The sequence below is a fragment of the Gemmatimonas sp. genome (assembly GCF_041689975.1).
Taxonomy (GTDB): domain Bacteria; phylum Gemmatimonadota; class Gemmatimonadetes; order Gemmatimonadales; family Gemmatimonadaceae; genus Gemmatimonas.
This window is the reverse complement of the sequence record NZ_JBDNFF010000300.1, coordinates 1-50169: the sequence shown is the minus strand read 5'-3', so window position 1 is coordinate 50169 and position 50169 is coordinate 1. Positions and strand designations below refer to the sequence as shown.

Sequence of the window (50169 nt, the reverse complement as noted above, 5' to 3'; positions counted from 1 at the left end):
GTATCTATGCCAGCACTGTAACAGGCTCTCTCGCCAGCGTGTGCGTTACGTCACTGAACGAGCGGCCCACATTCGCCAATTTACCTCCGTACCCGCGCGGCCTGCTGTGGCATGATCCAGACGGCGCCGCTGATGATGCACTTTGAGGAGGATTCTGACTATGCAGCGTTTCCCGTCCATGATCACCGGTCGCGCGTCGCGCAGTGGCCTATCGCGCACCGCGTCGGGCGTCGCGGTCGCCCTCGCGGCGATCGCCTTGTCCGCCTGCAGCGACGGCACGAGCCCGTCGTCGGCGAACAACGTAGGCGTCGGCTTCCAGCTGGCGCGCTCCTCGAGTGCACCGGCGCGGACGGTCGCGTCCGTCGACGGTAGCGGGCCGAGCGTGCCCGGCACGACGCCTACGATCACGACGTCCGCCGCTGGCATGACGATCACGCGTGACGGCGACGTCCTGCTTGTCACGAAGGCGCAGCTCGTGGTGCGCAATGTGAAGCTCAAGTCGGCTGCCGCCGTCTGTTCTGATGACGATGATGACGAGTCGTCATCGAGCTCGTCGCAACGCAAGGATGGCGATGGTTGCGCCGCGATCCGCGTGGTGCCGTATCTGGTCGATGTCCCAGTGAACGGAGCCGATGGCGCGCGCGTGGCCGTGACAGTGCCCGCCGGCACGTACTCGTCGATCCGCCTGTGGCTGCACAAGGTCACCAGCAGCGACGCCGCCGACCTCGCCTTCCGTCAGGCCAATCCGGCCTTCCGTGACCTCAGCCTGCGCCTCGAGGGGACGTTCAACGGCACGCCCTTCGTTTTCGTGAATGCTGTGAACGCCAAGCTCACCGTGCCGCTCGCGAAGCCGCTCGTCGTCGGCACCGGCGGTGATGACGTGACGGTCACGATCGACCTGAGCGCGTGGTTCCTGCGCGCGTCGGGCGGGCTGTACTCACCAGCCGTGGCAAATATGCCTGGCCAGGTGCGGGCGCAGGTGCAGAACAACATCCGGGGTGCATTCCGGGCGTTTGCAGACAAGAACAAAGATGGGAAAGACGATTAAGACTCACCGGCTCACCCGTCACTTCCCCACCAAGCTTCGCAGCACATACGGCAGGATCCCGCCGTTCTTGTAATACTGCATCTCTTCCGGTGTATCGATGCGGCACCGTGCGCTGAACGACTGCACCGAACCGTCGGCGGCCGTAGCCTTCACGGTGAGCGTGGCGCGCGGCGTGAGGGTATCATCGAGTCCGACGACGTCGAACGTCTCGAAGCCCGTAAGCCCCAGCGACTGACGCGTTTCGCCGTCCACGAATTCGAGCGGTAGCACACCCATGCCCACCAGGTTGCTGCGGTGAATGCGCTCGAAGCTTTCCGCGATCACCGACCGCACGCCCAGCAGCATCGTGCCCTTGGCGGCCCAGTCGCGCGACGAACCGGTACCGTACTCCTTGCCGGCGATCACGATCTGCGCGACGCCCGAATCCTGACGCGCCATCGCAACATCGTACAGTGCTTCCGGCTCGGCGCCCGGCGCGGTCGCCGTCCACCAGCCTTCCTTGCCGTCAGTCAGTTCGTTCTTGAGGCGAATATTCGCGAACGTGCCGCGCATCATCACTTGGTGATTGCCGCGACGCGCGCCGTACGAGTTGAAATCCTTCTTCTCGACGCCGAGCGAGAGGAGATACTTGCCGGCCGGGCTCGCACCGGCGATCGAACCGGCCGGCGAGATGTGGTCGGTGGTGATCGAGTCGCCGAACATGCCGAGGACCTTCGCGTTCGTGATGGCGCGAATGCCCGGCGGTGTCATCGTCATGCCTTCGAAGTACGGCGGGTTCTGCACGTACGTCGAATCGGCCTGCCAGCCGTAGCGCGCACCGGTGCTGGCTTCGATGGCCTGCCAGTGCTTGTCGCCGAGGAAGGCATTGGCATACTGCGTGGTGAACTGCTCACGCTTCACGCTCGACAGAATCGTGTCCTCCACCTCCTGTGCCGACGGCCAGATGTCGTGCAGGAACACCGGTCCATCGCGGCCGATGCCGAGTGGCTCGGTGGCCATGTCGATGTCCATGCGACCGGCCAGCGCGAACGCCACGACCAGCGGCGGCGACGCGAGATAGTTGAAGCGCGTCTGCGGATTCACGCGGCCTTCGAAGTTGCGATTACCCGACAGCACCGCCGCCACGTTCAGCTTACCCGCGTCGATCGCTTCGCTGATCACGGTGGGGAGCGGCCCCGAGTTGCCGATGCACGTGGTGCAGCCGTAGCCGACCACGTTGAAGCCGAGCGCGTTGAGCGAATCCATCACGCCGGCCTTGATGAAGTAGTCGGTAGCCACCTTGGAGCCCGGCGCCAGCGAGGTCTTCACCCACGGCTTCGTTTTCAGGCCGAGCTTCACCGCCTTCTTTGCCAGCAAGCCCGCCGCGAGCATCACGCTCGGGTTGGACGTGTTGGTACAGCTGGTGATGGCCGCGATGACCACGTGGCCGTCGGCCAGCGTGAACGTGTCGCCGCGATACTCGACCACCACGCCAGACGGATCGGCGGGGCCGCCCTCAGCCACCATCGTTGCCGCGGGGTTGCCGTTGGCCATGCCATTCGCGGCGCGCTGCGCGGCGAGCGCTTCGCGGTACATCGCCTTGCTCCGCGAGAGCGGCACGCGATCCTGCGGACGCTTGGGTCCAGCGAGGCTCGGCACCACCGTGCTCAGGTCGAGCTCCAGCGTGTCGGTGAACACGGGGTCGGGTGTGGCGTCGGTGCGGAAGAGTCCCTGCGCCTTCGTGTACGCCTCCACCAGCGCGACCTGCTCGTCGCTGCGTCCCGACAGGCGCAGATACTTGAGCGTCTCTTCGTCCACCGGGAAGAAGCCCATCGTGGCGCCGTACTCGGGGGCCATGTTGGCGATCGTGGCGCGGTCGGCCAGCGCGAGGCTGGAGAGACCGGTGCCGTAGAACTCCACGAACTTGCCCACGACTTTCTTCTTGCGGAGCATCTCGGTGCAGGTGAGCACCAGGTCGGTGGCGGTCGAACCAGCCGGCAGCTTGCCGTGCAGTTTGAAGCCCACCACCTCCGGGATCAGCATGCTGACCGGCTGGCCAAGCATCGCCGCTTCAGCTTCGATGCCACCCACGCCCCAGCCCATGACGCCCAGGCCGTTGATCATGGTGGTGTGCGAGTCGGTGCCGACCAGCGAGTCGCAATAGGCCAGCGTTTCGGCGCCATCGGCGTTGCCGTCAACGGCGGTGAATACCACTTGGCCCAGGTACTCGAGGTTGACCTGGTGACAGATGCCCGTGCCCGGCGGAACCACGCGGAAATTGTGGAGCGCGGTCTGACCCCACTTGAGGAATTGGTAGCGCTCGAGATTGCGCTCGAACTCCAGCTCGGTGTTGATGAGCAGCGCGGCGTCAGTGCCGTACTCGTCGACCTGGACCGAGTGGTCGATCACCAAGTCCACAGGCTGCAGCGGGTTGATTCTGGTCGGGTCGCCACCGAGGGCGACCATGGCGTCGCGCATCGCGGCGAGGTCCACGACGCAAGGGACGCCGGTGAAGTCCTGCAGCAGCACGCGGGCGGTGCGGAAGGCGATTTCCTTGTCGAGGGCGGCCTTCACGTCCCAGCGGGCGAGCGCCTCGACATCGGCGCGCTTCACGAAGGCGCCGTCTTCACCGCGGAGCAGGTTCTCGAGCAGCACGCGCAACGAGAACGGAAGCGTAGAGGAGGTGCTTCCCGGCAGCGCATCGAGGGCGGCGAGATGGAAGTACGCGTACTGACGGACGCCCACCGACAGGGTGGCGCGGCTGCCGAACGAATTGGGATGCGACATGGAAGGGTTGGTCCTGCGCGGGCCTTTCCCCAGGGGTCGACCGCACGCGTTGCTGGACAGAGCCACTCATCGCGCCGTGACGCCGCATTCGCTGCGGTGACCGGTTCCGACGAGGCTACTGGAAATATCGGGCGACGGGGGCGGGAAGGCGAGGGGAAGGGTGGATCGCCGAATTCGGCCCACTTTGCGACTCGGCCCAGAATTCTTTGGCGAACGGCCCGTTCTTGCCCATGGTATCCGGTTGTTGCCCGCCGTGTCCGATGACTTTGGGGCGCTAGGTGCTATGATCGCCTTGCTGAGCGACGGGCGCACTAGTGCCGGGTTCTTAAAGCGCGCGAGGCAATCAGGCCTCGCTCAATGCACGATGCCTGTCGACCGCTGCTGAAATCACGGCGGTCATGCATCGACCCTTAAAAGCAGGAGTTTGCAAGAAATGCAGTTGCCCCCCTAAAAAAGCGGCTCGGCCGCTTCATGCTTCTCACACAGTCTCGGCCGACGCGGATGGTTGGTCTTTCGCGAAAGCAGCAATCGATTGGAATTCTGCTAGTCTCCGTCCTGTTCGCGTGCTCTGAGACGCCAATCGCCGCTGCGGAATCATTCCCTCGCCGTGGTGTCTTTGAGGCTGCCGGAGGTGTTTCCTTTAGCGTTCCAGACTTCGCTGAGAACGGCGTCATCCGAGAACGGAACGGAACCGCAAGTGTGAAGATCTCGTCTGAGAGCGGCGGCTCAGCACCAGTTGGTGTCACAGCTTTGCAATTCGGTGCTGCGACTGGCCGAACCCGGGTGGGCGGTGAGTCGCCTGAGTTGCCTTTATTCGGCAACCAAGCACGCGCAATTGATCGCGGCGGTCTGCCGTTTCAGGAACTCATGCTGCCGACAGAGCGTGTGCTCCGACGCGACATCGAGGGTCATCGTGTCGATATGTACACGGTAAAAATCCTAAGATCGTGCGTGGCCCGTCTCTCGGCATGATCGTAACGGTAGATGGGAGAGTCCGTCAGTTCGTCGAATTTAGTGATTTTCGCGACGGTAAGCCCACCGGAGGGCGAATCGTACGGATCGGCGAACGCGGTGAAGTCCAGACAGATTTGAGGGCAGATTTTCATGGCTTGGACATCGCCAGCAAGTTGACGGCTGCGGACCAGCTCGAAAAGCAACGCCTAACCTCGCGGTTGCTGAATGGACTCGCCAATCTCGTATTACCAGATCAGCTTCACGCACAGGCGGTAGAGGACAACCCTTGCGCGGGGTGGGAGCAGGCGTTGGCGGCTGCAGCGAGTGCGTCAATCGTAGCTGGTATCTTCGCCGGCACGACTGCGGCTGCATGTACGGTGGTCCTTATCTCTTGCCCTGCATTTATCGGCGCCGAGCTAGCCTATCTCGCCTCGCTCGCCCTTGTTGTGTGGACCGAAAACAAGTACCTCGAGTGTACGGCGCTTCATCCCTACTGCTTCGACGGTGGATACATGACGAATGGATCCTGCGAGTCGGGTTCCGGCGGCGGTGGTGGATCGAATGGCAGCGGCAGCGGCGGCGAACCAGGAGGGAGCGGCACCGCGAGCGGTGGGGGGTGGCCCAGTGGCTCGTTGACCTGCAATTGGAACACGTCGTGGGGCTACGATCAATACGGAAACTTCGTCACGCATTCCTGGGTGCAATGCATCTGATGACGCATGCGCCAATACTACGAATCCATGAGGCGTTGACATGACAGAGCCGATCAACACACCCCGAAAGTCTAGGCAGTTCGCGCTCGTGCTTTTTCTGAACGCGTTGCTTCTCCTTGCGGTCACTCTCGCGGTGGCGCTTGGCGGATCTGGCGTCGAGGCACGGCTTATGCCAAGTCTACTCGGCACGTCGTATGGTTTGCTGCTGTGGGGGGCTCGTCTCCTGATATCTCGCACACCTCATCGCGCTGCCTTGTACGCAATAGCTTCGGTAGCTCTCGCGTGCGCCGCGGTTGCCTTCCTGGCGCATGAGCGAGCATACGTCTCGGTGTGGGCGATCTCGGCGATCGCGTGCTTCCTAGCCTTGTGGCTCACCGGACGGCGTTCACTCACTGCTTAGCCTTCGACCCCTGCCCCATGAAGCAACGCCGCTGGCTCCAAGCTGGAGTCCAGCGGCGTGAGCGTTCGGGAGGTATAGCTGCTAAAGGTCGGTCGTATGTTACTAGTCCGTAGCCCTATCTGGTTCGGAGTGTGGCACCTGATTTCTGCGCGCAGAGGGCACCGTCGGGCGCTCGAATGCGCGCCGCCCTACGCGCTGATCTCCAGCACCGCTTCCACCGGAACAGGTTCCGCCGACACCGGCACCACCGAGATCGCCTCCACGGGACAGCAATTCGCCACCGAGCCGTCGGCCGGTGAGAACTCATGCACCCGCACCAGTGCGTACGCCTTGCGCTGCGCGTCGAGCGCCATCAGTCCTGGCGAACGCGCCACGCACAGCGCGCAGCCGGTGCACTTGGCACGATCCACCACGATCTCGACCGACGTGCGCGGGAAGATGCCACCGGGGGCCGTCAGCATGGTGTCCAGATGCGCCAGCGCGCCGTTCATGGCGTCGTAGCCCATCTGCAGCAGCTCCTCCACGTGCGAGAAGCTGAACCAGCCGATGTGCGACACTTTCGGACGCACCAGCAACAGCGGCGGCGTGGTCCAGTGGTCCAGCGTGGCCTGCTGCTGCTCGTGCATCATCATGGTGGCCGCCCGCATAAATATCGACGCAAACCCCTGCTCGGCGATGCCGGTGGCCAGCGGCACGTCGGCGATGCCGACGTCTACCGCGATCAGCGCATCCATGCCCATCGAGGCGATGGATACCGGCAGGTTGTCAGTGGTGCCACCATCGATGCACACGCGATTGCCCACCACGCCCGGCGGAAAGAAGCCGGGGAGCGCGCACGAGGCGTACACCGCATCACGCACCCGCACATCGCGGAAGCCGGGGCGGCCGAACACCAAGGGGATGCCGCGTTCGATATCGACTGCGGTCACCAGGAGGGGTGTCTCGAGTTCCTCGAACGTCCCTTCCGCAACCAGATCGTCGCACAGGGAGCGCAGCGGCGACTCCAGGTAGATCGATCGCGACAGCATGCGATCCATCAGCATGCCCACGTGGTTGATGCGGAACAAGTCGCGACGGCGGAACCGGAGTGCCCGCTCGGTGAGCTCCTCGCTACTGCGGCCACTGGCCGCCGCGGCGGCGATCATGGCCCCGATGCTGGAGCCGGCGTACAGGCGCGGTTTGATGCCGGCCTCACGGATCGCTTTGAGCGCGCCGACGTGCGCCATGCCCTTGAGGGCACCCCCGCCGAAGACGACGCCAATGCGGGGGCGAATGCGCGGGCCACTGCCGCTACCGGTGGCGGTGAACGCCGACGTGAACGTGCCCGTGGACCCGATCGCGGGCCCGTCGCGGTCGATCTCGCGCTCTGCTCCGTGGCCGTTCGGGTTGCCGTTCGGCCGGCCGTTCATGCTGCCGTCATCCACGCGGTACATTCTCCGGTATGCGAGTGCTGCTGGTAGAGGACGACGATACGCTTCGGGAAAGCGCAACGGCCTTTCTGCGGGCGTCGGGGTTCGCGGTGGACGCGGCGGCCACAGGGAAGATGGCCCGTGAACTCGCGGCCGTCAGCCCCTACGACGCCGTGATCCTCGATATCCGTCTGCCCGACGACGACGGATTCGCCCTGTGCAGCGCGTTCCGTGCCAAGGTTCCCGCGCCGCGCGTACTCATGGCCACCGCCCGCGATGGCGTACAGGATCGCATTGCCGGTCTCGATCTCGGCGCCGACGATTACCTTGTCAAGCCGTACGCGATGGGCGAACTCGTGGCCCGGGTCCGCGCGCTGCTGCGCCGTCCGGACAACGCCGCGCCCACGCTATTGCAGGTCGGCGACTTGGTGCTCGACCCGGCTACCCGCGAGGGGCAGCGCGGCGCGCGTGTGATTTCGCTGACCACCAAGGAGTTCGCCGTGCTCGAGGTCCTCATGCGCGCCAGCGGCCGCGTGCTCACGCGCGAGTACATCGGCGAGCACGCCTGGGATGACAACTTCGATCCGATGAGCAACGTGATCGACGTGTACATCGCGCGCCTGCGCAAGAAGGTGGACGGCCCCGACGAGCTGCCGTTGCTCTCCACGGTGCGCGGGGCAGGGTATCGGATGGCGGTACCCAAAGCGTGATGTCGCGGTTGTGATGTCGCTCCCGGGGGAACCGCAGCGCCCACGCATCCGCCTGCGCTTCACGGCCTTGTACGCGGCTACGCTACTCTTCGTGCTTCTGGGCGCTGCGGGCACGTTGCGGTACGCACTCCGCGCCACGCTGCAGCGCGAATTCGACAAGTCGGTGCACGCGTCGGCGGGTCTCGTGCAACAGTTCTTTCGCGTCGAGATCGAGGAGTATCTCACGGTGGAAGCCACGCTCGCTCACATCGCCGGCGAGTTGGTGTTCGAAGATCGCGCGATTCGCCTTCGCAAGCCGGATGGTGCGCTGTTCAAGACTGTCGGCGCCCCGGTGCGTCGGGCGCGTCGCCCGTTACCGGGCCCCGTGCGTACGGTGCGTTTCGCGCTCGATCCGGAACTCGCGCCGAAGTGGGATATCGAAGTCGACGCCAGCGAGGCCAACGTGATGGCGCTGCAGGCGCGCATCGACCGCTGGTTCGGGGTCGGGATTCCGTTGCTGGTGCTCTGCGCGGCCGTGGCAGGATGGTGGCTTACGGGTCGTACCTTACGCCCCGTGGTTCGCATGGCCGACGCCGCGGCACGCATTGCGCCGGCCAGTGGCGCGCGGTTGCCGATCGACGATCCCACCGATGAACTCGGAAGGCTTGGGCTTCGCTTCAACGCCGTGCTCGATCGGCTCGACGGCGCCCTCGCCCAGCAACGCGAGTTCCTGGCGGATGCGGCGCATGAGTTGCGCACGCCGATCGCTCGGCTCCGCGCGCGCGTAGAGGTGGCGATGTTGGCGCCGTCCGCGCCGAACGATACCACCGTGCTGCGCGCGATCGATCAGGAGCTGCGCGATGTGTCGCAGCACGTTGATGAGTTGCTGCAACTCGCGCGTGCCGATGCTGCCGGCGAGGAGGCCGCGATACGTGCCGAGTCGCTGTTTCTCGACGATATCGTCGCCGACGAATTGCCGCGGTGGCAACCGGAGGCGCAGCGTCGCGACATGACCCTCGACTACAGTCTGCTCGAAGAGTCGCCCGTGCTTGGCGATGCCTCACTGCTGCCGCGTCTGGTCAGCATTCTCGTGGACAACGCGATTCGTTACGGCAAGGATCGCGGCACGGTGCGCGTACGTGTGCGGCCCGACAATGGAGCCGCGCTGCTCGACGTCGAAGACGACGGCATCGGTATTCCGCCACACGAGCGTACGCGCGTCTTCGATCGGTTCTATCGAGGCGACGCCGCTCGCATCAAACGTCCCGACGGCAGCGGACTCGGACTGGCGATCGCCGCCTGGATCGTGCGGCAGCACCACGGTACGATCGCGGTGAGTACCGTCGCTGGTGGTGGCACACTGGTGCAGGTGCGCGTGCCGCTTGCAACGAACTGACGAGCCGATGATCAGCCCTCAGCAGACCTGCTGACCTGCCCGGAAGGGTGCGAACGTGGAGGGCTTGGGCTGCGCCGCGCGACGCCAGGCGTCCCGGAGCGAGCGCAGACACTGGGCGGCGCCGACGAAGTCATGGTAGTCCACCGACTCTTCGCACCACGCGTACAACGCGTCGAAGCTCTTGGATGCGGGAGAGTCGAGCTCGAGTGCGCATCGCAGCACACTTATCGCCTCCCGCGAACCGTTGTGGTCGAACGCTTCGCACGCGCGGATGGCGCGTTCGTACGCACGAACCAGCAAGGTGAGGGGATCGGGCGCCTGGTGATCGACGTCGATCACCGCGTGTGAGAAGGCAGGCGTAGGTGCGGGCACAGGGCAGAGAGCTGAGGTCATTTGCACGGCGCGGGACCACTACGCCACAATGGTTACATCGGCTCCAGCCCGTTTCGACTTGAGGGAATCCGAAACCGGAGTGAAACGAACGTCACAATACCGGCCCGACTCAGGGCAGGTGTGATGCTCGGGCCATTCATGGAACGTTCATACATCCATGGTACCTTGGCGCATGAACAAATTTGCAGCTCCGCGGATGGTGCCGACATCGGCGTTGGTGGCCCTCTCGACGTGTCTGGCGATGGTCGCGGCCCCCTCCTCGAGCGCGTGGGCGCAAGCGGCCCCGCTCGACTTGGCCGGCGCGCTGCAACAGGCGCGACAGAGTGGACCGCTTCGCAAGCTCGCCGACGCGCGCGAGTTGGCCGGCACCGGCCGCGTGCGGGAAGCCGGCCAGTGGCCCAACCCCAGCATCGAGTGGCGTCGTGAGAATCTCGGGAGCTCCTTGCAGCCCGACATCTTCGCGACGGCCTATATCCCGCTCGACCTCACCGGCCGACGGCTCGCTCTCAGACAGGCGAGTGGGGCAGGCCGCCAGCGGGTGCGGGCCGACGCGGTGGCCGAGCGACGCGACGCGGAGATCGAAGTGGCCCGGGCTTGGTTGCACGCGGCCGCCGCCGACGGTGCCCTCGCCGTTGCCAGTCGTCAGGTGGAGGCGCTCACCGAGATCGCCGACGTCGATGCCACCCGCCTGCGCGAGGGACTGGTCTCGGGAGCCGTTGGGTTGCGTACCCAGCTTGAGGCCGATCGCGCCCGCGTGTCGCTGGTCACCGCCACCGGCGACGCTGCTCGCGCCCGCGCTCAGCTGGCCCGGGCGATTGGCGTCTCGGCACAGGCGCTGCCGATGCTGGCGGTGCTGGCCGCGCCGGCCATGCCGGCCGCGCCGGACAGCAGCACTGTGAAGACGATCGCGCTCCGGGCGCGTCCGGAAGTGCGAGCCCGCGAATCGGCGCTGCGTGAAGCGCAGCGGCGGTACACGGCCGAAAGTCGCGGTCTGATCGGCGATATGCAGCTGCAAGGGGGATCCAAGCAGACCGGCGGTTTCATGACAGGCCAGATCGGGTTCGCGATGCCGTTCCCGCTCTTCAATCGCAACGACGCCGCGCGGCAGCGGGCCCGTGGTGAGTACGCGGAAGCACAGGCGCTGCGCGACGACATGCTGAATCAGATCCAGGGAAGTGTGAGTGCCGCCTGGCGGGCCTACGTCACGTCGCGCGAGGCCGCGCCGGCCGCGTCGACCTTCGACGCCCGCGGACGGCAGATCGCGCGCATCGCGCGGATCGCATATCGCGAAGGGCACGCCACGCTTACCGAGCTGCTCGATGCCGAACGTGCCGCCACCGACGCCATGAACGCGCACCTCCGCTGGGCCAGCGACGCCTGGCTGGCCCGTCTCGAGTTGGAGCGCGCCCTCGGCGCGCGACTGGACGACTCCAGTCCGCTCGACTTACCCGTGCTCTCCACCCTGCTGACGACCGGATCGTGATCATGCCCTCGACGTGCCCATTCCCGTTGTCCCGTCGACTCGCCGCCGCCGGCATTCTGCTCGGCAGCACGCTGTTCGTCGCCTGTGGCGGATCGTCAGACGCTGCCGGTACGCCGGCGGAAGCCGCGGACGGCGCGGCGGCCCTGCCGACCGCCGATACCGCCACGCTCTCGGCACAAGCGGTCGCGATCGGCGGCTTTACCTATGACACCGCGCGCATGGTCCCATGGCAGTCCGCCGTGACCGTGCCGGGACGTCTGATGCTTGATCCGAGCGCGCTCGAGACCATCGGGTCGATCACCGAGGGTCGTATCACGCACGTACTCGTACGCGTGGGTGACCGCGTGCAGGCGCGGCAGGTGCTGGTACTCATTCACAGTCACGAGATAATGGACGCCCGCGGGGCGCTGGCCGGCGCCATCGCGAAGCTCTCGGCGGCCGAAGCGGAACGCGATCTGGCCATCAGCACCGCCGATCGCGCGGGGCGACTGCTCGACGCCAAGGCGATGTCGCGCGCCGAGGTGGAGCGCGCCGACGTGGCCAAGCGCGTCGCGGTGGCAACCTACGCGCAGGCAGTGGCCGAACGCGATCGCGCGGCCGCGATGATCGACCATCTCGTCGGCAAGGGCAGTGTGCCGGCGCTGGCGGATGAACATGACGTGCTCATTCGGACACCGATTGCCGGCGTGATTACCGCGCGCGAAGCGCAGCCGGGCACGGTGGTGTTACCGGGCACACCGCTGTTGTCGGTGGGCAATCCCGATCGGCTGCAATTGCAGATGCACGTGAGTGCCGAGGCGGCAGAGGGTGTCCAGATAGGAGCAACGGTGAGCTTCGCGCTGACCGAGTCGCCGACAACGACGATGTCGGCCACGGTGACTCGCGTGGCGCCGACGGTCGACACGCTCACCCGCACCATTGAAGTGATCGCGGTCCCGAAGAGCGGTGTGCGCGGTGGACGCGCCGAGTCGTTCGTGCAGGCCGAGATCTCCGGACGCGCGGGCGCGCCGACCCTCGTCGTGCCGTCGTCGTCGGTGCAGGCGCTGGAGGGCGATACCGTCGTTGTCGTGGCCGACCAGCGTGGGGAAGGGCTGCACATCGAAGCCGTGCGTGTTCGGACGGGGCGACGTGCCGGCGACCGCACGGAGATTCTGTCGGGGGTCTCACCGGGGCGCCGCGTGATCTCCGGCAGTGCCGCGATCGCCAAGGCGGAGTTGATCAAGCGTCGTTCTCCAAACGGAGAGTAGGCCGGTGAAAGCCTTGATTCACTTTGCGCTCCACCGTCGCGGCATCGTTGTCGGCATCACGTTGGGACTGATGGCGGCGGGACTGTACGCGCTGCAACACATTGCATTCGATGCATTTCCCGATCTCACTGGCACACGTGTTGAAGTCATCACGGTCGCTCCCGGCATGGCACCGGAGGAAGTGGAGCGGCTGGTCACGTATCCCATTGAATCGTCGCTGATGGGCGTGCCGGATGCCGAAGGCGTTCGATCTGTCTCGAAATTCGGTCTCTCGCTGGTCACGGTGCCGTTCCCGGACAACGTCGATGTGTACTTCGCGCGACAGCTCGTACAGCAACGGTTGAACGATGCAAAGGGCGCATTGCCGGCCGGTGTGGAGTCCGCGCTGGGGCCGGTGTCGACGCCGATGGGTGAGCTGTATCAGTACGTGCTGACCAGCGACTCGCTGTCGCTGACCGAACTCAAGACGTTGCACGATTACACTATACGTCCGCGCCTGCGCACAGTGCGGGGCGTATCGGAGGTCAACTCGTGGGGCGGACTCACCGAGCGCGTGGAAGTGATCGTCGATCCCGTGAAGTTGGCGTCGCGTCGCCTCACGATCGCCGACGTGCACGCGGCGCTCGCCCGGAACACGCTGGCCTTCGGTGGCAGCTACCTCGAGCAAGGCGGCGAACGCTACACGTTGCGAGGCCTCGGCCGCGTGGAGAACACCGACGACGTGCTGCGCGTGCAGGTCGGTGCCTACCTCGGTGCGCCCGTGCGTGTGAGCGATATCGGTACCGTGGTGCTGGGTGCGCTGCCGCGAAATGGCGCCGTGACGCACGACGGCAAGGAAGAAGTGGTGAGTGGCATGGTACTGAAGCTCAAGGGCGCCGATTCGCGCGAAGTGATCAAGCTGGTGCGCGAGCGGATGGCCGAGATTCAGAAGGCGCTGCCCCCGGGCGTAAAAGTCACACCGTACTATGACCAGTCCGATCTCGTCGCGCGCACCACGAGCACCATCGTCCGGAATCTGGTGGAAGGTGGCTTGCTCGTGATCGCGGTGCTCTTCCTGTTCCTGCGCAATGTGCGGGCCGCGCTCATCGTGGCGTCGGTGATTCCGATCTCGATGCTGATCGCCTTCATTGGCATGGGGATCTTCGGCTACTCGGCGAACCTGATGAGCCTTGGCGCGCTCGACTTCGGGCTGATCGTTGACGCCTCGATCGTGATGATCGAGAGTTTCATCCGGCGCATGGAATCGCATCGCGATACGAATCGGTTGGGACTGTTCGAACGCGCAGCAGTCGAGGTGGGTCGACCCATTCTGTTCGGCATCGCCATCATCGTGGCGGTTTACATCCCGATCTTCACGCTCGACGGAATGGAAGGCCGCATGTTCAAGCCGATGGCGTTCACTGTGGTGTGTGCGGTGCTCGGTTCGTTGTTCCTCGCGCTCACCTACGTGCCCGCCGTGGCATCGTGGGCGCTCCGTGACAGCGAGGTCACCCAAGCGCCGTGGCTTACGAAACTCACCGAGCGATATCGCCGTGCGCTCACGGGCGTGATGGCGCGCCCGCAGCCACTGCTCATCACGGCCGTGGTCCTGGTCGTGATTGCCGTCGGCTCGCTATCGAAGATCGGCACCGAGTTCATGCCCAAACTCGACGAGGGCTCGATTCTGATCACCACGCGCCGACTGCCAAGTGTCGGGCTGCAGGATGCCACCAAATTGTCGATGGCGGCCGAGCGCATCGTGAAGCAGTTTCCGGAGGTTGTCACCGTCGTGACGAAGGAAGGTCGCCCCGACCTCGCGACCGAGGCGATGGGTCTGTTCGAAGGCGACATGTACGTGATCCTCAAGCCGCGGAGCGAGCGGGTCACGGCGAAGGATTCGGAGGGATTGGTGGCGGCGCTCGATTCGGCGCTGCGTGCGGTGCCTGGATTGTGGGTGGCATTTACCCAGCCACTCGCCATGCGCCTCGACGAGGCGGAAAGCGGCATCAAGACCGACCTCGGCATTAAGGTGGTTGGCCCTGATCTCGCCCAGAACGAGTCGATCGCGGAGCGCATTCGCGAGATCGTGGCCAGCGTTCAGGGAAGTGCCGATGTGGCCGTGGAGATAGCCGACGGCAGCGGGCAGGTGCGCATGGAGATCAAGCGAGAAGCGCTAGCGCAGTACGGCCTCTCGGTGGCCGATGTGCGTGACGCCATTGAGCTGGCCATGGGCTCACAGGTGGCGGCTGAATTGATCGACGGCTTCCGACGCGTGGGCATCGTGGTGCGTCTCCCCGAGGCCTCGCGGGCCGATGCCGCGAGCCTGTCGCGACTCACCATTCGCGCACCGGGTGGAGAGTTGGTGACCCTTGCGGCCGTGGCCGACTTCCAGACGACCACCGGTCCCGAGATGATCGGCCACGAAGACGCGCAACGGCGTTCGCTGGTGCTCAGCAACGTGCGTGGACGCGACTTGGGCAGCTTCGTGCAGGAAGTTCGCGCGCGCATCGCCCGCGTCATCACGCTGCCCTCCGGTGTGTTCCTCGAGTGGGGCGGTCAATACGAGAATCAGCAGCGCGCCATGTCGCGCCTCACGCTCGTGGTGCCGAGCGCGCTGCTGCTGATCTTCGGGCTGCTCTACCTTTCGTTCCGGTCCATTCCGCAGGCGCTACTGGTACTTCTAAATGTCCCCTTCGCCCTAGTCGGTGGTATTGCCGCGCTTTGGGTGCGGGGACTGAATCTCAATCTCTCGGCCAGCATCGGATTCATCGCGCTCTTCGGCATCGCGGTGCTGAACGGCGTGGTCATGGTGGAGCATCTCAATCATCTTCGTCACGAGTCTGACGAGCACAAGCAGCGCATGCTCGATCGCATTCTGATGGGAGCGGCCGATCGGTTGCGCCCGGTGCTGATGACGGCGCTTGTGGCCAGCCTCGGCTTCGTGCCGATGGCCGTCAGTACGAGTCCGGGCAGCGAAGTGCAGCGACCGTTGGCCAGCGTCGTGATCGGTGGACTGATCACGAGCACCGTGCTCACGCTGTTCGTGCTGCCCGTGCTGTACGGCTGGTTGGAAGTACGCCGGGAGGCTCGTCTGGCACGCCGCACGGCGGCCCGCCAGACACACACCGCTCCGCTACCGGCTACTGGTTGAGATAGCGGTACAGGCCCACGAGGCCGATGCCGGCGCCGGTCAAGATGATCACGGTGCCGGTATCACCATCGACCACGGTGCCCACGAGCAGGGTGGCGAGGCCGAATACCATCAGCGTGACGCTGCTGTTACGGCTTTTTTTCATGTGCATCATCGGCGCCGTCGCCGAATCGGCGACATAGCGCTGCAGGCCCACAGCGCGCGCGGTGGTAAGAGGGCCGATCACACTGTCGAGCATCATGGATGACGGCGCGGTAGCCGGCGTACTCACGGTCGCGGGCGCCATCACGAGCGTCGGCGCGGCGGGGGCGGTCAGCGGCGCGATATCCTGCGCAGCGCCAATCGACGGCAGAATCAGGGCCGTGGCGAGGGCTGCCAAAATGATGGTGCGGGAGCGATGAGCCATGTAATCTCCGGTGTTTTGAGTGGGAAGACAGCAACCCCCTGCTCAGCAACGATCGTGCCGAGAGGCCACTCGTGGCGCGCAACGATCAGGCTGCATGGGCCAGCGGGACACCTGCAGCGACTCGTTCCACGCGTTATCCTTGAGTCGTGACTACCGCTTCCGACACGCTGCTCCGATTCCGCGACGCCTTCCCGATCCTCGGGACGTCCACCTATCTCGTCTCGAATTCGCTCGGGGCCATGCCCGCAGCAGTGACCGACCATCTCGGCGACTACGCGCGGCAGTGGCAAACGCGTGGGGTACGCGCGTGGGCAGAAGGCTGGTGGGAACTGCCGGTGAAAATGGGCAACGAGATCGCACCGCTGATGGGCGCGGCTCCCGGTACGGTGGTCATGGTGCCCACGGTTACACAAGCGATGAGCAGCATTCTCTCGGCCATCGACTTTCCCGTGGAGCGCAACGAAGTCGTCATGACCGCGCTCGACTTTCCGTCGGTGCGCTACGCCTATGATGCGCTTGCCCCGCGTCTTGGCGCGCGCGTCACGGTGGTGCCCAGCGACGACGGTATCGCGATCGATCTCGACCAGATCCTCGCCGCGATCACTGAGCGCACGCGACTCGTGGCGATCTCGCATGTGCTCTTTCGTTCGGCGTACATCATGGATGCCGCGGCGATTTGTGCGAAGGCGAAATCGGTGGGGGCGCTGGTCGCGCTCGACGCGTATCACAGCGTGGGCGTGATCCCGGTGGATGTGCAAGCGATCGGTACCGACTTCCTCTGCGGTGGCGTGTTGAAGTGGTTGTGCGGCGGACCCGGCGGATGTTTTCTGTACGCGTCGCCTCAGGCGAGCGCAGAGTTGGCCCCGGCACTCACCGGATGGCAGGCGCATCGCGCGCCGTTCGCCTTCGCCGACACCATGGAGTACGCGCCGGGCGGCTGGCGCTGGCTCGGTGGCACGCCGGTGGTGCCCGCGCTGTTTGCTGGTCTTGAAGGGCCACGCATAATTGCCGAGGCGGGACTCGACGCCATTCGCGCCAAGAGCATACGGCAGACCACGCAATTGATCGCGATGGCCGACGAGCGAGGCTGGCGGGTGCATGCGCCGCGCGCGGCAGAGCGGCGCGGCGGCACGGTGGCGTTCGACGTGCCGCATGCCGCCGAAGTGGCTAAAACCTTGCTCGCGCGCGATGTGGTCATCGACTATCGCCCGGGCGCGGGCATTCGTGTGGCACCGCATTTCTACACGACTGATGCCGAGCTGGAGGCATGCGTGGCGGCGATGGATGACATTCTCGCCACCGGTGCCTGGCAGGCCTTTGCCGGGGTGCATAGCACGGTCACTTAAGCGGGCGTCGAACGCACCACCTGACCATGTCCTCCCGGATCATTCACGCCCCCTGACTCAGAGACGATAAATGCGCCGACCAATCATCCGCCCAGGAAACTGCGCAAGCAGTACTCGAACACTGCGTACCCGATCGCGGTGCTCGAGTTCGACGACGCAACCGCCTGACAAAATCATTGTGCGGTCGACGTTGCGACCTCGAGGTTCGCGCTGTAGACTCGAGGTGTGCATGAGAGCCGAGTGCGCACGCGTAGCACCGTAGTCATCGAGGCCGCCTTCGCCAGCGGAGGCGCTGTCGTCGCCCTCGAGAGCTCGGTGCTCGCGCAGGGACTGTTACCGCCACACAATCGCGACGCCGCCGAGCGAATGCTCGCAGCCGTCGAGGCCGCTGGGGCGACCCCGGTGATCACGTCCATCGTGAAAGGCGTACCGTCGTTCGGGCTCGAACCCGTAGATCTCGAGCGGTTTCTGGCCCGCGATGGCGTGCGAAAGGTGTCGTCACGCGATCTGGGTGTCGCCATCGCACAGCATGCCGACGGAGCCACCACGGTGGCCGGCACCCTCGCCTTGTGTATGCTGGCCGGCATCGAAGTCTTTGCCACCGGCGGCATTGGTGGCGTCCATCGCGACGCGCCGTTCGACGAGTCCGCCGACCTGGTCGCCCTCTCGCACACCCCGGTGATCGTGGTGTGCGCCGGCGCCAAGTCGATTCTGGACTTGCCCGCCACGCTGGAACGTCTCGAAACGCTGGGCGTCCCCGTGGTCGGGTATCGCACGCGCGAGCTGCCCGGTTTCTTCTCGATGAACACCGGCCTCGCGCTCACGGCGTCGCTCGATACACCTGACCAGATTGCCACGGCATGGCTGGCCCATCGCGCACTGGGATGCCGCAGCGCGATGCTGGTGGTGCAGCCGCCACCGGCGGGCAGCGCCCTGCCGGCTCACGTAGTGAACGACGCCACCGATGCGGCGCTGGCCGCCGCACGTGCGGCCGGCGTATGCGGGGCGGCCGTCACGCCGTTTCTGTTGGCCGACATTCAGCGACGCACTGAGGGACGATCGGTGGTCGCCAATCTGGCGTTGCTCGAGAACAACGCCACGCTGGCGGGTCGAATCGCCGTGGCGCTGGCCGCCGCGCGTGTCGAAGCGGCCCCGTTATGAGTCGACTGTGTGCAGGTGCAGGTGCAGGTGAAGGGCTCGACGAGGCAACACGAGTGAACGAAGCACGAGGCGCACGGTATTATCCGGTAACCCGCTCGCTCCGGAGGTCTGAGAGACAATGCCTACCCCGTTCCTGAGTTCCGAGGAATACGATGAGCGCGCCCACGCCCTCTACAACGAGGGCAACTACGACGAGGCGCTCACCCTGTTGCGCGAAGCCATCGCGCTGTATCCGAATGCCGTCGAGCTCCATGTCGGTTTCGGCTACGCACGGCTGGCCCGGGAGGAGTACGCCTGGGCTCGACGCAGCTTCGAGGAAGCGCTGGTATTTGATCCCGACCATGAGGACGCCCTAGCCGGTCTTGGCGAGGTGCTGCTCAAGTTCGGTCAGCTCGATGCAGGACTTCGCGCGTTCGAGAAAACGGTCACCTTGGGGTACGACGATGACGTCGATCTCATGCTCCAGATCGGGCGCGCGCTCTTCCGTGAAGGCTTCGTGGACACCGCACTCACGTATTTCGATCGTGCCGTGGCGCACGCGGACGACTCGGCAGAGGCCGTCGCTTGCGTTGGCTACGCGCAGCACCGCATGGGACGCGACGCGGAGGCGGTCGCGTCGCTCACCCGCGCGCTCGACCTTGATCCGCAGCTTGTGGAAGCACGCGTCTATCTCGCGAATTTGATGTACGATGCCGACGATCTCGACGAGGCGCTGGTGGAATTCGAGAAGACCAAACCGGAAGACCACTGGGACGAACTGGGCATCTGGCGCTTGGTCGAACTCAAGAAGTCGGTGTACAAGCTCGAGGACACCGATGGCGAACTGAAGCCATGGGAAGCTCGACTCGTCGAGTTGGCCGGCGAGACCGATGACATTGACGACCTGCTCGAAGAAGTCGAGCAGTCGATGATGGAACAGGACGCCGAGGGAGTTCCCGCGGCGCAAGGACAACTCGAGGCACTGGGCAGCCTGCTTACCGGTCTGGTGAACCAACACCAGGGTGAGCAGGGTGAGCCTGCTTCCACCGACGTGCTCGCGGCGGAGACTTCTCACCGCGTGATCATGCGCGATGGTAGCGTGTTCGAGGGCACCTGGGAGGAGATCGTGCGGGCGCTGCGCGACGCGCGCGACGCCGGTCGCCCCCTCGACGAATACATGGCCGCCGAGGCGCGGCGCTACTATGGCGCCACCGGGAAGCAGGTCGCGTCCGACGCACCTGAAGCGTTTCTGCGCGGCGGTGCCGACGCCGGTATGCTCCGAATCGACCGTTAGCGTGTGGTCCTGTCGGCGGGGCCTGGCGCGGTGACCGCAACATGGTCACGGACGACGGGTATGCAATGATATGACAACCGGATTCGAACCGACCACTTCCGACGCACGCGCCGCGCTCAACGCGGCGCGTTTCGTGTTGGGCCCCGAGAGTACCACACCGGCCCCGGGTGTGTGGGGGAGTGCCCAGCAGGTGCTGCGCGCGATCACGACGCGCCCAGAGCTCAGCGGACAGGCGCTGATCGGTGAGGCACGCCGCCTGGGCGCGCTCAACCTCAGTGATGCACACTCGTTGGTGGCGCTACTCACGTGGGCCGACGCCTCCGATCGTCCCGCCGAGAGTGAATCGGAGCGCACCCTGTTGCGCGAGGCGTTGGCCGCGCTCGAACACGCGGTGCAGATGAATCGCTCGACGGTATCCGACGCGCCACTCCGCCCCACCGTGCATGACATGCCCGCGATCGGCATACCTGCGATCGGCGTCGATCCTCGGGCTCCGCGCGAACCGTATGCCGCCGGCGTATCCGATACGCCTACGCCTATGTCGCGGCGCGTGCCGCCGGGACTCATCATCGGCGTGCTGGTCACCGTCTTCGTGATCGCGGCCGGCGCGTGGTGGATGCTGTCCCAGCGCTCAGGTCGCGCGTATCGCGACGGCGTGGCGGCGTATGGTCGTGGTGCCCGTGAGGTGGCGCGCACCGCCTTCGCGCAGGCCGCACAACGGCATCCCGACGACGCCGGTCCGCTGGTCTTTCTTGGACGTATGTCGCGCGAAGAAGGCGATCTGCCGCGGGCGCGTCGCTTCCTGACCACCGCTGTGCGCATCGCCCCCACCAGCGCGCTCGCCACCCGCGAACTCGGGTCGGTCATGCTGGCCGAGGGTCAGCCTGAAATTGCGCGTCGCTTCTACGTGCGCGCGCTCCAGCTCGATCCCACCGATCGCGTCGCGCAGGGATTTCTGGGCTGCGCACTGTTCCGCCTCAGTCGTTTCGACGAGGCACGTCGGTGGACCGATCGCGCCGGACCCGGTGACTGGTCCCGCTGTGTCGCCGCCATGCCGCTCCCGATGCCTGTGCCCGGTTTGGGCTATCCGACTTTGCCCCCACGATGACCACACGTATTCAGCGGCCGAGCGATGCGCTCGCGCTGCATCATGAGACCGTTCGCGAGGTTCTTCCGAATGGCCTGACGTTGCTCGTCCGGCGCGATTCGTCGGCGCCGGTGGTGGCCATCGTGACGCACGTCAAGGTCGGCTACTTCGACGAATCCGACGACGTGGTCGGCATCGCGCACGTGCTGGAGCACATGTTCTTCAAGGGCACGCCCACGCGCGGCGTGGGACAGATCGCGCGCGAAACGAAGGCCAACGGCGGCTATCTCAACGCGCACACGATCTACGATCACACCACATACTACACGGTGCTGCCGTCGTCGTCGTTCCGGCAGGGACTCGAGATTCAGTTCGATGCCTACGCGCGATCGGTGATCGACGCCGAGGAGCTCGCGCGTGAACTCGAGGTGATCATCGAGGAGACCAAGCGCAAGCGCGACACGGCGTCGGCAATGGCCATCGAGACACTATACGCCACGCTGTTCGACCGGCATCGTATCCGGCGCTGGCGCATGGGCAATGAACCCGAGCTGCGCGCGCTCACGCGTGAGCAGCTCATGGCGTTCTACAAGCGCTGGTATCGCCCCGACAACACCGTGCTCTCCATCGTCGGCGATGTCGACATCGACGAGGTTCGCCGTGAAGTGGCATCGCGGCATGGGCAGTTGGACAACGGCACGCCGCCGCGCGAGCCCGGACCGATCGAAGTGGCGCCGCCGGGATTCCGCCTGCGTGAGTGGAGTGGTGACATCGCGCAACAACACGTCGCCTTCGGCTGGCGCACACCGTCACTGGAACATCCCGACGCGCCGGCGCTCGACCTCGCCGGCCTCGCACTCGGATCGGGACGCGCGTCGCGCTTCTATCGCGCCATTCGCGAGCGTCAACTGGCCTCCTCGGTGTCGGCGTGGGACTACACGGCCGGTGATGTCGGCGTGTTCGTGGCGCACACGGAGTCGCCGGCCGTGCATGCGCTCACCGCCACGCGCTACCTGTGGCGCGAGTTGCAGGCGGCGCGCACACAGGGCTTCCGACGTAGCGAGGTGGCCCGAGCCCAGAGCATCACCGAGGCGCGATGGCTGCGACGGCTCGAGAGCATGGACGGTCAGGCCACCTACCTCGCGTCGTGGGAAGCCGAGGGGGGGCTCGATCTCGCCAGTCGCTACTACGACGCGCTGTTGTCACTCGCGCCGCGCGACTTGCAGAACGCGCTCGAGACCCACCTCGATCCCGAACAGGTCGCGGTGATTTCCTATCGTCCCAACGGCGCAGCGCCGTTGGCGGAGCACGAAGCGGCGTTACGCGAGATGCTGCGGGCCGTGGAAGGGCAGGGCAGCAGTGTGCTGGCCGATCCCGACGTGCTCACGCCGCTGTCCAGTGATGTGATCGGCGAAACGGTCGGTGACGTGATCGGGGCACCGGCGGTGCACGTGGGCCTGCGCGCCGAACGCGTGGAGCGCGACGTGCACGTGTATCGCACCTCTTCAGGCGTGCCGGTACTCGTCCTGCCGCGGCCGGGATCGTCACTCGTGAACGTGGGCGTAATTCAGCGCGGTGGCTCGTGCGTGGAGCCGGCGTCACTCGAGGGGCTTTCGCGGATCACCGCGCAGGCGATGCTCAAGGGCACCGAGCGGCGCAGCGGCGCCCGCATCGCGGAGCTCGCGGAGGAGTTGGGCAGCAGCATCGGCGTAAGCGCCGCCCTCGAAAGTGCTGGATGGACGATGTCGGTGCCGGTGCGGCACTTCTCCGCGGCCACGGAACTGCTGGGTGATGTGCTGCAGCATCCCGTGTTCCCTGAGGAAGGGGTGAACACCGAGCGCGCGCTCGCGCTGGCAGAAGCGACGCGTGCACGAGACGACATGTATCGCTGGCCGATGCGTCTGGCGTCGATCGCGGCGTACGGAGCGCATCCGTATGCGCGATCGGTGATCGGCACGGAAGCCTCGCTGGCGCAAGTCGACAGTGCAAGCGTGCATGCCTTCCATGCCGATCACATCGCGCGCGGCGCCTCGGTGATCGCGGTGGTGGGCGATGTCTCTCCACAGGATGCGGCCGACGTGATCGAACGCGCGTTTCCGCTACTACGCTGGCAGGACGAAGTCGCACCGGCGCTGGTGCCGTGGCCAGACCAGGCGCACGTGCTGCACGAGGAGCGCACGAAGAAGCAGACGGCATTGGCGATGTTGTTTCCGGGGCCGTCGCGCTACCACGACGATCGCTTCGCCGCGCGGGTGCTGTCGGCGGTCGCGAGCGGACTCGGTGGACGTTTCTTCGAACAGCTGCGCGACAAGCAATCGTTGGCGTACACCGTGAGCGCGTTCCCTATCGAGCGCCGCGCCGGTGGTGCCTTCGCGGCATACATCGCGACGTCTCCGTCGCGCGAAGAAGAAGCACGCAACGGATTGCTGGGCGAGTTTGTAAAACTGTGCGAAGCCGCCCCCAACGACGAAGAGATGGAACGGGCGCGGCGCTATCTCATCGGCACCCACGCCATTGCGCAGCAGTCGGGGGGCAGTGTGCTGGGCGAGCTGGTCGACGCCTGGCTGTTCGGCGAAGGACTCCACGAACGACACGAAGTCGTTCATCGATTGGCGGCGGTGCAGGGCGACGACGTGTTACGCATGGCGCGCGCATCGTTCGATCCGTCGCGCATGGCCGAAGGCGTCGTACGCGGGATGGCAGTGTAAGCTCAGGGCGGTAACACAGGTCGCACGTCTCGCATCTGACGCGCGGCGATAGACAGCGCCGGTACGCTGCTCCGAATGCGGCCGTTGGCGGCGCGGAGTCCCACCCATCCGTCATAGTCGGCTGGCTCGCCGATGATTGCCGCGCTGACCCAGGCGCGACGCGATCCCCACGCGAGCGCGTGTCGAATCGCCGCCAGCTGCGCCGCATCGCCATGGGCATGCGGAAGTCCACCCACCGTGACCAGCCAATGCGGCTGCGCGCCTCCGCCGCGGGTCACGGCGCGCTGATGCCATCGATCGAATGCCCGCAGTCGCGCATCGACCGCTGGCAATCCGGAGAACGACGGAAACGACACGGCACCCAGCAGTGCCACAGGCGACGACGGCATCGATGCCCAGGTGTACACGGCGCTGTCAGTGGCATCGAGTCGCGACGCGCTCCAGCCCATCAGCGTTCGCGGACGCACGCGCTTCACGGTGGCGGCGCTCCGCAGGAGCAGCGCACGCCACCAATCGGATGAACGCGGTGTGGTGCCGAGGATGGACGGCAGTGGGTCGTTGAGTCCCGGGAAGATCACATCGGGTCGGATGCGAAGCAGCACCCGCTCCACGGCCGCCTGTCGCTCGGCGTCGTCTGGTGCGGCCACGCCGCGCGCGATGCGCAGGGCCACGGCGATCTGCACGCTGTCGTCGCGCAGCGGCTGCAGCACCCGCGACAACGAGTCGAGCGCGCCGCCCCGCCAGCCGTCTTCATCGATCACGACCAGCACCACTTCCGGCGCGAGTTGCTCGATGAGACGCCGGTCGGCCTGCACGGCACGCGCTGGCGGTGCACCGTCGAGTACGGGAAAGATCCGCATGCCGATCACGAAGTCACCGGAGGGTCGCGCCTGCATCGGTTCGGCGTAGGCGGTCTCATAGCTGCGGACCGCTGCAATGCCGCGGGGCCACTCGAGCGCCAGCAGCGTGGCCAGCGCGGTCGCCGCGAGCACGAGTAGCGCGCGCGCGGCACCCGAGAGCCTCCAACGGGCCGGATACGCCGGCGCAATCATGGGCACCAGCATGGCGAGTGGTGACACGAGTGCGGCGCGTCCCGCAGTCATGCCGAGGATGACATCGCGAGCCGACACCGCCGCTTGCAACGGCAGCGGGGCGACGCCGTGCTGCGACGCGAGATAGTCGCCGATGGCTATCACGGCGATCACGACATCGTACAGCAGGATCGGCAGCGCCACGACCACCGACACCAAACGCGAGAGCAGAGAGTAGAGCACCTGCAGCACGAAGGCACAGGCGATCATCGGCATCAACCACGTTATACCTGAGATCGTTCGTGCGCCGGTCTCCGTGCCCGTGGCGACGGCGACGAGCAGGGCAGGCGCCACCAGCAGTCCGCAAAAGGCGGTGAGATTGGTGAAGACCCGCGGTGCTTCACGGCGGGCGGCGATCCAGCCGGCGAGCGCGATATCCCACGCCAGCACAGCCAACGCTACGCCCAGCACCAGGAGTGCAAGCGGATCTGTCATGCGGGCACGATAAACGGGGCGCGGCGTCGCTGGCACCCCGACCCCGGTCGTCGGTATTTTTCGACATGGCCCACACGGAGACTCCGACCGTTCTCACGGTACCCAACCTGGTATCCACATCGCGCGTGGTGCTGGCGGTGGGTTTTCTGGCGATGGATGCCGTCCCGGTACGACTGGCCCTGATCGGCGTGGCCTCGCTCACCGACTTTCTCGATGGGTGGATCGCTCGTCGCACCAAAGTGGTGTCCCGTTATGGCGCACTGATCGATCCCGTGGCCGACCGCTTCTTTGTGCTGTGCGTGGTGATTGCCTACGTGGTGGGCGATCAGCTCACGGTGTGGCAGGCGGTTGTGATTTTCTTTCGTGACATCATGTCGCTGATCGGCTGGTTCACAGCCCGCAACGTGAGCTGGCTACGTCCCATCCGTTTCCGCGCGCGGCCGCTGGGCAAGGTGGTGACGGCGCTACAACTGCTCACGTTCATCGCCGTCCTCCTGGCGCCCTCCACCGTCGATCCGCTAGTCATCCTCGTGGGCGTGCTCGGCCTGATCGCCACGGTGGACTACACGTTGATGCTCTGGCGCGAGCGGGTACGCTGAGCGGCGCCGCGAGAACTGATCAGACCACGAGAAAAGGATAATAGCGCCTCAACGCGCAGCGGTTCTCTTTTTCTCTTTTTCTCTGTGTGATCTGTTCGGATGATCCAGTTGCACCGATCCAGTGCTGCTGATCCAGTGCTGGCGGCACGATACAAACGACGAACGCCTCCCGGAGGAGGCGTTCGATGTATTTCGTATAGTGCGTCAGCAGCAGCTGAGGCAGATATGTCAGGATGATCTGGACACCGGGGCCCGTTGGGTCCGGCGCCGGATGAAGCAATCAGACCGCAGCCGCTTCCTGCGCCTGCTTCCTGGTCGGCTGGGCAAATCGCTCGCCCAACGTGCGTAGTTCGGCAATCTCAGGAGCCTTGATCTCCGGGTACCGACCCGTGAGATACTCCATCGTGCCGTCGAACCACTCCTTCTGGTCGTCGGGGTGACACCCGATCACACCACACTGCATGATCTGCTGGAAGAGCTCGTCACGGGCCTCCTGATACGGAGAGGGCACCATGGCGTCACGACGCGGACGAAGCTTGGGCTTGGCCATTTCCTCTGGGTAGTACGTCGAACATCGCTGCCGGGGAACTCCGGGCTAGCCTGTAAAATCTAACCGATAAGACACCAGCTTTCCAGTGGCGTCCCATCGATGCTACGCAATCCACGCTAGTAATGTTGAGATCAAGGCCGCGGGCGCATCCTCTGCCACGAGCGCGCCACAGGGGTGCACGGCGAGCGGACGCACCGATGCCAAGGGGAGTACACGGCGCCACTGCTCGATGCGCGCTGCGAGGTCGTCCTCGACGTCTCGCACGGCGGTCCAAAGCAGGATATCGGCGCGCACGTCGCCAAGGCGTTGCCGTTCGTCGGCGCCGAGCGTGACGGCGCTTGCGCGCTGCAGCAGTTGCGCGGCGCCGCCGCTTCCCACGAACGGGGCCAGATAACGCGCCACCAGCAGATCGGGCATGTTGACCGGGTCGGATACGGCGTTGCGCAGCAGCGGCTCCAGCAGCGGACGGGCGCCGAACAGGGTGTTCGCGGTGAGTGCCGACAAGGCCGACGTGCGCTTTAGCGAACGAATAACGGGCCCGGGAAGGTCGTCGGGGTCGAGTGGTTCCAGCAGCGCCAGTTTAGCGGCCCGCTCCGGACGCTGGGCCGCCAGCAGGAGCCCCACCAGCGCGCCCATGTCCTGTCCGACCACGGTCACCTCACCCAGCCGCAGGGCGGTCAGGGCGCGTTCCACGTACTCGGCCTGTATCGCCAAGCCGTACGCCGCGTCGGCCGGCCGATCGGACTCCCCATGACCCATGAGGTCGATGGCCAGCGCCGTGAGCCCCGCCTCGGCCAGGCGCGGCGCGATCGCCCGCCACAGAAAGCTGCAGCTGCCGAATCCGTGCAGGAGCACGACGGCTGGTCCCGCCCGTCCCACCCGTTCCACGTGCAGCGAGCCTGCACCCACAGGAATGCGAAGATGTTCGGTGTACATGGCCTCGGGGCAGCGGGGATCGGACCGTCGCTGGAGGATAGCGCCGACGCCCGTCGGACAGATAGCTTACCGCCGCAGCAACTGTGGTCTGTGCGCAGCGTGCTCTGTCACGACGAAGTGCGCTGCACCGACGACAGGCCTGAAGTGGAGGAACATCGCCGTCTGGTCGACGAAGCCCGTCGTTCCGACGAGAGCGCATGGGAACCGACCGGCTGGACGCCGGAAGACGACGAGGAGATCGAGTGGTAAAGGCAACCAAAAAGAAGTCGAACAACGCGTTTTTGCCGATCGTGCTGGTGGTGCTCGCCGTCGGTGGCGCGGCCATCTACTACAAGGTGCAGAACAAGCCGAAGCCGATCGAGCTCGCGCCCGGCACCCCGCTGCCCACGGCGGAAGGCTACCTGCGTGGCGATCCGAATGCACCGATCACGATCATCGAGTTCGCGGATTTCGAGTGCCCGGGCTGTGGCCAGTTCGCCACCCTTCAGGGGCCCGACATCAAGACGCGCATCGTCGACGCGGGGCTCGCGAACTTCCGCTTCTACGATTTCCCGCTCACCTCGATTCACCAGAACACCTTGGCGGCGCACCTCGCGGCATCGTGCGCGGACGATCAGGGTAAGTTCTGGGAAATGCACGACAAGCTGTTCAACGGGCAGATGGACTGGAACACCCAGGCGACGACGAACCCACGTAAGGTATTCGGCACCTATGCTGGCGAGCTCGGTCTCGACATGACGGTGTACAACAGCTGTTTCGACACACAAAAGAATCTACCGAAGATTCAGGCGAACGCGGCGGCCGGTACGGAGCGCGGGGTGAGCAGCACGCCGACGTTGGTTGTCAACAACAAGCTCTATGCGGGTGGACTGACCTACGACCAGCTGAAGAAGTTGGTGGACAGTCTGCGCACGGAAGCGCCGACGGCCGCGGCGATGCCGTCAAATACGGACTCCCTTAAGAAGTAGGGCCGAATGGCGTAACGCGGTACGGCGTACCGAGCGGCTTACGCCCGCCGCCTCGCGGCCGCTTCATCGAGTCGCAATCTCGGCATAGGCACCGCTTCGGCGGTGCCTTCGTCGTTCGCGGCGTTCAAGGTCGGCGCCTGCACCAACGCTTCGCCCAGTGCCACCAACGCACGCGTGGCCACGACCGCAGCCAGCGGATCGGGCACGGCCATCTCACGGACGTAGATGTCGAGCGCGCGTTCGTAGCCCACGTCGGTGGAGAGCGTGTCCACGAACAGCAGGGCGTTCTCCACGTGGGTGCGGATCAGCGCTTCTTCGGAGCGTGCCTGCACGAGACGCAACCGCTGTTCGGCGTCGGCCGACAGCTTGCGGGGGAACAGCGTCTCAGGAAACAGTTTGTTCAGAATGGACATATAGGTACTGACGAATGTGAGCGCGCAAGTGTTTCGCCTGCTGTGACCACGATCACTACCCACGCGAATCTCGCGCCACATCCCTTTGGGAGAGATCGTGGTACAGGCGGCCTGCCGGGTGGGCCGTGGTCTCCCCTTCGCGGCTTTTCTGCGGAAGGATGGCTGCGCGCCGGGAAACCGCGCGACGGGAAACCGCGCGACGGGGGTGAACGGCGAGGCGAGCGTGCGGTGCGGGAGCTGTGATGGTCATGCACCCGCCAAGACCCGCGCGGAGTGGCTCACCCCAAGCGCCGCGCCACCCCACCCCCTGTGCCGCCGCCAAGCAATGCCTGCCCCCACGAAGGAGAGCGTTCCTCCGCGCCCACCCCCCGCCGCTGCCACCCTCGCCAGCCCGCGCGCGACGGGCGTCCCGTGAGCCGATCTCTGCGGGGGCCGCTCGTCACCTGCGCGGTGCACCCCCCCGTCCCCCCGCAGCAAGCGGCGAACGGGATCGACCCGGAGCAGCCCGGGCGATCGCCGCACACCAGCGCAGTCCCAGCGCAGTAATCAGCTCTCCTGCGCCTCATACTGATCCTTCAGCGAAGCCACCACGGAAGGATCGGCCAGCGTGGTCGTGTCACCAAGCGCGCGACCCTCAGCGATGTCCCGCAGCAAGCGACGCATGATCTTGCCCGAGCGTGTTTTCGGGAGATCGGCGCTGAACAGAATGTCGTCGGGCCGGGCCAGCGCGCCGATCTTCATCGCCACATGCTCGCGCAACTCGTCGCGCAAACTGCCGCTTTGCGTGAACCCGGCGCGCAACGTCACGAACGCCGCGATCGCCTGACCTTTGATCTCGTGCGTTTTGCCGACCACCGCCGCTTCCGCAACGGCCGGGTGATCGACCAGCGCGCTCTCCACTTCCATCGTGCCGATGCGATGACCCGCCACGTTCAGCACGTCGTCCACGCGACCCAGAATCCAGAGATAACCATCCTCGTCGCGCTTGGCGCCGTCGCCCGGGAAATACAGATCGGGACGGCCCGGCCACTTCGTAAAATACGTCTCCACGTAGCGCGCGTCGTCCCCCCAGATCGTGCGCAGCATGCTCGGCCACGGATGCGTGATCGCGAGCAGGCCACCACCTACGCCGATCTCGTTGCCGGTGCTGTCGAGCAACGCCGTCTTGATGCCCGGGAACGGAGTGGTAGCGGAGCCGGGCTTCGTGGCAGTGACACCAGGCAGCGGGGTAATCATGATGGCGCCGGTTTCCGTCTGCCACCACGTGTCCACGATCGGGCAACGCTCCTGACCGATATGTTTGTGATACCACATCCACGCTTCCGGATTGATCGGCTCACCCACCGATCCCAGCAATCGCAGTTGAGAAAGGTCGTGCTTCTCGACGTACGACGAGCCCCACTTCATGAAGGCGCGCACGGCCGTGGGCGCGGTGTAGAAAATCGACACGCCGTAGCGCTCGCAGATCTGCCAGAAGCGATCCTTGTCGGGCCAGTCGGGCGCCCCTTCGTAGACGACCTGCGTGGCACCGTTCGCGAGCGGTCCGTACACCAGATACGAGTGGCCGGTGATCCATCCGATGTCGGCCGTGCACCAGAATACGTCTTCTTCTTTCAAGTCGAACACGTACTTGGTGGTGCTCGCCACGCCGGTGAGGTAACCACCGGTCGTGTGCACGATGCCCTTGGGTTTCCCGGTCGTGCCCGACGTATAGAGAATGAACAGCAGGTCTTCCGCGTCCATCACTTCGGGTTCGCAATACTTCGGCACTTGTCGCTTCAATCGATGCCACCAGTGGTCGCGCCCGTCCACCATCTCGGCGAATGTTTCGTCGCCCACGCCGCTGCGACGACGCATCACCACGAGCACATGCTCGATGGTCGGGCATCCCGTGATGGCTTCGTCGGCATTGCGTTTGAGCGGCACGACCTGTCCACGACGATAGCCGCCGTCGGCCGTGATCAGCACCTTGCACCCGCAATCGTTGATGCGGTCACGCAATGATTCCGGCGAGAAGCCGCCGAATACCACCGTGTGCACGGCGCCGATACGCGCGCAGGCCAGCATCGCGAAGATCGCTTCGGGAATCATCGGGAGGTAGATCGCCACGCGATCACCCTTCACCACGCCCAGCTTCTTCAGCATGTTCGCCGCGAGATTCACTTCGCGGTACAAGTCCCAATACGTGTACGTGCGACGGTCACCGGGTTCGCCTTCCCAGATGATCGCGGCCTTGTTGCGACGCGGCCCATTGATGTGGCGATCGACACAGTTGACCGAGGCATTGAGCTGTCCGCCCTGGAACCACTTCGCATGCGGCGGCGTCCATTCGAGTACCGAATCCCACGGCTTGCTCCACGTCAATTCGCCGGCCTCGCGCGCCCAAAAACTCACTGGGTCCGTCGCCGCGTCGTCTGCCAAGCGCGAATCATGTACACGGGCCGTGGCGCGGAAGGCGTCAGGGGAGGGGAAGGAGCGCGTTTCCTGCAGGAGGACGTCGATATCGCTCATGGAGACCTGGTGTCCGGTACGCACCGGCGCGGTGGGGTGTCCGAAGGGGGCATGCGCAGATCGCTATCGCTCGCGTGTCGCGAGTAACCGCGTGTCCTGCTAATGTAGACCGATGCAGTCACCCTACGAAACCGGTGCGACAGCTGTCGCGTCCATTCTGACGGCGGGTCCCGCGCTCACCGCCGAGGCGTTGGTGCGCGCCTTTGGTGGCCGGCGCGCCGTGAATGGGGTGTCGCTTGCGCTGCACGAGGGGGCCTGTCTGGCGCTCTTCGGTCCGAACGGCGCGGGCAAGACTACGCTGCTGCGCCTGCTGGGCGGGTTACTCAAGCCGTCCGCCGGGACCACCCGTTTGCATGGCCAGCCGCTCCCCGGTGATGCCGAGACGCGACGGATGGTCGGATTGATTTCGCATCACGCCATGCTGTACCCGGCGTTGTCGGTGCGGGAGAATGTGCGCTTTGCGGCCGAGTGTCAGGGTGTGATAAACGCCGACGGGGCCACCACGCGCGTACTCACGCAGTTAGGTGTACTCGATCGTGCCGACACCGCCGTGCGTTATTTGAGTCGCGGATTGCAACAGCGCGTGTCGATCGCGCGCGCGCTGGTGCATGGTCCGCAGCTCGTACTGCTCGACGAGCCGTATACGGGACTCGACGAAACCGGCGCGCAGGCCCTGACCGATGCCTTGGGAGCGCTGAAGGCCAATGGCGCCACGCTGGTGCTGGTCACGCACAACCTGAGTGAGGGGCTCGCGCTGGCCACGCACTCGGCGATCATGCAGCACGGCAAGTTTGTCGACGAGCAACCAGTCTCGCCGTCCGGCTTCGACGTGCCGGGGTATCAGGCGAAGTATCGGGCTCTCGTGCATGAGGGGCTGGCGTGAGCGCTGTGCCCGCGGGCGCCACCCATCGGGCGCCGTCGTATCTGTCCGATACCTGGCGAATTGCCCGGAAAGACCTGCTCATCGAGTTCCGGACCCGGAGTGCCTTTCTGGCGGCCACGGTTTTTGCCGTGCTCGCCGTCGTGATATTCCGTTTCACGTGGGATCCCACGGCGATTCCGGCCATGGATCTCGCGCCCGGTGTGCTCTGGGTGATCTTCACCTTTTCCGGCCTGTTGGGGCTCAACCGCTCGTTCGGGCTCGAGCTGGCCGAACACGCGTATGATGGGCTGCTGGCGTCGCAGGTGTCCCGTGAAGCGATCTTTACGGGCAAGGCCCTCGCGAACCTCGTGTTCGTGATCTGCGTTCAAGCATTAGCGCTTCCCGCCGTGGCGCTCTTCTTCGATCTTTCGGTCGGTCCGTCGTGGTGGATCATCGTGGGGATCGTACTGCTTGCCTCGGTGGGGCTGTCGGCTGTCGGTACGCTGTTCGCGGCGATCGCCTCCAACACGCGATTGGCCGAGCTGCTGTTGCCGATGATGACGCTGCCGTTTTTTGTGCCGCTGGTGATTCCCGCCGCGCAGGCTACGGCGGTCGTGTTGCGTGGTCAGCCGATCGCCGATGGGATGGCGTGGCTCAAGGTGTTGCTCGCTTTCGATCTCGTCTTCGTGTCGGCGTGTATCGTGGTGTTTCCGTTCACCATCGAGGAGTAGGTATGTCGTCCGTGTCGTCTGTTGCCCCGCGTCCGGCCACGTTGCCGGAGCCGAAGGGATTCGATGCGTTCCTCGCCATCGCGATCGTCGCGGTGATCGCGGCGTGCACGCGCGCGCTCTTTTTCACGCCGATCGATGCCATGCTGGGCGCGGCGCAGAAGATTTTTTATGTGCACGTGCCGGCGGCGATCGTCGGGCTCTACTTCTCCTGCGGTCTGCTGTTCGTCAGCAGCATCATGTACCTGTGGATCAAGGACGAGCGCCTCGATCGCCTTGCCGAATCGGCGGCCGAAGTGGGGCTGGTGTTCATGGGCATCGTGCTGGTCACGGGGCCGGTCTGGGCGCGCACGAGCTGGGGAACGTGGTGGGTGTGGGAGGCGCGCATTACCAGCACGCTCTTTCTTTGGTTGCTGGTGCTCGGGTATCTGGTGTTGCGCAGTGGCGTGGAGTCGGCGGAAGTGCGCGCGCGACTATCGGCGGTGATGGGTTCGCTGGCCGCGTTGCTGGTGCCGTTCATTCACCTCACAGTGAAGCTGTTTCGCGGGATGCACCCGGAGGCCGTGGTGTTGGCGCCGGAGAAGCCCAAGATGCCGCCCGAGATGCTGTTGTCCTTCGGGCTGTCGATGGTGGCCTTCCTGCTGCTGTTCTTCGCGTTGTTGCGTCTGCGTTTTCGCTGGGCCACGCTGCGTGACGCGCGTGCGGCGATGGAGGCGGCGTGATCGTTGGGGTCAGTGCGCTGGTGGCGGCCGTACCGATGCGGACCGTCGCCACCGTGCAGGACACGGCGGGCAAAGTGGCGTACGTGCCGAAGGCGGGTGGGCCGCCCGACAGCAGTGGCTACATGTGGGCCGGCTACGCCATCACGTTGGCAGTCTACGGCGGTTATACGGTGCTCTTGCTCCGTCGCCTAGCGCGGGCCAAGCGCGCCCGTTGATCGCCGGCTGATCACCCGTTGATAACCAGTTGACCATGGCCGCGATGCCGGCGCGCCCTTCGGACTCGCGGCCGTTACACGGTGTGCGCATCGCGGTCACACGCGCCGGTGAGCGAGGCTCACCGCTGGCCGACGCCCTGCGGGTCAAGGGTGCCACGGTTTACGAGGTGCCGCTTACGCGCATCGAAACGCTGGACCTCGCGCCGCTGCACGAGGCTGTGCGTCGCCTCATCGAGTTCGACTGGATCCTGCTCACCAGCGTCAACGCCGTCGACCATCTGGCGCGCGTGGTAACGGAACGCGGTGCCGAGGCGGCCATGGCCACCCGCCGACTGGCCGTGGTGGGCACCGCCACCGCCGCCGCGGCCGAACGGTGTGGCTGGCGGGCACCCACCGTGCAGCCGGAGAACGCGCAGGCGGTGGGGATGCTCGACGCCATGGCGTCCCGGTCGGATATCGAGGGCGCCCACATGCTCTATCCCTGCGCTGCCGCCGCCCGCGACGTACTCCCCGACGGGCTGCGTGCGCTGGGGGCGGTGGTGGAGACCGTGCCCGCGTATCGCAGCGCCCCCGACCCCGAGGGGCAGGCCCGCGTGCGCGCGCTGGTGAAGTCCGGGGAGATCGACCTGGTTACCGTGGCGGCACCGAGTGCGGTCGACGCGCTGCTCGACGCCCTCCCGGCGGAGCATGCCGGTCGGCTGCCGGTGGCGTGCATCGGGCCGGTCACGGCGCGTGCCGCGAAAGTGGCAGGCTTTCCCGTGAAAGTGGAATCGGGGGCGGCCACGATGGAAGGCTGGGTGAACAGCATTGTGAAGGCCTGCGGGCACGCGGGGGCTAACTGATCCTGCGGTCGCCCCAATAAGTTGTAGCATGACTGAACTTGTCGTCCGCATCGGAACCCGTTCCTCAGAGTTGGCACTGCGTCAGGCGCGCCAAGTCGCTGCCGCGCTGGCCGAACGCGGCATCGCGAGTGAGCTGGTGGAGTACACGACCATCGGCGATCGCATTCTCGATCGCCCGCTCAACGCCATCGGCGAGAAAGGGCTATTCACCGCCGAACTCGAAGCCGACCTGATTACCGGTCGCACCGACTGCGCGGTGCACTCGCTGAAAGATCTCCCCACCGCCGATCCCGAAGGGCTCACCATCGTCGCGCTGCTCGAACGCGAAGATCCGCGCGATGCACTGGTGGTTGGCCCCAACACCACCGCCCGCACGCTGCTGGAGTTGCCGAAGGGTGCGAAGGTCGGCACGTCGTCGCTGCGTCGTCGCGCACAGCTGCGCGCACTGCGTCCCGACTTCGATGTGTGCGAGCTGCGCGGCAATGTGGGCACGCGTCTCAGAAAAATCGACGCGGGCGAAGTCGATGCGGCGCTGCTCGCGGCAGCGGGCTTACGTCGACTGGGACTGGGCGACCGTATTGTCGCGTTCATGGATCCGCCCGACTGGATCTCGGCGCCGGGACAGGGCGCTATCGCCGTGCAGGCCCGGGCCAACGACGAGCGCATGACGGCGATTCTGGCCACGCTCGATCACGCGCACACACGCGCCGCGGTCACCGCCGAACGCGCTCTGCTGGCCGCACTCGAAGGGGGCTGTCAGGTGCCGATCGGCGCGTGCACGACGTACGAAGCGAAGTACGGACCGATGCTGCACGGCATCATCTCCTCGATCGACGGCGTGTCGGTGGTGCGCGGCGGCTTGCCGATCAACGCGGCTGATCCGGCGTCGAGCGGACGTGAACTCGCACGACAGCTGCGCGCGGCCGGCGGCGCCAGCATTCTGGAAGAGCTGCGCGAAGAGCTGGCCGAATCCGCCGCTGTCAAGGCCGCTGAAAGGGCCATCCCGCAGGGAGCCCAGTAATGCCCATGCGTATGCGTCGTCTGCGGCGCACCGAGGGACTCCGTCGCATGGTGCGCGAGACACGTCTGGATCCCGCGCAGTTCATCTGGCCGTTGTTCGTGCGCTCGGGGAAGGGACTGCGCGCGCCCATCGGTTCGATGCCCGGTGTGTCGCAGACGTCGGTGGACGAACTGCTGCGCGACGCCGAGAAGGCGGCCGCGGCACAAATCGGCGGTATTTTGTTGTTCGGCATTCCTGATACGAAGGATGCGACCGGTTCGTCGGCGTGGGATCCTCGGGGACCGGTGCCGGAAGCGGTGCGCGCCGTGAAGCGCGAGTTCCCACACCTCGTGGTCGTGACCGACGTGTGCATGTGCGAGTACACCGATCACGGGCACTGCGGTTTGCTTACGCCGTCGGGCGAAGTGGACAACGACGCCACGCTCGAATTGCTGTCGCGTGAAGCGTTGGTGCACGCCGAGGCTGGCGCCGATATCGTGGCACCAAGCGACATGATGGACCTGCGAGTCGGCCACATGCGTCGCGCGCTCGACATGGCGGGTTTCCCGCAGACGTCGATCATGAGTTACGCGGCCAAGTACGCCTCGGCGTTCTACGGTCCGTTTCGGGAAGCTGCAGAATCGACGCCGGCCTTCGGCGATCGCCGCAGCTATCAGATGGATCCGGCGAACGGTCGCGAAGCACTTCGCGAAGTGCGGCTCGATGCGGAGGAGGGCGCCGATATTCTGATGGTGAAGCCGGCTGGCGCATACCTCGACATCATCGCCGCCGTGAAACGCGACACGCAGATGCCACTCGCAGCCTATCAGGTGAGTGGTGAGTACTCGATGATCAAGGCGGCGGCGGAACGCGGCTGGATCGACGGTGATCGCGCGATGATGGAATCGCTGGTGGCCATCGCGCGCGCCGGTGCCGACATGACGATCACCTACTTCGCCCTCGAAGCGGCCGCTGCTCTGCGGAATCGCTGAGCTGTCTTCTTTCAATACCCCCATGTCCATGCACAATCCCTGGCGCGATATGCCCCCCGGTCCTCACGCGCCGGAGTTGGTCACCGCGATCATCGAAATTCCGGCAGGCTCGCGCAACAAGTACGAGCTCGACAAGGAATCCGGACAGTTCAAGCTCGATCGCGTGCTGTATTCAGCCGTGCACTATCCCGGCGACTACGGCTTCATTCCGCGCACGCTGCACGAAGACAACGATCCGCTCGACATTCTCGTGCGCATCAACGAGCCGACGTTCCCCGGCTGCCAGATCACCTGCCGCCCGATCGGCGTGCTGAAGATGCTGGATAGGGGTGAACCCGACGAGAAGATCCTCGCGGTACCGAAAGACGACCCGTATCACAACGACATCTACGACATCGCCGACATGCCGGCGCACTATCTGAAGGAGATCGAACACTTCTTCGGCATCTACAAGGATCTCGAGGGCAAGCGCGTCGAGATTCAGGGATGGGAGAAGAGTGAAGTCGCGTTCAAGGTGATTCAGCGGAGTATCGAGCGGTACGCAGAGGTGTACTTGAAGGGTGCGTAGGAAGGGGGTTCGCTGTTCAGATGGCAGTTGCCCTTTTCAGCACCAGCGCCGCATTGATCCCACCGAACCCGAAGCTGTTCGACAGCACCACCTTCGGGCTCATCTCGCGGCCGTGCGTCGGCACGTAATCCAGATCACATCCCACGTCAGGCGTTTCCAGGTTCAACGTGGGTGGCACCCAGCCGCGTGAAATCGCGAGCGCGCTGATGGCGGCTTCGAAGGCGCCGGACGCACCCAGTGCATGACCGTAGTAGCCCTTGGTGCTCGACACGGGGATACGGTATGCATGATCACCGAACACCTGTTTGATCGCCATCGTTTCGGTGGGATCGTTGAGCGGCGTGCTGCTGCCGTGTGCGTTGATGTAGTCGATCTGTTCCGCGCTCACCGATGCGTCGCGCAGGGCATTGCGCATGCACCGTGCGGCCTGTGCACCATCGGGGCGCGGGGCGGTCATGTGGTGCGCATCGTTCGTGGTACCGTAGCCGCCGAGCTCCGCGTAGATGCGGGCGCCGCGCGCCACCGCGTGCGACCACTCTTCCAACAGCAGCACAGCGCCGCCTTCGCCCATCACGAAACCGTCACGGTCCTTATCGAATGGACGTGAAGCGCGCGCCGGATTGTCGTTGCGCGTCGACATCGCGCGAATGAGCGCGAACGCGCCGAAGCACAGGGTGGCGAGTGGCGCTTCGGATCCACCGGCCAACATCACGTCGGCGTAGCCGTCGCGAATCTGACGGAACGCTTCGCCGATCGCCATCGAGCCCGATGCGCAGCTCATCGCGTTGGTGGAGTTCGGGCCCGACACACCGAACTCGATCGCCATGTTGCAGCTGGCGGAGCCGCCGAACACAGCCAAGGCCAGCGTGGCATCGACGGCGCGTAAGCCCCCGTGCAGAAAGCGCGCGGCCTGCTCCTCGGCGTACCCCACGCCGCCCAGTGCCGTGCCCATCATCGCGCCCACGCGTTCACGGTCTTCGTTCGCGAGATCAAGTTTGCCGTCTTCGAGCGCGAGGATCGCGCTCACCACCGCGAACTCGCTGAAACGGTCGAGGCGTTTCACACGCTTGGCGTCGATCCAGTTGGTGGGTTCGAAGCCGTCGATTTGCGCGGCACACTGCGAGCGATAAATCGACGCATCGAAGCGCGTGGCCGGTACGACCGCCGACCGTTCGGCGCGCAGCCCCTGCCAAAGCGCTTCGACGCCGGTGCCGATCGGGGTGACGCACCCGATGCCGGTGATCGCGACCCGACGGCGGGACGGCGAGGATTCGGGGGTCGAGGGCGTGTGCGGCAGTGTGGTCATGACGGACTCCGTTCAGCGACGGCGGCCAGACCCGCCAAGGTGCGCGACGCGATGCCGTGCACGAATACCGGAGCGATCACCTGCGTGGCCGCAAACCGTCCTATCACCGGCCACAGCGGACCGTTCCACACATGCACGATACGCGTGAGCGTCCCGCCGGGTGCCGGCGTGAAGCTCCATTCCACATCCATGCGCGTGGTTATGCCGCCCACGTGCTTGAAGCGTACCCACGGCACGTCATGATTCACCGCCATTTCCGACAGCCACCAGGTGGGCCAGTTGAACAGGCCGAACGGGCGATTGGCCGCCATCTCCACCATGCCACCGCCATCCGGCGTGCGATGGCGGAAGCGTACAAACCGATAGTGCGGCAGATACGCCGGCCAGTGTTCGACTTCGCGGGCGATGTCGAAAATGCGCGCCACTGGTGCGCGCACGAGCCGTTCGTCGATCTGTGTCACCAGCTGATCGGTCGGTGGCGGACCCAGGGCGTAGTTCGCGTGCATGACGGGAGCTGAGGAAGGAAGCAAGGACATTATGAACGCGTGGGCGGCGACCATACCGCGACCACACGGAATCCGGGAGCTCGGTGTGCGCGCACCGGGCACCCGGTAGCGCGCTCTGCGAGCGCCTGTAGTTCGTCGCGCGTGAAGCCCCGCAGAATCGACACGATCCCGTCGTGGCGGCTTACTGGATGGAACCGTAGCAGGAACGATGCCGCCCAGAGCCCAGCCACCGCAAACCAGCTGCGACGCAGATCGCCGATGATTACTGCCGAGCTTGCTACGCGGGTGCATTCCTGAAGCAGGCGATCGGCGTCGGGGCCGTCGAAGTGGTGCAGCACCTGCGAGCAGGTCACTATGTCGACGCTGCCATCGGCAAACGGCAGCGACATGGCATCAGCGGCGAGCCCGTACGTGCACGACGCACTGGCCGCGCGCGCGAGTGCCGGAACGAGCTCGATGCCGATCGTGGTCAGTGGCCGCGACGCGCCCGCCGCCATGCGCTGCGCCATGCGCTGAGCAGCGCGCGGGATATCGCCAAGTCCCGTGCCGATGTCGAGCAACATCATCGGCTGCTGCGGGACTCGCGCTGACGGCTGCTCGCGCAACACGCGCCGCACTTCGGCCAGCACGGCGCGGCGACCGCCGAAGAACCGATTGGCCAGCGCGACATCACGCAGCGAGCGCAACGCCAGCGCGGGATTGTCACCGGGGTCGTCGAGGATCTCGGTACCGCGTTGGCGCGCTGGCGTGAGCATGGAAGCGAGGCGCGAGTCTATCGTTCCAACTGCGCGTAGCCACCGCGATAGTAGAGCAGTGGCTTTGCATCACGCGCCGCAGCCTGCTCGACATGGCCGATCACGATCACGTGATCGCCCGCTGGATGGCGTGCCACGATGCGGCATTGCATCGAGGCCAGCACATCGTCGAGCACGGCGTCGCCCAATTCACCCTCCACGTAGCCTACGCCTGCAAAGCGATCGTCTACCTTGCCGGCGAATCGTCGGGAGACCGCTTCCTGTGAATCCGCGAGCACGTTCACGGCGAAGCTGGTGGCGTGCGCTATCACCGGTGCTATCGTCGCGTCGTTGCCGATGCACACCAGCACCAGCGGCGGGTCGAGACTGAGTGAAGAAAAGGCGCTCACGGTCATGCCATGCGGCGTGCCGTTCGCGTCGCACGACGTAATCACGGTGATGCCGGAGGCGAAGCGGCCGAGGACGGCGCGGAACAGGTCTTGATCGATCATCAGGAAAGGAAACGGAGCAGGGTGCTTGGGCGCAGGACCGCCGACGGCGGGACGAAGTCGCCGGTGACCCCGATCAACAGGTCGGCAAGATCGCGATCGCGTGTGAGCACGCGCGCGGCATAGTTCATCAGCGACGGAAAGGCCACCGCAGCGCCAATCAGCTTCTCGACCCGCCATTTCCCGGCAAAGGTGCGCTTTCGCGCGTGTTCGTAGGCCCGCAGCGCCTGACGCATCCCGCGCGCGTTGGCCTGTTCGCGCGCGTGTACCGCATCGACCGCGAACGGAGCCAGCAATTCGCCGCCACGCAGCGCGGCATAGATGCCCTCACCGGTGAACGGATCGTAGAAATCGGCCGCATCTCCCGTCAACATGGCGCCCGGCGCCCATGGGCGCGTGGCATGGGAGGCAAACGGACCTGTGGCGCGCACGGGCGTCTCGCGAATCGCATCACGAAAGCGCGGCTGCAACGTGGGTTGTGCCGCGATCCATGCGTCGAGAAACGCCGTGGGATCGCCCGCCATACCTTGCGCCGCGCGGCGCGGCACCACGAGCGCCACGTTGGTCAGCCCTCCCGAAACGGCCGCGAGTCCCACGTAGCCGTTGCTGGTTACGTGCATCTCGCCGAGCGTGCCGATGTCACTCACGCCACGATAGTGCGCCACCAGTGCCACACGCCGCGGCCAGCGGGATTGGTGGGCGAGCTTCAGGCGACGCGATACGATCGAGCGCAGACCGTCGGCGCCGATCACGAGCGACGCGCGCATCGTGCGCATGCCGTCGGGTGTGCGCACCTCGACGCCGCACGCCGCGCCGCTGGCGTCCAGCGTGACCCCCTCGACCTTGATCTCTTCGAGCACGCAGACGCCGGCGGCGCGCGCCCGCTCGATGAGCAACGTGTCGAGTACCTCGCGCCGCACCCCGAGGCCACGATCGCGGAAGCCACGAAAACCGTGTCGGGCCACGAACTCGCCATGAATGCGGTCGCCCGACGGGGCATGCACCACCATTCCGGTCAACGATGCCGCACCGCCCTGCTCGAGCGGCGCCAGCGCGCCCATGGCGTCAAGAATGCGGCTCGCTTCCGGACTCACGTACTCGGCGCACGGCTTGGCCCGCGGAAAACGCGCCCGATCCAACAAGCACACATCCAGCCCCGCCGACGCAAGATACCAAGCCGCCGAACTGCCAGCTGGGCCACCACCTACGACGATCACCTGCCAGGCGCGCGAATAGTCGGACATGGAGCTCGGAAGAGGACAATGGCATGAGGAATCCTTTCAATCTAACTCCCCGGGACGGCACACAGATCCCACGTGCAAGCCGCAGGCCAACCGCGGCGCGTACCGTTCGTGTGCTGGCTACGCGGGCATGGCTTGGACAATCAGCCACGCCAGCATCGCCGCCGCCGCCGTGCACACGAGATTGACCGCATCGTTGCCAAGCCGCCGCCAGCCGCCGCGATGCCGCGTAAAGGTGCCGCACGTGTGCCGCCGCTGCTCGGTGGCGGTATCACATAGCGGACACCAGCGTCGCTCCTGCACCAACGCGCCGACCGCTGTGTCGACCAAGGCGCCGAACACCGCCGCCCCCGCCACGATCCACCAGCGGGCCACCGGCACGAGCCCAAACGCGACGGCGAACGCTGTGAGGACGAGCGCACTGCCCACCATGGCCGCGCTCCCGGCCACACTCACCGCGCCCGAGGTGCCGGTTGGCACGGTGCTCCACGTGCGCACCGAGCGTGGGGTGCCGCCCACCCACGTTCCGATCTCCGTGGCCATCGTGTCGGCGCCAGCCGCCGACAGGGCTGCTGCGCCCCAGAGTGCCGTGTCCGAGGCCGGATCGCCTGAGGCTGATGCCACGGCCGCCGCGAGCGCGAAGATGCCGCCGTTGGCCATCACCTGGCTTGCATCGCGTTGCGCACCTTTCTCGACGACGCCGGCCGTACGCGCGTCCTTCCGCGCGCGGCCCAGGCGTGAACCGAGCGTCGCCCAGGCAAACCACACCATCAGGAAGCCGCCCCACGGCCAGCCTGCGCGGAGCGAAAGCGTGCCGACCACCGTGGCCGCGATCGCTCCGCTCGTGCCCAAGCTCCGGTTGTGCCAAGCCACGACCGCGACAACGAGCGTGATACCGAGCGCTGGCAGCGTGGACGGCCCCGATGCGCTCCACCACGTAGACGCGACCGCGGTACCAGGCGCGGGGGCAATCAGCGCGAAGGCGAGGAAGTGCTGAGCCATTGGCGGAAACGGTGTATGACCATGCGCGAATACGCAAGCCGACGAACGGGACCGTGCGCCCCGCCACTCCGCGGCTTCGCCTAGATATTCCTCCGCTTTCGCAGCGGTCCGCTTGTAAACGTGACTGGGAACACGTTAGCATCCACCGCGTGTCCTCTCTGATTGACGGCCGGCCCGCCCGCGCCACTCTCCCGGCTGAAGCCGCGCTGTCGCTGTCCGGCCATCCGCTTGACGCACGGCTCCCCCTAGCGCTGCTCGAGGCCGTCAAGGCGATCGATACACCGGAGGCGGAGCTCGACGCCGAGTTGGTGCACGAACTTCGCAACAAGCGGCTCGGGCTGAGTGACACGGTCTACCAGCAGATCCGGCGCTACGGCGAAGCGGTGCGGAGTCGGCATCGCATCGGTTTCGATGAAGTGCTGGCGTTGGCACGACTGATCGGCCGTCGCCCTGACGCCGACCTCGCCTTCCGCGAAGCGGGGCGTCGGTGGGCCCGCGGGTATGTCGGCACCGTGAGCAGACTGCAGCGCAGTGCAGCGCGCTCGCTACCCTCGCTGCTTGGCCGGCCGATCGCGCTCCGTCTGCTTCGTAAGCTGTCGCGTCGCTACATGGACGGCGTGCTCGTGCGTCAGGGCAGCACCTTGCTCCTGAACGTGGCGTCGCCCGTGTCCGCCGACGCGGCAGCGCGCGCGGTTGGCTGCGGTCTCTACGAATCAGCCTTCAGAGAGTCATTGCTGCTCCTCGCCGACGCCGATGGCGCGATCGAGCATGTGATGTGCCGCACGCGCGGTGATCGCCAATGTCAGTGGCGCGCCGAGTGGCGCCGTCGCTGATTTGTTGATAAGCTCCGCCGAATCGTCGGCGGTGCGTTGCTCCTGACATCCCGACTGCCATGCTGACCCTCGAAATGCTGCCGCGTCTGCAGCAGGTGCTTGCCGACGCCGATCTCGACGGATGGTTGTTGTACGACTTCCGTGGTACGAACGCCATCGCGTCTGGGCTGCTGGGCTTCGACGGCCTCGTGTCACGACGCGTGTTCGCACTCATCCCGCGGGACGGTCTCCCGATCGGCATTGCGCACGCGATCGAACCCGGACCGTGGGCGCAGTGGCCGAAGGCGTGGCCGCTTCGCACGTACAGCGGCTGGCGCGCGCTCGAGGCGGAAGTGGCGTCGCTGGTGCAGGGCAAGCGCGTCGCGATGGAGTACTCGCCCGGCGACGCGATTCCGTACCTCGATCGCGTGCCGGCGGGCGTGCTCGAACTGGTGCGCGCGGCCGGCGCGACGGTGGTCTGCTCGGGCGATCTCGTCTCCCGGATCTACGCCACGTGGACGCCGGAGCAGCTGCTGTCGCATGAGCGGGCGGCCGAACGCATCATGCACATCGCGCACGGCGCGATTGCGTACGCCGGTGACATGGTGGCGCTGGGTACACCGGTGGCCGAACACGAGCTGCAGGCGCGCATTCTGGAGGCGTTCGAACGGGCCGGTCTCGAGACGGAGCATGGCCCCGACGTGGCGGCCAGCGAGAATGCCGCCAATCCGCACTACATGCCGTCGGCGTCATCGCCGCGTCTCATTCAGCGTGGCGATACGCTGCTGATCGACTTGTGGGCGCGCGAGAAGCACGGTGGTGTGTACGCCGACCAGACGTGGATGGCCTCGATGGGTGCGCCGCGTGAGCGTGTGATCACGGTGTGGGAAGCGGTGCGCGACGCCCGCGATGCCGCCCTCGCGCTGCTGCAAAGCCGTATCACCGCCGGCGTGCCGGTGCGCGGTGGCGAAGCCGATGACGCGGCACGCGCCGTGATCGAGGCGCGCGGTTTCGGCGCGCAGTTCTGGCATCGCACCGGGCACAGTATCGATTCGCGTGAGCTGCATGGCTCGGGGCCGCAGATCGACAACCTCGAATCCCGTGACGACCGTCTGCTTATTCCCGGCGTCGGCTTCTCGATCGAGCCGGGCATCTATCTGCCGGGTGAGCTCGGCGTGCGGTCCGAAGTGAACGCCTACGTGGCCGAGGAGTCGTTGCTGATCACGCCCGGCCAAGTGCAGCGCGACCTGATCGTCGTTTGACGGCTCGCGTGTACGTCAGCGTGTACGGCCGTCGGAGCGTGGTGTTGTTGGCGGCGCTCGTCGCGTGCGGAGAGTCGCGGGCGTCGAATCAGGCGAAGAAGCGCATGGCCGATGTCTCGGCGACACCGGGCGCCGATCACGCGCGTGCGGTGCCGCGTGACAGTGGGGTGCTCTTGCTGGCCCGCGCAGCTGGCGGCGTCGACGGACTGCAATACACGGTCTCGGCACAGGCGACCAGCGGCTTCATCGTGGGCAAGATCGGCGGCAGCGAGCCGCGTGATACGAGCATCGCCCCCACGCACGATCTGTCGGTGTGCCGTCCGTTCACGCAATCGCTGGTGCCGAGCCGCGACGGTGGCGTCGGCAACAGCGTCGTGTGGCTGGTGGGCGTGACCACGGGGCCGCGCGACGACGCGCCGCGCCGCGTGCGCGTCGTGCTCGACGGTTGCCGTCTCGAGCCGCGCGTGCAACGCGTGGCGGCCGGCGGCACAGTCATGATCACGTCGCGTGATGCCATGATGACCCGTTTGCAATTCGTCGACGTCGGCGGCGCCTCGGCTTCACGCGCCACGGTGCTGTTCAACGACGCGGGCCAGGTGGTGCCCACGAGCGACGCCGCCAAGCGGCCCGGGCTCGTGCAAATCCGCGACGATCTGCATCCATGGGTACGGGCCTATCTCGCGGTCACACCGCACCCGTTCGTCGCCGTCACCGCCGCCGACGGCACGTTCCGCTTCGACAACGTCCCGCCGGGGACGTACACCCTCGTCGCGTGGCACGAGCGTTTCGGCACGAAACAGCAGCGTGTGCGCGTCGATGCGCACGTCGAGACGCGCGTCGACCTTTCCTACTGAACGCTCCTGAACCCACGCGTTCTTCTTTTCCCCGCTCCTCTTTTTCTTCGTCTCATCAGTTCTGCCTGACTTTGCCGAGCTGCTCACGCAAAGGCTACGCCGCGACTTAGCGGACTGCGGGAGTTCCTCCGAACCGATCGCGCGGAGGCGCGGAGGCGCAGAGAGCGCAGAGAGCGCAGAGAAAATCTGACTCTGCGTCCTCTGCGCCTTTGCGTGCACTGCGTGATCAGTTTTGCCTGACCATCGATGAACCGATCACACAGAGAAAAAGAGAAAAAGAGGAAAGGAGCGAAAAAAGATGAACCGACGCGGTCCTCTTTTTCTCCTCACCTCTTTTCCTCTGTGTCATCGATTCAGCCAGACCATCAATGAACTGGTTACACAGCAAAAAGAGGTGAAGAACGGAGGCTCGAGTTCGTCGCAACCGATCACGCGGAGGCGGAGAGAGCGCGGCGGTACAGAGAAAGTCCGACTCTGCGTCCTCTGTGTGATCAGTTCTGCCTGACCACCACCTCCCGATCACACACCACCGTTCAGCTCAGCTGATGCAATCGCGCGAACAGGCCGTCTTCGAGGCCCAGGAGTTCGTCATGGCTACCGGTCTCCACGATGCGGCCTTGGTCGAGTACGACGACGCGGTCGGCGCGCCGCACGGTGCTGAGGCGATGCGCGATCAGCAGGGTGGTGCGACCCTGGAGTAGCTGCTCGAGTGCCTGCTCGACGTAGCGTTCACTTTCCGTATCGAGACTCGACGTGGCCTCGTCGAGGATCACCACAGCCGGATCCTTGAGAAACACTCGCGCGATGGCGATGCGCTGCCGCTGACCGCCGGACAGCTTCACACCGCGCTCGCCGACACGTGTGCTCCATTGCTCGGGGAGGCGCTCGATGAACTCCCACGCGTGCGCTGCCTGCGCCGCACGCAGGACGTCGGCGTCGCTGGCGTCGGGGCGTGCATACGCGATGTTCTCACGGATCGTGCCGCTGAACAGCACCGGCTCCTGCGGTACGATACCGATAGCGCCGCGAAGCGTGTCGAGCGAAAGGTCACGAATGTCGATGCCGTCCAGCGTAATCCGACCTGACGTGACATCCCAGAAGCGCGGCAGCAGGCTCGCAATCGTGGTCTTGCCGGCGCCTGAACGACCGACCAGCGCGACCACCTCGCCCGGGGCGATGTCGAGCGAAATGTCCTGCACGACGTCGGGATTCTCCGGCTGATAGCGGAACCCCACCGACTCCAGCGACACGGCCCCACGCACCGGCGCCTGGAACACATGCGGCCGCTCCGGATCGCGCACCGTGGGCTCGGAGTCGAGCAACTCGAACACCCGCGTTGCCGCACCGACCGCTTCCTGGAAGTTGCCGAACAGCGAAGCCACCGATCCCAGTGCTGCTGCTACGAACAAGGCGTAAAAGAGGAACGCCACCAGCGTGCCGGCGGTGAGCTTGCCCTCGATGACCTGCGCACCACCCTGCCACAACACCGCTGCGACCGCGCCGAACGCCACAAAACCGACCACGCCGAAGAACAGCGCGCGCGTGCGCGCTCGATGCACCGCCACGCCGACCAAGTCGTGCAGGAGGGCGCCAAAGCGCTCCGTCTCGATGCCTTCGCGCGTGAAGCTCTGCACCGTGCGAATGGAGCCGAACGATTCGTCGGCCATTCCCATCGCTTCGCCGATCCGGTCCTGCACGGCGGTGCTTGCCCTGCGGAGCGCGCGCCCGAAGGTGACGGCGGCGACCACGACCAACGGCACTACCGCGAGCGTGGTCAGCGTCAGACGCGGGTTCGTCACGAACATCATCCCGATGCCGCCGATCAGGAACAGCGTCTGTCGCGAGAGTTCGGAAATCCACGTGCTCAACAACGACTGCAGCAGGGCGAGGTCGCTGCTGAGTCGGCTCGTCAGTTCCCCGGTGCGGCGCTCCGTGAAGAACGCGGGCGACAAGCGGACAAGATGCGCGAACGTCTGCTCGCGCAGCGTCGCGACGATGCGCTCGGTGGAGGAGCTGAGCAGAAACACCTGCACGAAATTCGCGAGCGCCTGCACTCCGAACACGCCGAACAGACCAAGCGCGATGCGGTCGAGCGCACGTCGGTCCTTCAGTTCGAAGGCGGCGTCGAGCAGATAACGCAACACGGCGGGGAACACGAGCCCCGCCGCTGCCGCGACCACCAGAAAGAGAAACGCCACGACCAGTCGCGATGTGTATGGCCGCACGAGTGGCAGCAACCGCGCGAGCGGTCGCGGTGACACGGCACGGCTCACCGCGTAAGCGCCCGATCGACCGCCATCGCGAGGAAGAGCAGGGCGAGATGCAGCAGCGAATACTTGTAGACCCACCATGCAGGCCCGGTCCACGGCTTCGATGCGCGCGCCGCGAACAGCACCTTGAGCACGCCACCCATGAGCAGGGCGTTCAGCACGAGGGCTGAAAGCAGGTACAGCGTGCCGAACGTACCGAGCAGCACCGGCAAGAGGGTGAGCACGATCAGAATTACCGTGTACCACACCATCTGATGCATCGTCTCGCGTTCACCCCACACCAACGGGGCCATCGGCACCTTGGCGCGTCCGTAGTCCACCTGCTTGAGCAGCGCGAGTGCCCAGAAATGCGGCGGCGTCCAATAGAACACGATCAGGAACATGCACAACGCCGTCACGTCCAGCGTACCCGTGACCGCCGCCCATCCCACCAAGGGCGGAAAAGCACCGGCGGCGCCGCCGATGACGATGTTCTGCGGCGACGACCGCTTCAGCCATCGCGTGTAGATGAACACGTAGAAGTAGAAACCGGCCAGGGCGAGTCCCGCCGTGAGCACGTTCACGAACTGCGCCAGCAGCCACGTGGCGAAGATCGCGCAGGCCACACCGAAGGCGAGGACCTGAATCGGCGACATGCGTCCACTGGGAATCGGCCGCAGGCGCGTGCGCGCCATGACGTCGTCGATGTCGCGGTCGATATACATGTTCACCGCGTTCGCACCGCCAGCCATGAGGTAGCCACCGAGGCTGACCAGCAACACGCTCAGCAACGTCGGCGAACCAGCGGCGTACATCGGCGCAATCGTCGTGACGAGCAGCAGGGAAATGATGCGCGGTTTCGTGAGCGAGATCAGATCGCGGAAAAGCGAAGGAGTGGCTTTCTGAGGGTCGAGCGCGACTCCGGTCATGATGTTGAGGGAGCGGCGCGAGCGGACACCAGCGGCAGCGAGAGAGTCGTGTTCATAGTGGCAGGGCGCGATACGCGCCAATGAAGACGGCGATCAGTCCACCCACCGGCAGAACCACCCACAGGATCTCCGTCAAGCGATGCGGCGTCGGAACCTGAGTGGAGGAGGGCAGGATGGGCAGGGTACGAAACACGGCGCGCAAGATGAAGAGTTGCGCGATCACGCAGGCTGCGACAGCGCTCCAGAACAGCGCGGTCACGACAGCCGGCGGAAGGGATACGGTGAGTACGGAAGTCATAGCCTATGAAAAGTAGACGACGGAACCCCGTGCGGTACTGCGTGCGGCGTACTACCATAGCCTCATGACCTCAGCTTCTGTTTCCTCGAAAAGTGGTAGCGACGGTTCTGCCGCCGGCACCGCGACCGAACTGCCGCGGCGTTTAGGACTCTGGAGCGCCATCGCCGTCCTCGTGGGCACCACGATCGGCTCCGGTATTTTCCGGTCTCCGGCCGGCATTGCCGACAAGCTCCCCGGTCCGCTGCCGATGCTGGCCGTCTGGGCCACCGGCGGCATCTTCGCACTCTGCGGCGCCCTCACCCTCGCAGAACTGGCCGGCGCCATGCCGCGCACTGGTGGCTACTTCGTGTACATCCGCGAAGCATGGGGTCGCTTGCCGGCCTTTCTGTACGGATGGTCCGAGCTCACCCTCATTCGCGCCGCCGCCCTCGGCGGTATCTCGACCACCTTCGCCGAGTACCTGTTGCGGGGGCTGGGTTACAACCCATCGCTGGCGCCGTACGACACGTACGCCCACTGGATCGCCGCGGCCACCGTGGCCCTGATGGCGGTGATCAATGTGGTGGGGCTCAAATGGGGGGCTCTGGTCCAGAACGTCACGACGGTCGCCAAGTACGGCGGCTTGATGCTGATCATCCTGCTGGCGCTCATTCTGGGGCTCCCACAAACGGGTGGTCACTTCACGCCCGCCGCGCCGCCGGGCAGCTTCTCGGTGTCGGCCTTCGGGCTGGCGCTCGTGTCGGTGCTCTGGGCCTTCGACGGTTGGGGCGACCTGGCCAAGGTGGCTGGCGAGGTGAAGGATCCCGAGAAGACGCTCCCCAAGGCGATCGTGCTCGGCACCCTCAGCATCATCTTCATCTATATGCTGGCGAACATCGCCTATCTGTCGGTGCTGTCGGTCGACGAGATCCGGGGCGCGCGCCTGGTTGCCGCCGATGTCGCCGAACGCCTGATCGGCCCGATCGGCGTCACGTTCGTCGCGATCACGGTGCTACTGTCCACCTTCGGTTCAGTGAACGGCTCGCTGCTCACCGGCCCGCGCATCTTCTTCGCGATGGCCGACGACGGGCTGTTCTTCAAGAAGGTGGCGGCGGTGCACCCGACCTTCAAGACGCCGTATGTGGCCATCCTACTCACGGCCACGATCGCGATCGCCTTCGTGCTCGTCCGCACGTTCGAGCAGCTGGCCGACATTTTTGTGACCGCGTCGTTGGTGTTCTACATCCTCAGCATCGGGGCAATTTTCAAGCTCCGAAAGCGCCCCGACTGGAATCCACCGGTGCGCACGCCGCTATATCCGCTGGTCCCGGCGTTGTTCTGTCTGGCCACGCTGTTCCTGCTGGTGAACGCGCTGATGGACGACGCGCAGCGCGTGCCGACGTTGGGCGTATTCGGGGTGATTCTGCTGGGGGTGCCGGTGTATTAC

General features: G+C 65.7%; 46 protein-coding genes. 27 read left to right on the top strand and 19 right to left on the bottom strand.

What is annotated here, in order from left to right; genetic code table 11:
* The first annotated feature begins 160 nt into the window (after positions 1–160).
* A complete protein-coding gene (locus ACESNG_RS18325; RefSeq protein ID WP_373070215.1) occupies positions 161–1048 on the top strand; it encodes a hypothetical protein in 888 nt (295 codons plus the stop codon).
* Between the two features lie 18 nt (positions 1049–1066).
* Here ACESNG_RS18325 and acnA read toward each other — a convergent pair whose 3' ends face one another.
* Positions 1067–3814, bottom strand: coding sequence for an aconitate hydratase AcnA (gene acnA / locus ACESNG_RS18320; RefSeq protein WP_373070213.1), 2748 nt, complete (start codon positions 3812–3814; stop codon positions 1067–1069).
* A gap of 968 nt (positions 3815–4782) precedes the next feature.
* On the opposite strand from acnA, the gene ACESNG_RS18315 reads away from it, so the two are divergent.
* On the top strand, positions 4783–5481 hold the full coding sequence (locus ACESNG_RS18315) for a hypothetical protein (protein ID WP_373064749.1): 699 nt from the start codon (positions 4783–4785) through the stop codon (positions 5479–5481).
* A 588-nt stretch (positions 5482–6069) separates the two neighbouring features.
* Here ACESNG_RS18315 and ACESNG_RS18310 read toward each other — a convergent pair.
* Positions 6070–7290, bottom strand: coding sequence for a patatin-like phospholipase family protein (locus ACESNG_RS18310; RefSeq protein WP_373064751.1), 1221 nt, complete (start codon positions 7288–7290; stop codon positions 6070–6072).
* A 32-nt stretch (positions 7291–7322) separates the two neighbouring features.
* On the opposite strand from ACESNG_RS18310, the gene ACESNG_RS18305 reads away from it, so the two are divergent.
* On the top strand, positions 7323–8000 hold the full coding sequence (locus ACESNG_RS18305) for a response regulator transcription factor (protein ID WP_373064753.1): 678 nt from the start codon (positions 7323–7325) through the stop codon (positions 7998–8000).
* A 13-nt stretch (positions 8001–8013) separates the two neighbouring features.
* Positions 8014–9375, top strand: coding sequence for a sensor histidine kinase (locus ACESNG_RS18300; protein WP_373064755.1), 1362 nt, complete (start codon positions 8014–8016; stop codon positions 9373–9375).
* A gap of 18 nt (positions 9376–9393) precedes the next feature.
* On the opposite strand, the gene ACESNG_RS18295 is transcribed toward ACESNG_RS18300, so the two are convergent.
* On the bottom strand, positions 9394–9747 hold the full coding sequence (locus ACESNG_RS18295; protein ID WP_373064757.1) for a hypothetical protein: 354 nt from the start codon (positions 9745–9747) through the stop codon (positions 9394–9396).
* 193 nt (positions 9748–9940) lie between these two features.
* On the opposite strand from ACESNG_RS18295, the gene ACESNG_RS18290 reads away from it, so the two are divergent.
* Genes ACESNG_RS18290 through ACESNG_RS18280 form a run of 3 tightly spaced genes read left to right on the top strand, consistent with a single transcriptional unit; the run spans position 9941 to position 15628 of the window.
* A complete protein-coding gene (locus tag ACESNG_RS18290; RefSeq protein ID WP_373064759.1) occupies positions 9941–11251 on the top strand; it encodes a TolC family protein in 1311 nt (436 codons plus the stop codon).
* Positions 11252–11253: 2 nt separating this feature from the next.
* Positions 11254–12498 carry an efflux RND transporter periplasmic adaptor subunit gene (locus ACESNG_RS18285; protein WP_373070211.1) on the top strand — a complete coding sequence of 415 codons (1245 nt, stop codon included), beginning with the start codon at positions 11254–11256 and terminating at the stop codon, positions 12496–12498.
* Positions 12499–12502: 4 nt separating this feature from the next.
* A complete protein-coding gene (locus ACESNG_RS18280; RefSeq protein WP_373070209.1) occupies positions 12503–15628 on the top strand; it encodes an efflux RND transporter permease subunit in 3126 nt (1041 codons plus the stop codon).
* On the opposite strand, the gene ACESNG_RS18275 is transcribed toward ACESNG_RS18280, so the two are convergent.
* A complete protein-coding gene (locus ACESNG_RS18275; protein ID WP_373060826.1) occupies positions 15618–16034 on the bottom strand; it encodes a hypothetical protein in 417 nt (138 codons plus the stop codon). The genes ACESNG_RS18280 and ACESNG_RS18275 overlap by 11 nt on opposite strands.
* A 146-nt stretch (positions 16035–16180) precedes the next feature.
* On the opposite strand from ACESNG_RS18275, the gene ACESNG_RS18270 reads away from it, so the two are divergent.
* From ACESNG_RS18270 to ACESNG_RS18250, 5 genes are all read left to right on the top strand, one after another.
* A complete protein-coding gene (locus tag ACESNG_RS18270) occupies positions 16181–17380 on the top strand; it encodes an aminotransferase class V-fold PLP-dependent enzyme (RefSeq protein ID WP_373060825.1) in 1200 nt (399 codons plus the stop codon).
* Between the two features lie 240 nt (positions 17381–17620).
* The gene (locus tag ACESNG_RS18265; RefSeq protein ID WP_373070207.1) at positions 17621–18541 is read left to right on the top strand and encodes a pseudouridine-5'-phosphate glycosidase; all 921 of its coding nucleotides are present in this window, start codon (positions 17621–17623) and stop codon (positions 18539–18541) included.
* Positions 18542–18659: 118 nt separating this feature from the next.
* Entirely contained in the window at positions 18660–19814 is a 1155-nt protein-coding gene (locus ACESNG_RS18260) for a tetratricopeptide repeat protein (protein ID WP_373060823.1), read from the top strand.
* Positions 19815–19884: 70 nt separating this feature from the next.
* Positions 19885–20922: a tetratricopeptide repeat protein gene (locus ACESNG_RS18255; protein ID WP_373060822.1), complete on the top strand. Its 1038-nt coding sequence runs from the start codon at positions 19885–19887 to the stop codon at positions 20920–20922.
* Entirely contained in the window at positions 20919–23609 is a 2691-nt protein-coding gene (locus ACESNG_RS18250; RefSeq protein WP_373060821.1) for a M16 family metallopeptidase, read from the top strand. The genes ACESNG_RS18255 and ACESNG_RS18250 overlap by 4 nt, the downstream gene beginning before the upstream one ends.
* A 2-nt stretch (positions 23610–23611) precedes the next feature.
* On the opposite strand, the gene ACESNG_RS18245 is transcribed toward ACESNG_RS18250, so the two are convergent.
* Positions 23612–25135, bottom strand: a complete 1524-nt coding sequence (locus ACESNG_RS18245; protein ID WP_373060820.1) for a hypothetical protein — start codon at positions 25133–25135, stop codon at positions 23612–23614.
* 65 nt (positions 25136–25200) lie between these two features.
* Here ACESNG_RS18245 and ACESNG_RS18240 point away from each other — a divergent pair, with 65 nt between their 5' ends.
* Positions 25201–25734, top strand: coding sequence for a CDP-alcohol phosphatidyltransferase family protein (locus ACESNG_RS18240; protein WP_373070205.1), 534 nt, complete (start codon positions 25201–25203; stop codon positions 25732–25734).
* Positions 25735–25753: 19 nt separating this feature from the next.
* On the opposite strand, the gene ACESNG_RS18235 is transcribed toward ACESNG_RS18240, so the two are convergent.
* From ACESNG_RS18235 to ACESNG_RS18225, 3 genes are all read right to left on the bottom strand, one after another.
* On the bottom strand, positions 25754–26014 hold the full coding sequence (locus ACESNG_RS18235; protein ID WP_373070203.1) for a hypothetical protein: 261 nt from the start codon (positions 26012–26014) through the stop codon (positions 25754–25756).
* Complete coding sequence (locus ACESNG_RS18230; protein WP_373064440.1) at positions 26015–26284, bottom strand: hypothetical protein; 270 nt, start codon at positions 26282–26284, stop codon at positions 26015–26017.
* A gap of 102 nt (positions 26285–26386) precedes the next feature.
* A complete protein-coding gene (locus ACESNG_RS18225; protein WP_373064442.1) occupies positions 26387–27220 on the bottom strand; it encodes an alpha/beta fold hydrolase in 834 nt (277 codons plus the stop codon).
* On the opposite strand from ACESNG_RS18225, the gene ACESNG_RS18220 reads away from it, so the two are divergent.
* The gene (locus ACESNG_RS18220; protein WP_373070201.1) at positions 27206–27469 is read left to right on the top strand and encodes a hypothetical protein; all 264 of its coding nucleotides are present in this window, start codon (positions 27206–27208) and stop codon (positions 27467–27469) included. The genes ACESNG_RS18225 and ACESNG_RS18220 overlap by 15 nt on opposite strands.
* Positions 27463–28188: a thioredoxin domain-containing protein gene (locus ACESNG_RS18215; RefSeq protein WP_373064446.1), complete on the top strand. Its 726-nt coding sequence runs from the start codon at positions 27463–27465 to the stop codon at positions 28186–28188. The genes ACESNG_RS18220 and ACESNG_RS18215 overlap by 7 nt, the downstream gene beginning before the upstream one ends.
* 38 nt (positions 28189–28226) lie before the next feature.
* Here the strand turns inward: ACESNG_RS18215 and ACESNG_RS18210 are convergent, their stop codons facing one another.
* Positions 28227–28601 carry a hypothetical protein gene (locus ACESNG_RS18210; RefSeq protein ID WP_373064448.1) on the bottom strand — a complete coding sequence of 125 codons (375 nt, stop codon included), beginning with the start codon at positions 28599–28601 and terminating at the stop codon, positions 28227–28229.
* A 546-nt stretch (positions 28602–29147) separates the two neighbouring features.
* A complete protein-coding gene (gene acs, locus ACESNG_RS18205; protein ID WP_373064450.1) occupies positions 29148–31112 on the bottom strand; it encodes an acetate--CoA ligase in 1965 nt (654 codons plus the stop codon).
* Positions 31113–31224: 112 nt separating this feature from the next.
* Between acs and ccmA the strand changes: the two genes are divergently transcribed.
* From ccmA to ACESNG_RS18165, 8 genes are read left to right on the top strand one after another with little or no spacing between them, the layout of a single operon-like run.
* Positions 31225–31995 carry a heme ABC exporter ATP-binding protein CcmA gene (ccmA, locus tag ACESNG_RS18200; RefSeq protein ID WP_373064452.1) on the top strand — a complete coding sequence of 257 codons (771 nt, stop codon included), beginning with the start codon at positions 31225–31227 and terminating at the stop codon, positions 31993–31995.
* Positions 31992–32705 carry a heme exporter protein CcmB gene (locus tag ACESNG_RS18195; protein ID WP_373064454.1) on the top strand — a complete coding sequence of 238 codons (714 nt, stop codon included), beginning with the start codon at positions 31992–31994 and terminating at the stop codon, positions 32703–32705. Before ccmA ends, ACESNG_RS18195 begins: the two co-directional genes overlap by 4 nt.
* Before the next feature lie 2 nt (positions 32706–32707).
* On the top strand, positions 32708–33424 hold the full coding sequence (locus ACESNG_RS18190; RefSeq protein WP_373064456.1) for a cytochrome c biogenesis protein: 717 nt from the start codon (positions 32708–32710) through the stop codon (positions 33422–33424).
* On the top strand, positions 33421–33639 hold the full coding sequence (locus ACESNG_RS18185) for a hypothetical protein (protein WP_373064458.1): 219 nt from the start codon (positions 33421–33423) through the stop codon (positions 33637–33639). Before ACESNG_RS18190 ends, ACESNG_RS18185 begins: the two co-directional genes overlap by 4 nt.
* Before the next feature lie 35 nt (positions 33640–33674).
* The gene (locus ACESNG_RS18180; protein WP_373064460.1) at positions 33675–34481 is read left to right on the top strand and encodes a uroporphyrinogen-III synthase; all 807 of its coding nucleotides are present in this window, start codon (positions 33675–33677) and stop codon (positions 34479–34481) included.
* Between the two features lie 28 nt (positions 34482–34509).
* On the top strand, positions 34510–35502 hold the full coding sequence (gene hemC, locus ACESNG_RS18175; RefSeq protein WP_373070199.1) for a hydroxymethylbilane synthase: 993 nt from the start codon (positions 34510–34512) through the stop codon (positions 35500–35502).
* Positions 35502–36473 (top strand): porphobilinogen synthase, encoded by a 972-nt coding sequence (gene hemB / locus ACESNG_RS18170; RefSeq protein WP_373064464.1) that lies wholly within the window; start codon positions 35502–35504, stop codon positions 36471–36473. Before hemC ends, hemB begins: the two co-directional genes overlap by 1 nt.
* A 28-nt stretch (positions 36474–36501) precedes the next feature.
* Positions 36502–37041, top strand: a complete 540-nt coding sequence (locus ACESNG_RS18165; protein ID WP_373064492.1) for an inorganic diphosphatase — start codon at positions 36502–36504, stop codon at positions 37039–37041.
* 16 nt (positions 37042–37057) lie between these two features.
* Here ACESNG_RS18165 and fabF read toward each other — a convergent pair whose 3' ends face one another.
* The 6 genes from fabF to ACESNG_RS18135 form a co-directional block, all read right to left on the bottom strand.
* Positions 37058–38347 carry a beta-ketoacyl-ACP synthase II gene (fabF, locus tag ACESNG_RS18160; protein WP_373064466.1) on the bottom strand — a complete coding sequence of 430 codons (1290 nt, stop codon included), beginning with the start codon at positions 38345–38347 and terminating at the stop codon, positions 37058–37060.
* On the bottom strand, positions 38344–38883 hold the full coding sequence (locus ACESNG_RS18155; RefSeq protein WP_373070197.1) for an SRPBCC family protein: 540 nt from the start codon (positions 38881–38883) through the stop codon (positions 38344–38346). Before ACESNG_RS18155 ends, fabF begins: the two co-directional genes overlap by 4 nt.
* A complete protein-coding gene (locus ACESNG_RS18150; RefSeq protein WP_373064470.1) occupies positions 38883–39608 on the bottom strand; it encodes a methyltransferase domain-containing protein in 726 nt (241 codons plus the stop codon). The genes ACESNG_RS18155 and ACESNG_RS18150 overlap by 1 nt, the downstream gene beginning before the upstream one ends.
* Before the next feature lie 17 nt (positions 39609–39625).
* Positions 39626–40099: a flavin reductase family protein gene (locus ACESNG_RS18145; RefSeq protein ID WP_373064472.1), complete on the bottom strand. Its 474-nt coding sequence runs from the start codon at positions 40097–40099 to the stop codon at positions 39626–39628.
* A complete protein-coding gene (locus ACESNG_RS18140) occupies positions 40099–41340 on the bottom strand; it encodes an NAD(P)/FAD-dependent oxidoreductase (protein ID WP_373064474.1) in 1242 nt (413 codons plus the stop codon). Before ACESNG_RS18140 ends, ACESNG_RS18145 begins: the two co-directional genes overlap by 1 nt.
* Positions 41341–41457: 117 nt before the next feature.
* On the bottom strand, positions 41458–42339 hold the full coding sequence (locus tag ACESNG_RS18135) for a DUF92 domain-containing protein (protein ID WP_373070195.1): 882 nt from the start codon (positions 42337–42339) through the stop codon (positions 41458–41460).
* Positions 42340–42488: 149 nt separating this feature from the next.
* On the opposite strand from ACESNG_RS18135, the gene ACESNG_RS18130 reads away from it, so the two are divergent.
* The 3 genes from ACESNG_RS18130 to ACESNG_RS18120 are packed head-to-tail and all read left to right on the top strand — an operon-like array spanning position 42489 to position 45267.
* On the top strand, positions 42489–43172 hold the full coding sequence (locus ACESNG_RS18130; protein WP_373064478.1) for a hypothetical protein: 684 nt from the start codon (positions 42489–42491) through the stop codon (positions 43170–43172).
* Positions 43173–43231: 59 nt separating this feature from the next.
* Entirely contained in the window at positions 43232–44413 is a 1182-nt protein-coding gene (locus ACESNG_RS18125; protein ID WP_373064480.1) for a M24 family metallopeptidase, read from the top strand.
* The gene (locus ACESNG_RS18120) at positions 44410–45267 is read left to right on the top strand and encodes a carboxypeptidase-like regulatory domain-containing protein (protein ID WP_373070193.1); all 858 of its coding nucleotides are present in this window, start codon (positions 44410–44412) and stop codon (positions 45265–45267) included. The genes ACESNG_RS18125 and ACESNG_RS18120 overlap by 4 nt, the downstream gene beginning before the upstream one ends.
* A 533-nt stretch (positions 45268–45800) precedes the next feature.
* Here the strand turns inward: ACESNG_RS18120 and ACESNG_RS18115 are convergent.
* Genes ACESNG_RS18115 through ACESNG_RS18105 form a run of 3 tightly spaced genes read right to left on the bottom strand, consistent with a single transcriptional unit; the run spans position 45801 to position 48704 of the window.
* Positions 45801–47528, bottom strand: a complete 1728-nt coding sequence (locus ACESNG_RS18115) for an ABC transporter ATP-binding protein (protein ID WP_373070191.1) — start codon at positions 47526–47528, stop codon at positions 45801–45803.
* An 8-nt stretch (positions 47529–47536) separates the two neighbouring features.
* Positions 47537–48445 carry a heme o synthase gene (locus tag ACESNG_RS18110; RefSeq protein ID WP_373064486.1) on the bottom strand — a complete coding sequence of 303 codons (909 nt, stop codon included), beginning with the start codon at positions 48443–48445 and terminating at the stop codon, positions 47537–47539.
* A gap of 52 nt (positions 48446–48497) precedes the next feature.
* Positions 48498–48704, bottom strand: coding sequence for a hypothetical protein (locus ACESNG_RS18105; RefSeq protein ID WP_373064488.1), 207 nt, complete (start codon positions 48702–48704; stop codon positions 48498–48500).
* A gap of 103 nt (positions 48705–48807) precedes the next feature.
* On the opposite strand from ACESNG_RS18105, the gene ACESNG_RS18100 reads away from it, so the two are divergent.
* Positions 48808–50169 (top strand): amino acid permease (locus ACESNG_RS18100; RefSeq protein WP_373064490.1); only part of this gene is annotated, 1362 nt, incomplete at its 3' end.

Bases quoted from the DNA above. Each gene is read 5' to 3' on its own strand.
- ACESNG_RS18325 (WP_373070215.1), top strand. From the start codon at position 161: ATGCAGCGTTTCCCGTCCATGATCACCGGTCGCGCGTCGCGCAGTGGC.
- acnA (WP_373070213.1), bottom strand. From the start codon at position 3,814: ATGTCGCATCCCAATTCGTTCGGCAGCCGCGCCACCCTGTCGGTGGGC.
- ACESNG_RS18315 (WP_373064749.1), top strand. From the start codon at position 4,783: ATGATCGTAACGGTAGATGGGAGAGTCCGTCAGTTCGTCGAATTTAGT.
- ACESNG_RS18310 (WP_373064751.1), bottom strand. From the start codon at position 7,290: ATGAACGGCCGGCCGAACGGCAACCCGAACGGCCACGGAGCAGAGCGC.
- ACESNG_RS18305 (WP_373064753.1), top strand. From the start codon at position 7,323: ATGCGAGTGCTGCTGGTAGAGGACGACGATACGCTTCGGGAAAGCGCA.
- ACESNG_RS18300 (WP_373064755.1), top strand. From the start codon at position 8,014: ATGTCGCTCCCGGGGGAACCGCAGCGCCCACGCATCCGCCTGCGCTTC.
- ACESNG_RS18290 (WP_373064759.1), top strand. From the start codon at position 9,941: ATGAACAAATTTGCAGCTCCGCGGATGGTGCCGACATCGGCGTTGGTG.
- ACESNG_RS18285 (WP_373070211.1), top strand. From the start codon at position 11,254: ATGCCCTCGACGTGCCCATTCCCGTTGTCCCGTCGACTCGCCGCCGCC.
- ACESNG_RS18275 (WP_373060826.1), bottom strand. From the start codon at position 16,034: ATGGCTCATCGCTCCCGCACCATCATTTTGGCAGCCCTCGCCACGGCC.
- ACESNG_RS18260 (WP_373060823.1), top strand. From the start codon at position 18,660: ATGCCTACCCCGTTCCTGAGTTCCGAGGAATACGATGAGCGCGCCCAC.
- ACESNG_RS18255 (WP_373060822.1), top strand. From the start codon at position 19,885: ATGACAACCGGATTCGAACCGACCACTTCCGACGCACGCGCCGCGCTC.
- ACESNG_RS18250 (WP_373060821.1), top strand. From the start codon at position 20,919: ATGACCACACGTATTCAGCGGCCGAGCGATGCGCTCGCGCTGCATCAT.
- ACESNG_RS18245 (WP_373060820.1), bottom strand. From the start codon at position 25,135: ATGACAGATCCGCTTGCACTCCTGGTGCTGGGCGTAGCGTTGGCTGTG.
- ACESNG_RS18240 (WP_373070205.1), top strand. From the start codon at position 25,201: ATGGCCCACACGGAGACTCCGACCGTTCTCACGGTACCCAACCTGGTA.
- ACESNG_RS18230 (WP_373064440.1), bottom strand. From the start codon at position 26,284: ATGGCCAAGCCCAAGCTTCGTCCGCGTCGTGACGCCATGGTGCCCTCT.
- ACESNG_RS18220 (WP_373070201.1), top strand. From the start codon at position 27,206: ATGTTCGGTGTACATGGCCTCGGGGCAGCGGGGATCGGACCGTCGCTG.
- ACESNG_RS18225 (WP_373064442.1), bottom strand. From the start codon at position 27,220: ATGTACACCGAACATCTTCGCATTCCTGTGGGTGCAGGCTCGCTGCAC.
- ACESNG_RS18210 (WP_373064448.1), bottom strand. From the start codon at position 28,601: ATGTCCATTCTGAACAAACTGTTTCCTGAGACGCTGTTCCCCCGCAAG.
- acs (WP_373064450.1), bottom strand. From the start codon at position 31,112: ATGAGCGATATCGACGTCCTCCTGCAGGAAACGCGCTCCTTCCCCTCC.
- ccmA (WP_373064452.1), top strand. From the start codon at position 31,225: ATGCAGTCACCCTACGAAACCGGTGCGACAGCTGTCGCGTCCATTCTG.
- ACESNG_RS18190 (WP_373064456.1), top strand. From the start codon at position 32,708: ATGTCGTCCGTGTCGTCTGTTGCCCCGCGTCCGGCCACGTTGCCGGAG.
- ACESNG_RS18180 (WP_373064460.1), top strand. From the start codon at position 33,675: ATGGCCGCGATGCCGGCGCGCCCTTCGGACTCGCGGCCGTTACACGGT.
- hemC (WP_373070199.1), top strand. From the start codon at position 34,510: ATGACTGAACTTGTCGTCCGCATCGGAACCCGTTCCTCAGAGTTGGCA.
- hemB (WP_373064464.1), top strand. From the start codon at position 35,502: ATGCCCATGCGTATGCGTCGTCTGCGGCGCACCGAGGGACTCCGTCGC.
- ACESNG_RS18165 (WP_373064492.1), top strand. From the start codon at position 36,502: ATGCACAATCCCTGGCGCGATATGCCCCCCGGTCCTCACGCGCCGGAG.
- fabF (WP_373064466.1), bottom strand. From the start codon at position 38,347: ATGACCACACTGCCGCACACGCCCTCGACCCCCGAATCCTCGCCGTCC.
- ACESNG_RS18155 (WP_373070197.1), bottom strand. From the start codon at position 38,883: ATGTCCTTGCTTCCTTCCTCAGCTCCCGTCATGCACGCGAACTACGCC.
- ACESNG_RS18150 (WP_373064470.1), bottom strand. From the start codon at position 39,608: ATGCTCACGCCAGCGCGCCAACGCGGTACCGAGATCCTCGACGACCCC.
- ACESNG_RS18145 (WP_373064472.1), bottom strand. From the start codon at position 40,099: ATGATCGATCAAGACCTGTTCCGCGCCGTCCTCGGCCGCTTCGCCTCC.
- ACESNG_RS18140 (WP_373064474.1), bottom strand. From the start codon at position 41,340: ATGTCCGACTATTCGCGCGCCTGGCAGGTGATCGTCGTAGGTGGTGGC.
- ACESNG_RS18135 (WP_373070195.1), bottom strand. From the start codon at position 42,339: ATGGCTCAGCACTTCCTCGCCTTCGCGCTGATTGCCCCCGCGCCTGGT.
- ACESNG_RS18125 (WP_373064480.1), top strand. From the start codon at position 43,232: ATGCTGACCCTCGAAATGCTGCCGCGTCTGCAGCAGGTGCTTGCCGAC.
- ACESNG_RS18110 (WP_373064486.1), bottom strand. From the start codon at position 48,445: ATGACCGGAGTCGCGCTCGACCCTCAGAAAGCCACTCCTTCGCTTTTC.